The 57,671-nt window shown below is 37.0% G+C and carries 59 protein-coding genes, 1 pseudogene and 1 riboswitch (1 of these 61 cut by a window edge); of the genes and pseudogenes, 36 read left to right on the forward strand and 24 right to left on the reverse strand.

Annotated elements, in window-relative coordinates:
• Window positions 1-894, forward strand: an 894-nt coding sequence (locus tag CD112_RS10970) for a family 1 glycosylhydrolase (protein ID WP_142380811.1), incomplete at its 5' end; no start/stop codon positions are given.
• 76 nt (window positions 895-970) lie between these two features.
• Here CD112_RS10970 and arsC read toward each other — a convergent pair.
• From arsC to CD112_RS11040, 14 genes and pseudogenes are all read right to left on the reverse strand, one after another.
• Window positions 971-1,372, reverse strand: coding sequence for an arsenate reductase (thioredoxin) (gene arsC / locus CD112_RS10975; protein WP_103364321.1), 402 nt, complete (start codon window positions 1,370-1,372; stop codon window positions 971-973).
• Between the two features lie 15 nt (window positions 1,373-1,387).
• On the reverse strand, window positions 1,388-2,677 hold the full coding sequence (gene arsB, locus CD112_RS10980) for an arsenite efflux transporter membrane subunit ArsB (RefSeq protein ID WP_103364322.1): 1,290 nt from the start codon (window positions 2,675-2,677) through the stop codon (window positions 1,388-1,390).
• Window positions 2,674-2,994: an ArsR/SmtB family transcription factor gene (locus tag CD112_RS10985; RefSeq protein ID WP_023015961.1), complete on the reverse strand. Its 321-nt coding sequence runs from the start codon at window positions 2,992-2,994 to the stop codon at window positions 2,674-2,676. The genes arsB and CD112_RS10985 overlap by 4 nt, the downstream gene beginning before the upstream one ends.
• Window positions 2,995-3,105: 111 nt before the next feature.
• Window positions 3,106-4,042, reverse strand: a pseudogene (gene lacD, locus CD112_RS10990) (tagatose-bisphosphate aldolase).
• A complete protein-coding gene (locus tag CD112_RS10995; protein ID WP_103364323.1) occupies window positions 4,039-4,986 on the reverse strand; it encodes a 1-phosphofructokinase family hexose kinase in 948 nt (315 codons plus the stop codon). Before CD112_RS10995 ends, lacD begins: the two are co-directional and overlap by 4 nt.
• Window positions 4,986-5,501: a galactose-6-phosphate isomerase subunit LacB gene (lacB, locus tag CD112_RS11000; protein WP_002480481.1), complete on the reverse strand. Its 516-nt coding sequence runs from the start codon at window positions 5,499-5,501 to the stop codon at window positions 4,986-4,988. The genes CD112_RS10995 and lacB overlap by 1 nt, the downstream gene beginning before the upstream one ends.
• 17 nt (window positions 5,502-5,518) lie before the next feature.
• Window positions 5,519-5,950 carry an RpiB/LacA/LacB family sugar-phosphate isomerase gene (locus tag CD112_RS11005; RefSeq protein WP_002480482.1) on the reverse strand — a complete coding sequence of 144 codons (432 nt, stop codon included), beginning with the start codon at window positions 5,948-5,950 and terminating at the stop codon, window positions 5,519-5,521.
• A 204-nt stretch (window positions 5,951-6,154) separates the two neighbouring features.
• Complete coding sequence (locus CD112_RS11010; RefSeq protein WP_103364324.1) at window positions 6,155-6,904, reverse strand: DeoR/GlpR family DNA-binding transcription regulator; 750 nt, start codon at window positions 6,902-6,904, stop codon at window positions 6,155-6,157.
• 81 nt (window positions 6,905-6,985) lie between these two features.
• Window positions 6,986-7,894, reverse strand: coding sequence for a ribonucleoside hydrolase RihC (rihC, locus tag CD112_RS11015; protein ID WP_002480484.1), 909 nt, complete (start codon window positions 7,892-7,894; stop codon window positions 6,986-6,988).
• Window positions 7,895-8,038: 144 nt separating this feature from the next.
• Window positions 8,039-8,329, reverse strand: coding sequence for a cytochrome aa3 quinol oxidase subunit IV (gene qoxD / locus CD112_RS11020; protein ID WP_002480486.1), 291 nt, complete (start codon window positions 8,327-8,329; stop codon window positions 8,039-8,041).
• On the reverse strand, window positions 8,326-8,928 hold the full coding sequence (qoxC, locus tag CD112_RS11025; protein WP_002480487.1) for a cytochrome aa3 quinol oxidase subunit III: 603 nt from the start codon (window positions 8,926-8,928) through the stop codon (window positions 8,326-8,328). The genes qoxD and qoxC overlap by 4 nt, the downstream gene beginning before the upstream one ends.
• Window positions 8,921-10,903 (reverse strand): cytochrome aa3 quinol oxidase subunit I, encoded by a 1,983-nt coding sequence (gene qoxB, locus CD112_RS11030; RefSeq protein WP_002480488.1) that lies wholly within the window; start codon window positions 10,901-10,903, stop codon window positions 8,921-8,923. Before qoxB ends, qoxC begins: the two co-directional genes overlap by 8 nt.
• Window positions 10,903-12,015: a cytochrome aa3 quinol oxidase subunit II gene (gene qoxA / locus CD112_RS11035; protein ID WP_002480489.1), complete on the reverse strand. Its 1,113-nt coding sequence runs from the start codon at window positions 12,013-12,015 to the stop codon at window positions 10,903-10,905. The genes qoxB and qoxA overlap by 1 nt, the downstream gene beginning before the upstream one ends.
• A 300-nt stretch (window positions 12,016-12,315) precedes the next feature.
• Window positions 12,316-12,633, reverse strand: coding sequence for a DUF5011 domain-containing protein (locus CD112_RS11040; RefSeq protein ID WP_002480490.1), 318 nt, complete (start codon window positions 12,631-12,633; stop codon window positions 12,316-12,318).
• Window positions 12,634-13,174: 541 nt separating this feature from the next.
• On the opposite strand from CD112_RS11040, the gene CD112_RS11045 reads away from it, so the two are divergent.
• On the forward strand, window positions 13,175-14,323 hold the full coding sequence (locus CD112_RS11045) for a globin domain-containing protein (protein WP_103364325.1): 1,149 nt from the start codon (window positions 13,175-13,177) through the stop codon (window positions 14,321-14,323).
• A 160-nt stretch (window positions 14,324-14,483) separates the two neighbouring features.
• A complete protein-coding gene (locus tag CD112_RS11050) occupies window positions 14,484-15,560 on the forward strand; it encodes a M42 family metallopeptidase (protein WP_002480492.1) in 1,077 nt (358 codons plus the stop codon).
• Between the two features lie 138 nt (window positions 15,561-15,698).
• On the opposite strand, the gene folD is transcribed toward CD112_RS11050, so the two are convergent.
• Complete coding sequence (folD, locus tag CD112_RS11055) at window positions 15,699-16,559, reverse strand: bifunctional methylenetetrahydrofolate dehydrogenase/methenyltetrahydrofolate cyclohydrolase FolD (protein ID WP_103364326.1); 861 nt, start codon at window positions 16,557-16,559, stop codon at window positions 15,699-15,701.
• A gap of 208 nt (window positions 16,560-16,767) precedes the next feature.
• Between folD and purE the strand changes: the two genes are divergently transcribed.
• The 11 genes from purE to purD are packed head-to-tail and all read left to right on the forward strand — an operon-like array spanning window position 16,768 to window position 27,957.
• A complete protein-coding gene (gene purE / locus CD112_RS11060) occupies window positions 16,768-17,250 on the forward strand; it encodes a 5-(carboxyamino)imidazole ribonucleotide mutase (protein ID WP_103364327.1) in 483 nt (160 codons plus the stop codon).
• Entirely contained in the window at window positions 17,237-18,364 is a 1,128-nt protein-coding gene (gene purK, locus CD112_RS11065; RefSeq protein WP_103364328.1) for a 5-(carboxyamino)imidazole ribonucleotide synthase, read from the forward strand. The genes purE and purK overlap by 14 nt, the downstream gene beginning before the upstream one ends.
• On the forward strand, window positions 18,364-19,068 hold the full coding sequence (purC, locus tag CD112_RS11070) for a phosphoribosylaminoimidazolesuccinocarboxamide synthase (protein ID WP_103364329.1): 705 nt from the start codon (window positions 18,364-18,366) through the stop codon (window positions 19,066-19,068). Before purK ends, purC begins: the two co-directional genes overlap by 1 nt.
• The gene (gene purS, locus CD112_RS11075) at window positions 19,068-19,328 is read left to right on the forward strand and encodes a phosphoribosylformylglycinamidine synthase subunit PurS (protein WP_103364330.1); all 261 of its coding nucleotides are present in this window, start codon (window positions 19,068-19,070) and stop codon (window positions 19,326-19,328) included. Before purC ends, purS begins: the two co-directional genes overlap by 1 nt.
• Window positions 19,328-19,999 (forward strand): phosphoribosylformylglycinamidine synthase subunit PurQ, encoded by a 672-nt coding sequence (gene purQ, locus CD112_RS11080; RefSeq protein ID WP_002480498.1) that lies wholly within the window; start codon window positions 19,328-19,330, stop codon window positions 19,997-19,999. The genes purS and purQ overlap by 1 nt, the downstream gene beginning before the upstream one ends.
• Window positions 19,992-22,181, forward strand: coding sequence for a phosphoribosylformylglycinamidine synthase subunit PurL (purL, locus tag CD112_RS11085; protein WP_103364331.1), 2,190 nt, complete (start codon window positions 19,992-19,994; stop codon window positions 22,179-22,181). Before purQ ends, purL begins: the two co-directional genes overlap by 8 nt.
• Window positions 22,160-23,581 (forward strand): amidophosphoribosyltransferase, encoded by a 1,422-nt coding sequence (purF, locus tag CD112_RS11090; RefSeq protein WP_002480500.1) that lies wholly within the window; start codon window positions 22,160-22,162, stop codon window positions 23,579-23,581. The genes purL and purF overlap by 22 nt, the downstream gene beginning before the upstream one ends.
• A 4-nt stretch (window positions 23,582-23,585) precedes the next feature.
• The gene (gene purM, locus CD112_RS11095; protein WP_103364332.1) at window positions 23,586-24,626 is read left to right on the forward strand and encodes a phosphoribosylformylglycinamidine cyclo-ligase; all 1,041 of its coding nucleotides are present in this window, start codon (window positions 23,586-23,588) and stop codon (window positions 24,624-24,626) included.
• Window positions 24,623-25,189, forward strand: a complete 567-nt coding sequence (gene purN / locus CD112_RS11100; RefSeq protein ID WP_023015953.1) for a phosphoribosylglycinamide formyltransferase — start codon at window positions 24,623-24,625, stop codon at window positions 25,187-25,189. Before purM ends, purN begins: the two co-directional genes overlap by 4 nt.
• 17 nt (window positions 25,190-25,206) lie before the next feature.
• The gene (purH, locus tag CD112_RS11105) at window positions 25,207-26,685 is read left to right on the forward strand and encodes a bifunctional phosphoribosylaminoimidazolecarboxamide formyltransferase/IMP cyclohydrolase (RefSeq protein WP_002480503.1); all 1,479 of its coding nucleotides are present in this window, start codon (window positions 25,207-25,209) and stop codon (window positions 26,683-26,685) included.
• Between the two features lie 24 nt (window positions 26,686-26,709).
• Window positions 26,710-27,957, forward strand: a complete 1,248-nt coding sequence (purD, locus tag CD112_RS11110) for a phosphoribosylamine--glycine ligase (protein WP_070848557.1) — start codon at window positions 26,710-26,712, stop codon at window positions 27,955-27,957.
• 145 nt (window positions 27,958-28,102) lie between these two features.
• On the opposite strand, the gene CD112_RS11115 is transcribed toward purD, so the two are convergent.
• From CD112_RS11115 to CD112_RS11130, 4 genes are all read right to left on the reverse strand, one after another.
• A complete protein-coding gene (locus CD112_RS11115; RefSeq protein ID WP_002480505.1) occupies window positions 28,103-28,327 on the reverse strand; it encodes a hypothetical protein in 225 nt (74 codons plus the stop codon).
• A gap of 236 nt (window positions 28,328-28,563) precedes the next feature.
• Window positions 28,564-29,358, reverse strand: a complete 795-nt coding sequence (locus CD112_RS11120; protein ID WP_002480506.1) for an energy-coupling factor transporter transmembrane component T family protein — start codon at window positions 29,356-29,358, stop codon at window positions 28,564-28,566.
• Window positions 29,351-30,760 (reverse strand): ABC transporter ATP-binding protein, encoded by a 1,410-nt coding sequence (locus CD112_RS11125; protein WP_103364333.1) that lies wholly within the window; start codon window positions 30,758-30,760, stop codon window positions 29,351-29,353. The genes CD112_RS11120 and CD112_RS11125 overlap by 8 nt, the downstream gene beginning before the upstream one ends.
• 12 nt (window positions 30,761-30,772) lie before the next feature.
• On the reverse strand, window positions 30,773-31,348 hold the full coding sequence (locus tag CD112_RS11130; protein ID WP_002480508.1) for an ECF transporter S component: 576 nt from the start codon (window positions 31,346-31,348) through the stop codon (window positions 30,773-30,775).
• 105 nt (window positions 31,349-31,453) lie between these two features.
• Window positions 31,454-31,556: riboswitch (TPP riboswitch) on the reverse strand.
• Window positions 31,557-31,790: 234 nt separating this feature from the next.
• Between CD112_RS11130 and auxA the strand changes: the two genes are divergently transcribed.
• The 5 genes from auxA (at window position 31,791) to ptsP (ending at window position 37,119) form a co-directional block, all read left to right on the forward strand.
• Complete coding sequence (gene auxA, locus CD112_RS11135) at window positions 31,791-33,104, forward strand: lipoteichoic acid stability factor AuxA (protein ID WP_103364334.1); 1,314 nt, start codon at window positions 31,791-31,793, stop codon at window positions 33,102-33,104.
• Window positions 33,105-33,215: 111 nt separating this feature from the next.
• The gene (locus tag CD112_RS11140) at window positions 33,216-34,430 is read left to right on the forward strand and encodes a class I SAM-dependent rRNA methyltransferase (RefSeq protein ID WP_023015946.1); all 1,215 of its coding nucleotides are present in this window, start codon (window positions 33,216-33,218) and stop codon (window positions 34,428-34,430) included.
• Window positions 34,420-34,962 (forward strand): hypothetical protein, encoded by a 543-nt coding sequence (locus tag CD112_RS11145; RefSeq protein ID WP_002480511.1) that lies wholly within the window; start codon window positions 34,420-34,422, stop codon window positions 34,960-34,962. Before CD112_RS11140 ends, CD112_RS11145 begins: the two co-directional genes overlap by 11 nt.
• 167 nt (window positions 34,963-35,129) lie before the next feature.
• Complete coding sequence (locus tag CD112_RS11150) at window positions 35,130-35,396, forward strand: phosphocarrier protein HPr (RefSeq protein ID WP_002480512.1); 267 nt, start codon at window positions 35,130-35,132, stop codon at window positions 35,394-35,396.
• 1 nt (window position 35,397) lies between these two features.
• On the forward strand, window positions 35,398-37,119 hold the full coding sequence (gene ptsP / locus CD112_RS11155; RefSeq protein WP_023015945.1) for a phosphoenolpyruvate--protein phosphotransferase: 1,722 nt from the start codon (window positions 35,398-35,400) through the stop codon (window positions 37,117-37,119).
• 335 nt (window positions 37,120-37,454) lie between these two features.
• Here the strand turns inward: ptsP and CD112_RS11160 are convergent, their stop codons facing one another.
• Complete coding sequence (locus CD112_RS11160; protein ID WP_103364335.1) at window positions 37,455-37,691, reverse strand: glutaredoxin family protein; 237 nt, start codon at window positions 37,689-37,691, stop codon at window positions 37,455-37,457.
• A gap of 191 nt (window positions 37,692-37,882) precedes the next feature.
• On the opposite strand from CD112_RS11160, the gene CD112_RS11165 reads away from it, so the two are divergent.
• The 3 genes from CD112_RS11165 (at window position 37,883) to CD112_RS11175 (ending at window position 41,027) form a co-directional block, all read left to right on the forward strand.
• A complete protein-coding gene (locus CD112_RS11165; RefSeq protein WP_002480515.1) occupies window positions 37,883-39,238 on the forward strand; it encodes a cytochrome ubiquinol oxidase subunit I in 1,356 nt (451 codons plus the stop codon).
• On the forward strand, window positions 39,235-40,272 hold the full coding sequence (locus tag CD112_RS11170) for a cytochrome d ubiquinol oxidase subunit II (protein ID WP_002480516.1): 1,038 nt from the start codon (window positions 39,235-39,237) through the stop codon (window positions 40,270-40,272). The genes CD112_RS11165 and CD112_RS11170 overlap by 4 nt, the downstream gene beginning before the upstream one ends.
• A 95-nt stretch (window positions 40,273-40,367) precedes the next feature.
• Window positions 40,368-41,027, forward strand: a complete 660-nt coding sequence (locus CD112_RS11175) for a potassium channel family protein (protein WP_002480517.1) — start codon at window positions 40,368-40,370, stop codon at window positions 41,025-41,027.
• Between the two features lie 76 nt (window positions 41,028-41,103).
• Here CD112_RS11175 and rnjA read toward each other — a convergent pair whose 3' ends face one another.
• Both rnjA and CD112_RS11185 read right to left on the reverse strand, forming a co-directional pair.
• Window positions 41,104-43,029: a ribonuclease J1 gene (rnjA, locus tag CD112_RS11180; protein WP_060803906.1), complete on the reverse strand. Its 1,926-nt coding sequence runs from the start codon at window positions 43,027-43,029 to the stop codon at window positions 41,104-41,106.
• The gene (locus CD112_RS11185; protein WP_002480519.1) at window positions 43,029-43,244 is read right to left on the reverse strand and encodes a DNA-dependent RNA polymerase subunit epsilon; all 216 of its coding nucleotides are present in this window, start codon (window positions 43,242-43,244) and stop codon (window positions 43,029-43,031) included. Before CD112_RS11185 ends, rnjA begins: the two co-directional genes overlap by 1 nt.
• A 381-nt stretch (window positions 43,245-43,625) precedes the next feature.
• On the opposite strand from CD112_RS11185, the gene CD112_RS11190 reads away from it, so the two are divergent.
• A complete protein-coding gene (locus tag CD112_RS11190) occupies window positions 43,626-43,898 on the forward strand; it encodes a hypothetical protein (protein ID WP_103364336.1) in 273 nt (90 codons plus the stop codon).
• A gap of 60 nt (window positions 43,899-43,958) precedes the next feature.
• Here CD112_RS11190 and def read toward each other — a convergent pair whose 3' ends face one another.
• A complete protein-coding gene (gene def / locus CD112_RS11195; RefSeq protein ID WP_103364337.1) occupies window positions 43,959-44,519 on the reverse strand; it encodes a peptide deformylase in 561 nt (186 codons plus the stop codon).
• 124 nt (window positions 44,520-44,643) lie between these two features.
• Here def and CD112_RS11200 point away from each other — a divergent pair, with 124 nt between their 5' ends.
• From CD112_RS11200 to CD112_RS11260, 13 genes are all read left to right on the forward strand, one after another.
• A complete protein-coding gene (locus tag CD112_RS11200) occupies window positions 44,644-45,276 on the forward strand; it encodes a YkyA family protein (RefSeq protein ID WP_002480522.1) in 633 nt (210 codons plus the stop codon).
• A 169-nt stretch (window positions 45,277-45,445) separates the two neighbouring features.
• Window positions 45,446-46,558 (forward strand): pyruvate dehydrogenase (acetyl-transferring) E1 component subunit alpha, encoded by a 1,113-nt coding sequence (pdhA, locus tag CD112_RS11205; protein ID WP_002480523.1) that lies wholly within the window; start codon window positions 45,446-45,448, stop codon window positions 46,556-46,558.
• A gap of 3 nt (window positions 46,559-46,561) precedes the next feature.
• A complete protein-coding gene (locus CD112_RS11210; protein ID WP_002480524.1) occupies window positions 46,562-47,539 on the forward strand; it encodes an alpha-ketoacid dehydrogenase subunit beta in 978 nt (325 codons plus the stop codon).
• Between the two features lie 340 nt (window positions 47,540-47,879).
• The gene (locus tag CD112_RS11215) at window positions 47,880-49,193 is read left to right on the forward strand and encodes a dihydrolipoamide acetyltransferase family protein (protein WP_103364338.1); all 1,314 of its coding nucleotides are present in this window, start codon (window positions 47,880-47,882) and stop codon (window positions 49,191-49,193) included.
• Between the two features lie 3 nt (window positions 49,194-49,196).
• Window positions 49,197-50,603 carry a dihydrolipoyl dehydrogenase gene (gene lpdA / locus CD112_RS11220; RefSeq protein WP_002480526.1) on the forward strand — a complete coding sequence of 469 codons (1,407 nt, stop codon included), beginning with the start codon at window positions 49,197-49,199 and terminating at the stop codon, window positions 50,601-50,603.
• A 119-nt stretch (window positions 50,604-50,722) separates the two neighbouring features.
• Window positions 50,723-50,998, forward strand: a complete 276-nt coding sequence (locus CD112_RS11225) for a UPF0223 family protein (RefSeq protein ID WP_002480527.1) — start codon at window positions 50,723-50,725, stop codon at window positions 50,996-50,998.
• 124 nt (window positions 50,999-51,122) lie between these two features.
• The gene (locus tag CD112_RS11230) at window positions 51,123-51,662 is read left to right on the forward strand and encodes a helix-turn-helix domain-containing protein (RefSeq protein ID WP_002480528.1); all 540 of its coding nucleotides are present in this window, start codon (window positions 51,123-51,125) and stop codon (window positions 51,660-51,662) included.
• Window positions 51,663-51,675: 13 nt separating this feature from the next.
• On the forward strand, window positions 51,676-52,755 hold the full coding sequence (locus CD112_RS11235; protein ID WP_103364339.1) for an ABC transporter ATP-binding protein: 1,080 nt from the start codon (window positions 51,676-51,678) through the stop codon (window positions 52,753-52,755).
• 3 nt (window positions 52,756-52,758) lie between these two features.
• Window positions 52,759-53,565, forward strand: coding sequence for an ABC transporter permease (locus CD112_RS11240; RefSeq protein ID WP_103364340.1), 807 nt, complete (start codon window positions 52,759-52,761; stop codon window positions 53,563-53,565).
• Window positions 53,562-54,374, forward strand: coding sequence for an ABC transporter permease (locus CD112_RS11245; RefSeq protein ID WP_103364341.1), 813 nt, complete (start codon window positions 53,562-53,564; stop codon window positions 54,372-54,374). Before CD112_RS11240 ends, CD112_RS11245 begins: the two co-directional genes overlap by 4 nt.
• On the forward strand, window positions 54,371-55,444 hold the full coding sequence (locus tag CD112_RS11250) for an ABC transporter substrate-binding protein (protein WP_060803908.1): 1,074 nt from the start codon (window positions 54,371-54,373) through the stop codon (window positions 55,442-55,444). The genes CD112_RS11245 and CD112_RS11250 overlap by 4 nt, the downstream gene beginning before the upstream one ends.
• A 33-nt stretch (window positions 55,445-55,477) precedes the next feature.
• Window positions 55,478-56,623 (forward strand): lipoteichoic acid stability factor AuxB, encoded by a 1,146-nt coding sequence (gene auxB, locus CD112_RS11255; RefSeq protein ID WP_371099758.1) that lies wholly within the window; start codon window positions 55,478-55,480, stop codon window positions 56,621-56,623.
• 238 nt (window positions 56,624-56,861) lie between these two features.
• On the forward strand, window positions 56,862-57,488 hold the full coding sequence (locus CD112_RS11260) for a DUF4064 domain-containing protein (RefSeq protein WP_061054790.1): 627 nt from the start codon (window positions 56,862-56,864) through the stop codon (window positions 57,486-57,488).
• A gap of 81 nt (window positions 57,489-57,569) precedes the next feature.
• Here CD112_RS11260 and CD112_RS11265 read toward each other — a convergent pair whose 3' ends face one another.
• On the reverse strand, window positions 57,570-57,671 hold the 3' end of the coding sequence (locus CD112_RS11265; protein ID WP_002480535.1) for an Nramp family divalent metal transporter. It continues 1,245 nt past the right edge of the window; only the last 102 of its 1,347 coding nucleotides appear in the window; its start codon lies beyond the right edge, outside the window — the gene reads right to left on this strand; its stop codon occupies window positions 57,570-57,572.

Raw genomic sequence — 57,671 nt, forward strand, 5'->3', positions numbered from 1 at the left:
GGTGCTTTCCCTCCTGGTGAACAGTACAACACTTTAAAATGTTTACAAGCACAACATAACCAAATCGCTGCACATAGCCGCATTGTAAACTTATTTAAATCAAAAGGTTATGAAGGTGAAATTGGTTTAGTTCACGCATTAACACAATTCTACAGCATCGATGATCAACCATTAAACCAAATCGCTGCTTACAAACATGATATCTTTATGAATGGTTTCATGTTAGACGGAACATTCCTAGGTTACTATACTCCAGCTAAATTAACTGTAGTAAGAGAAATCTTAGGTGAAGAATTCGAACAATTAGATATTCGCGAAGAAGAACTAGAAGAAATCCGTAAAGCTGCACCACAACTTGACTTCTTAGGTATTAACTATTACCAAAGTAACTGGATCAAATACCATAATGAAGAAAGCTATATTCACCATAATGGTACAGGCGATAAAGGAACTTCTGTCTTCCGTGTTAAAGGTATCGGAGAAGTTGTTAAAAATGAAGCAATCCCTACAAATGACTGGGATTGGTACATTTATCCAGAAGGTCTATATGACATGATGGAACGTATTAAAAACGACTATCCTAACTACAAAAAAATCTATGTTACTGAAAACGGCCTAGGCTACAAAGATGTACTTGAAGATAACGGTGAAGTACATGATGACGAACGTATTGACTATGTAAGACAACATATTGAAGCAATCGAACGTGCATACGCAGACGGTATCAACGTTAAAGGTTACTTCATCTGGTCACTACAAGATATGTTCAGCTGGTCAAACGGCTACAATAAACGTTATGGTTTATTCTATATCGATTTCGAAACTCAAAAACGTTATGTTAAAGACAGTGCGAAATGGTATAAACAATTATCAGACGACATTTATGGAAAGTAAATAAGTAAGGCAAAACCCCTCAGAAAATTCTGAGGGGTTTTGTTATATAAGTTGGTATAGAATATATGTTTGAAAGTTATTGCTTCGTATCTTTAAACTGCAGAATACGTTGACCAATTTGGTCTCTGACTTGTTGGAAAACAGACCAATCTTTGCCTGCAGGATCTTCAAAACCCCAATGTACTTTTTTAACATGCTTAGGGACGACAGGGCAATGTGCCTCCGCATGATTGCATAAAGTAACAACAAGTTTGGCTTTGTTTAATAAATCAATATCGATTTTATCAGAGGTTTGATCGCTGATATCAATGTTAACTTCTTGCATCGCTTTAACCGCAAGAGGATTCACACCATGTGCTTCAATCCCCCCAGACATAACAGTCCAGTCGTCTCCAAGTATCACTTTTCCGAAACCTTCTGCCATTTGGCTGCGACATGCATTGCCTGTACAAATAAAGTAAATAATAGGTTTATCCATATGTGTTCCTCTTTTCTAATTAAGTAGTAGTGAGAGATATAGACCGATAAGTGTGATGAATAGGACAGGTAATGTCACAATCACACCTGTTTTAAAGTAAACACCCCATGAGATTTTGACGCCTTTTTGGGCTAGAACATGTAACCAAAGTAATGTTGCGAGCGAACCGATAGGGGTCATTTTCGGCCCTAAATCAGAACCGATCACATTCGCATAAATTAAACCTTCTTTGATGATACCTGAGGCATGTGCTTGATTAATCGCAATCGCATCAATCATGACAGTTGGCATATTGTTCATAATTGCGGATAAGACAGCTGATAAGAAGCCCATGCCCATAATACCGCTCAATAAACCATGTTGTGAGAAGTTGTCTATGATGTTTCCTAACAACGCAGTAATGTCTACATTTTTAAGTCCGAAGACAACTAAATACATACCAAGTGAAAATAAGACAATGTTCCAAGGTGCGCCTTTAATAACTTGTTTTGTGTGTACAGCTTTAGAGCCTTTTGCGAGTACTAAGAAAGCTAACGCAACTACGCCTGCGATGAATGATACAGGAATATTTAATGACTCGCTGATGACATAACCTATGAGTAATACTGAAAGCACAATCCAAGCTATTTTAAATAACTTATCATCTTTAATCGCACTACGGGGTGACTTGAGTGTTGTATCATCGAAATGTGTTGGGATGGCTTTCTTAAAATATAGATAAAGCACGATAATACTGGCTACAAGCGCAAAAAGGTTAGGGAGCATCATATGTTTCATATACTCAACAAAACCAATATTAAAGTAGTCAGCAGAGACAATATTGACTAGGTTGCTAACGACCAACGGTAGGGAAGTCGCATCCGCAATAAAACCACTTGCGATAATGAACGGAAAAATTACACGTTGATTAAAGTTCAAATGTCGCACCATCGCAAGAACGATAGGTGTTAATATTAATGCTGCACCATCATTGGCAAAAAGTGCCGCAACCACAGCACCTAATAACATGATATAAACAAACATCTTAATCCCGTTACCTTGTGATGCTTTTACCATGTGTAAAGCTGCCCATTCAAAGAAACCAATCTCATCTAAGATTAAAGAAATGATGATTAATGCGATGAATGTGAGTGTCGCATTCCATACAATCTGTGTCACTTCACCGACATCGCTTAATGTGACAACACCAGTGATCAAGGCAAGCACAGCACCTATAAGCGCTGTAATGCCAATATCCAGCCCTTTAGGCTGCCATATCACAAAGATTAAGGTAAGTATAAAAATCGTAATGGCTAGAAAAGTCAAAGTCGTTCTACTCCTTTATGAATGTTGTGACATGCACAACTAGGTTGAGATGTACCTATATCATGGAGTTGATCTAAGAGAGAAGTATAGGTTTCTGTATTCAAATGATAGTAATGTTTATTACCATCTTGGCGTTTATTAACTAAATGATTATCCATTAAAGCTTTCATATGATGACTTAGGGTAGGTTGTGTCACTTGAAAGTAGGTCAATAAATCATTAGCACATAATTCACCACAAGACAGTAAATTGAGTATTTCTAAGCGAATAGGGCTCGATATTGCTTTTAAGTATGTAGATAATGTTTGATAGTTCATTAAATCATCCTTTCTTTAATAGAGTATCAACTATATAGATACCTGTCTATATAGAAAACATAAAAAAACCTAGCAACTTTTGGTTGCTAGGCAAGATAGTGATTCGATTTATTATTTAACTGGGTTAGCAGTTTCATCTAATACTTTGTTTAAGCTTTCGATGTTTGCTTTACCTTCAGTACGGAACCATTCTACAACAGCGTCTTCGCCTTCTGAGAAGTGGTCAGTAGCACCTCTCCATGTAGCACGGCCACATAATACACCATTGAATGTAGAACCAGATTCTTTAGCGAAGTATAAAGTTTTTTGGAATAGGTCTGCAGATACACCTGCGCTTAAGTAGATGTAAGGTAAGTTAGTTGAAGCAGCTTGTTCTTTGAATGCTTGAGCAGCTTCTTCTTTAGTGAATAATGCTTTTTCACCGAAACCTTCAACATAGTTCATGTTTACAGGAACTTCTACTTTTAATACGTCTACGTTGAAACGAGGTTCAGAGTATTTTTTTCATTGCTTCGTTTACTTTGTGTGCTTTTACTTTCGCATATTCTTCAGAACCGCTGTCTGCGTTGTTAGCGTCATAAGAAACGATTTCTAAGAATAATGGTAAACCTTCAGCTACACATTCAGCACCAACACGTTCAACGAAAGCTTCTTTTTGATCGTTGATTGCTTTGTCTTCGTCGATGTCAACATAAACTAATAATTTAACAGCATCTGCGCCAGCTTCTTTTAAACGTTTAACAGACCATACATTTAATAAGTCAGGTAAACGTCCTGGTTCTGAAGCATCGTAACCAGTTTTTTCATAAGCTAATAATAAACCAGCATTTTTAGCACGAACTTTAGTTGCTGGAAGACCATATTCAGGGTCTAATAAGATACTTGAAGCGTATGGTGTTAACTCTTCAGATACATGTACTTTGAATTGTTCTAAATCTTCTGTTTTAGCATCTTCACCTAATAAGCGTTTTAAAGCGCCACGTTGGTCGATTGCTAATGCAGCGATGTAGTTTTTGTCATTTAATAAAGGTTTAATTGATTTTGTCATGATGAATGCTCCACCTTTTCAATAGTTATTTGATTACTGAATTTCTCAAAGTTATTTAAGTCAATGTGGCCAGTTCGTGCTTCTAATGCATTGGAAATACCAGCAGCCATAGCGTATGTTGCTGATTCTTGGATAGAAGCGTCTTTAGAGATGCCATAGCTGAAACCAGCTAAACTGCTATCTCCAGAACCTACTGGGTTGATCGCAACGACTTTAGGAATATCAACGTTATAGACTTGTGCTTCATGACGTAGTAATGCACCATTTTTACCTAAAGATAATAAGATATATGGAATATGCGCCAAGCTTTCGTCTAATAATTGATTGGCTAAGTCGATGTTGTCTGAATTAGTAATTGCTTTGATCTCTTCACCATTTGGTTTGATTAAGAGAGGAGGGCAATGTTTTGAATGATTAACAGTATAGTTTAATACTTGTCCTGAAGTATCTAAACAAACTGGTACATTCTGTTCATTTGCGACTTCTAACAATTTGACGTAATAGTCTTCAGGGAAGCCTTTAGGTAAGCTGCCTGAAATCGTAATTAAGTCAAAGTTAGAGATAATCGAATTGAAGTGTTCTAAGAAACGGATTTGAATTTCTTCTGGTTGCAATGCACCGCTTTCTAGAATTTCAGTTTGACTATTTTCGCTTGTAACGGCGATACATAAACGAGTTGAAGCTGGAGAAACAGTGAAATCATGTTGGATTTTTGTTTCATCTAAGTTGTTAGTTAACCACTCGCCGAATTTACCGCCGATAATTCCTGTACATGTAACATCAATTCCTAGTTCACTCGCAACACGTGCTACGTTGATGCCTTTACCGCCAGCTGATTTGTAATCTTCGGTTGCACGTTGAACTGAATTGATTTCGAAGTGTTCTAATGGGTAATTGATATCAATTGCAGGATTTAATGTAACGGTTAATAGTTTGAATGTCATTAGTCGTGATATTCTCCGTTATTCCATTTAGTTAAGAAATCATCGAACATATCTGGAGTGTAATGAACATCTTCAGGTTTTAAAGTTTCATCCATTGCTTTGATGATCGCTTCTTTTTCTGGAGTTGGTTCATATTCTGTTTCTGCAAATGTATCAACGATGTTTTTGATTAAGTCAACACCTGTAACCATACCGCCAGCTGCGATGACATTACAGTTGTATTCGCTTCTTGCTAAACGTGCACTTGTTGCATCACGAACTAATGCAACACGAGTTCCAGGTACTTTAGTTGCACTTGCACTGATACCTACACCAGTACCACATAATGCAACACCAAAGTCTACTTCACCTGTAGCAACTAAATGACCGATACGTGTACCGTAGATAGGGTAGTGTGTACGTACATAGTCATAAGTACCGACATCAATAACTTCATGTCCGTTATTTTTTAAATAAGTAGCAACTTCTGCTTTAATATTTGTAACAATATGGTCACAACCAATAGCAATTTTCATAATTTAATATCCTCCTATTAACATAAAGAATTCAACATATCTACTCTGATTTGGTGTCGTCCAGCGTCGTAGCCTGCTTTTAAGAATGCTTTTACGCAGTTTAATGCGTTTAATTTACCTACAACTTCGCTACCTAATACGATAACGTTTGTATTATTGTGTCTATGAGTCATTTTTGCTGATTGCTCATCTGAAACCGTTGCTGCAATAATATTTTTTTGTTTGTTCGCAAAGTTGAAAGGTGCAATACCGTATTTGTCGATGACAATGGCTTTAGTACCTTCGTGTTCTTGGACATATTTAGTAACCTCAAGTGTAATTTCAGCAATGTTAGTTGCTTTACTGTTTACTGATAAGTCCTCGATTTCGTACTCAGCATCTGCTAAAGATTCTAAAATGAAATCTTTTAATTCTTTTGACTGTGAATCACTATGAATAACAATAGACATAATAAATCCTCCTGTTCGAAAATGTTTGATTTTGTTCTTATCTAGAATATACACTTCAAGGGGTAATTTGTCAATTTGATAGATTGTAAAAAATAAGTAAATCTATTGATAAAAGGGAATTTATAAGAAGATAAGAGGGGATATTTCAATAATTAGACAAAAAGAAAACGCACACGTTTCGTGTGCGTTAATGTTCGTATTAAATTATAAGATATCAGTATAGTTTTGATAATTCTCTCTGATTGTTTGCGAAATATCGTTATCAGTAATAATCGCATCTAAATGATCGATTTGATAGAAAACTGAAAAAGCACGTGTATTGAATTTTGAACTGTCCGAAACAAGATATTTCTTCGAAGATTGGTTCAAAATAATTTCATTGGCTTTTCCTTCTTCTTCATTCGCAGTTGTCGCATCATTATCGCTAATACCATTGACGCCAATAAATGCTTTATCAATATGTAATGACTCCAGCATTGTATTTGCGAGACGTCCGATAAATGAACCTGTTTTCTTTCGATAACGACCACCGATTAAAACAATATCCATATGTTCTAAGCCTTCATATTGTTCGAAAATATACAGTGAATTGGTAATGATATGTAAACGCATATCTTTAATGAAAGGGAAGATGGCTTCATTTGTTGTACCTGAGCCAATAAATACCGTATCTTCATTTTGAATCAGTCGGCTGGCTTTTTCAGCAATCATACGTTTTTTATCACTATTCAGCTGTTGTTTTTCTTCATTTACAAGCTCGTTATAAAAGGTATGAGGTAAGACAGCTCCACCGTGAACACGTACAAGTAAGGCTTTATGTTCAAGCTCTTTTAAATCACGTCGGATAGTCATTGCAGCCACGTCCATATCATTAGATAAATAACTGACGCTGACGCTTCCGTTTTCTTTTAAGATGGATAGTATTTTTTGATGTCGCGCTTCTTTTAAATTCATTATATTTCACAACCTGTATATTTTTTCGATTTCGTCATTATTATAGCATAATAATTTATTGGGAATGTACCATATTTGGTTTTATTTTGCATATGAGAGTGCCTCAAAGAACAGCTGTTTAAAGCGAGTTTTGTCTACTGCTAAAACAACGTTTACTGACTTTTCTTGAGCATTGTAATTCACAACAGTAGCACCGCGTGTGTAAGTGCCGTTTAATTCAATCGCAACTGCTGCATCTGCAGTTTTAAAGTGTTCTGGATGCAGTAGGTAAAGCATGGTATAAGCATCATATACAGCAATGCCTGTATCGAATTCATCGCCGTGGTAATGATTAAACATATGATACAACATATGGGTAGTTTGATTAATAGATTTCAACTCGTTGATTGCAGTACTTGATAAACTAGCACCTCTTGCTACATCAAGTCCAACCATTGTGATAGGGAGACCTGCTTTAAAGACAATATCTGCAGCTTCAGGATCACAGTAGATATTAAATTCAGCAGCAGGTGTAACATTACCGCGTCCAGCACTGCCACCCATTAAAACAATCGCTTTGATATTAGATTTAACTTCTGGATACGTTTTAAAAAGCAAAGCGATATTTGTTAGAGGACCAATTGGCACAAGTGTAATGGGCTCATCAGATTCTAGAATAGTTTCTCGCATAGCTTCTATAGCTCGATTAGAGGCAAGTAATTCTGGTGAGGGTTCTGGAAGTTCATAACCACCCATACCTGTTTCACCATGTACGTGAGAAGCATCAATCGGTGCATTGATTAAAGGTGCGACTGCACCACGATGTACTGGAACATCGCTTTCAAAGAATGCTTTGAGTTGTAGGGCGTTTCGTGTAGTTTTATCTATATTGACATTACCATGTACGGTAGTAATCATCTTCACATCAATCTCAGGATGATTCAGCGCAATACTAATAGCTGCTGCGTCATCAATACCTGGATCAGTATCTATGATAATAGGGGTTGTCATATCTCTTTCTTCCTCCTTTTAAAAATAAAATAAGCTACTTATATATTTTATAATCCTTCTGCAAAATAGTCTAAAATTATGTATAAAAAAACTGGCAGGGGAGAAACCCCAGCCAGTTTTTTGTGCATCATATAAATAATGATATTACATATGAGCACTGTGTCCGCCGACCATAACCCAATAAGAACCGATAATAGTAATTAGGGTAATGATAATGGCGAAGATAACTTTGAATAATTGTGTGCGTCCATCTTTACCTTCAGTTAAATGCATGAACATTAATAATTGAAGGGCAGCTTGGATGAAAGCAAATCCAAAGATAATTGTAATCTTAGCGTTAAGTGCTAAAGATGTGTAAATCGTCACGTATACTGCTAATAGTGTCAAGACAATTGAGGCAATAAAGCCAACTGTATGTTTTGCTATTGTATTCATCCGCTATACACCATCCCTATCAAGTATACTGCAGTAAAGATGAAGACCCAAACAACATCTAAGAAGTGCCAGTATAAACTTACGATAAATAATTTTGGCGCATTGTCTTTATTAAGTCCACGCATTGCTACTTGGATTAATAGACAAATCACCCAACCGATACCCAACGAAACGTGGACACCGTGTGTTCCTAACAAGATGAAGAAACTTGACCAGTAAGAACCGATTTGTGGTGTTACACCTTGGTGTGCATAGTGTGCGAACTCGTAAATTTCTAAACCTACGAATAAGATACCAAGCAATAATGTGATAATCATCCAGATCATCATTAGTTTTTGCTTTTCTTTTCTCATGTAATAAATTGAAATACCACATGTATATGAACTGATTAATAACGCAAATGTCATTAATAATACTAAAGGCATTTCGAATAAATCAGTTGTTAACTTACCAGCGTAATCACCGCCGTGTTGCATGATAAGCAACGTCGCAAATAGTGTACCGAATAAAGAGAATTCAGCTGTTAGGAAGATCCAGAAGCCAAACTTGTTCAAATTACCTTCATGCGATTGCGCATCAATTGTTTTTGTATCATGCATGACTTTCAGCCTCCCGTTCTTTTTCACGAGCTTCACGAAGTTTTGCTTCAGTAGCAGCTACTTCAGAAGCTGGGATATAGTAACCATGGTCGACTTGGAAACTTCTGTAAATCATTGTACCTAATGTACCGATTAAGCAGATAATCGCTGGTACGATAGTTTCGAATGTTAAGAAGAAGCAACCAACAGTTAAGAAGATAGCCATGAAGAAACCAACTGGTGTGTTGTTCGGCATGTGGATATCTTTATAATTATGGTTGTCTAAGTAATGACGACCTTGTTTTTTCATATCTACAAATGTGTCTAAATCATCCCAGTCTGGAGTGATTGCGAAGTTGTACACTGGTGGAATTGATGAAGCTGTACTCCACTCAAGTGAACGTCCGATACCCCATGAGTCGCCTGAAGCGATACGTGGTGATTTAAGGTGACTGTAAACAATGTTAGCTACTAAGAATAAGAAGCCGATTGACATTAATAGTGCACCGATTGTAGAAATTACGTTTAACATGAACCAACCATCTGATGGCATGTAAGTGTATAAACGACGTGGCATACCGTCTAAACCAAGAATGAATTGTGGCATGAAACATACGTTGAATCCGATTACGAATAACCAGAAGAACGGAATGTTCAAGCGTTCATTCAATTTGTAACCCATCATCTTAGGATACCAGAAGATAAGTGCTGCTAAACAAGCGAACACAACACCACAAACTAATGTGTAGTGGAAGTGGGCTACTAAGAAGTACGTATTATGGTACTGATAGTCTGTTGAAGCCATTGCTAACATTACCCCTGTTACCCCACCGATTGTGAACGTTGGGATGAACGCTAATGAGAATAGCATTGGCGATTCGAAAGAAATTCGACCTTGGTATAGCGTAGCTAACCAGTTGAATATTTTAACACCGGTAGGCACAGCGATTAACATTGTTGAGATTGAGAAGAATGAGTTGATTAAAGGACCATTACCCATAGTGAAGAAATGGTGAACCCATACTAAGAAACTCAAGAATGCGATTGCTGATGTTGCCCAGATCATACTCTTATGACCGAATAAGTGTTTACGTGCGAACGTTGAAATAACGTCTGAGAAAATACCGAATGCTGGAAGGACAACGATGTAAACCTCAGGGTGCCCCCAAACCCAGAAGAAGTTAGCCCAAAGCATTGGCATACCACCATTAGCAACTGTGAAGAATTGAGTACCGAAGATACGGTCAATTGTCATCAATGCTAATGTAACTGTGAATACAGGGAATACTAGGATAATGATCAATGCTGTAACGAAAGTTGTTACTGTGAACATTGGCATTTCCATAAATTTCATAGTTGGTGTTTTCATTCGTAAAATTGTTACGAAGAAGTTAATACCTGTCATTAATGTACCGATACCTGAAAGCTGAATAGCTAATAGGTAGTAGTTAACACCAGGACCTGGACTGAACTCACCAGCAAGTGGTGCATAGTTTGTCCAACCTGCAGCAGGTGAACCACCAATGATGAATGACATGTTGAATAGTAACATTGCTCCGAAGAATAACCAGAAGCTAATGTTGTTCATTACAGGGAATGCAACGTCGCGTGCACCAATTTGTAAAGGTACAACTACGTTCCATAAACCGAAAATGAATGGCATTGCCATGAAGATGATCATGATAACACCGTGTGTTGTAAAGATTTCGTTATAGTGGTTTGATTCCAAGAACGGATTGTTCGGAATTGTTAATTGCGTACGAATTAAAATTGCATCAATACCACCACGGACGAACATTAATACAGCACAAATCAGATACATTAATCCGATTTTCTTGTGGTCAATTGTTGTAAACCACTCTCTGTAAAGATATTTCCATAACTTAAAGTACGTGATTACTGCGATTACCCCGATAACTAGGAATGGCGCACCAATTTGTGCCATTGTGATCATCCAGTTACCTTGAACGAGTAATTCATGCCATGGGAAATTCATTAATGTTCACCTCCATGATTTTTCTTGTTAAGCTCTTCAGCTTTTTCATCTTTAGCGCCTTTTTGAGCTTTTTCCATTTCGTCCATATTATGAGATTCTTCTTTCTTGAATTCATTATTATATGGTTTGTCGTTAGGTAAGATCATAGCATCCATACCGTGTCTCTTATACATAGCGTTTGTAATTTGAGATTTACGAGCAGGATATTTTGAATCTGGTTTGCTTAATACGCCTTCAGTTACATCATAGAAGTTTGGATCTTTTGGAGTGTAATGGAAACGTTTATAAGCGTAGAAGATGTATTCAGGGTCAGCAGCTGGATCTACGAAGTCCATGTGAGTACCACTGAATGTCAACTCTTCATTCTTAGTTGTAGGTAGTAATTGTTTATCGAAAGTATCTTGAGAAAGTTTAGGTTCTTTCTTAGCTTTTTCTACCCATTTGTTGAATTCTGAGTTGCTTACTGCATGTACTGGGAATGTTTGACGAGCGAAACCTTCACCATTGAAGTTTGAGTTACGTCCACGGAACGTACCTTCTTGGTCAGCTTCTAATGTCCATTCCATTGTCATTGCAGTCATTGCATATTTTTGACCGCCAAGTTGTGGAATCCAGAAACTTGTCATTGTATCCATAGATTGCAACTTGAATACAATCGGACGATCTTTTGGAATCGTAATGTGATTCACTGTTTCAATTTTTTGCTCTGGATAAGCAAAGAACCATTTGAAACCTGCGCTTGTTGCATAAACGACGACAGGGTCTTTGTCTTTTGCAGGCGGTGCATCGTACTCATAAAGTGTTTTGACTGTTGGAATAGCCAAAGCAAGTAAGATGATAAATGGTACGGTGAACCAAATAGTTTCTAATAAAGCACTGTGATGTACTTTACCTGATTGTGTTGTATTTGTGTATCGGTATTTGTAAGCAAATACAGCGAATAGAATAAATACAACCGCAACAATAACAAGCATAAAGATGATTGAATAAATGATCAGCCATTTTAAACTGCTTGCCATTGGCCCTTTTGGGTTAAGTACTTCCATATGTTCACAACCACTGAGTAAAATCAGTGAGCCGAACAATAGAAGCAAAGACTTAATTTTTGACACTTTATTGACCTCCTAATACTACAATTGTAGGGCTTAACAATAATTTTAGTTTATTATGCAATATTTACAAGTGGGTATCCGCAACTTTTTTACATAAAAATAAAGAAAGCCTTACAGACACTAGGCCTGACGGGCTTTCACAGATTTGTTAAATTTATGTGTCCATTTTGTGAATACTGACAAAAATGACAGAAAGCACAAAAAAGGGCACTGTAGTTGAGAATGCTTATCAATTAAGGGGTTGAAAGCGCTAGCGCCAAAAAACAAAATAATTATTTTTAAATAGATTTTATCGACAAGTTACTTGACTTCTATGTAGCGTTCAGAAATATCTTTCGCTCCATCTGAATCAATGACTTGATATTCGACTTTGTATTTACCAATTTTATTTGTATCGACATGACCATTGACGATAATCTGATCAGTCAAATCTCCGTCTTCTTTATCATAAGCGCTGATTCCATTCAGTAAGTTGTAATTTTCGCCTTTTTGAATAATCGCATCTTCAACACCTTTAAGCTTTGGTACAGAGTTATCTGTAGCTTCAGCGTTTAAATTGGGTGTTACTAATGTAGCAGACACACCAAGTGCTGAAAGTGACTGTAATAGTTTGTTCATTGTTTAGACCTCCGTATTCAATGGCTAATCATTAAAGCGTCATATTAATCAGTTCAATCACGAATATTTGCGATTGAACTTTGTATTAGGTTCAATATACCGTGTTTGTTTCTTTATTACATCCTACTACGGACCTAATCTTTATCACAAGACTAATTTTACAGAATAATTATGAAAATCAGATTAAAATAACGTTAAGTTTTCTCAGTTGTCAAATATTTACTGAGAAAAAAGCGGGAATATTTAGAAACAATATATAGGAAAGAAGTTAAAGGAGGGATTTATGCTAAATAATAATGGGGGTCGTACTTTATTTCATTACTAACACGGGATTTTGAGTCCCGCACATGTAAGAATAATGCTTTAAATAAAAATCATTATAATACGTTTTAAGTTTGTCATATTGTTTATACTTAATTGTGAAAAGAATATGAAGAAATATGAAATAAAATTGTCTATTATGTGAACTAGGTTCTTAATTGTTTTAATTTCGTCATATTCGTATTATGATGAAATTGAGTCGAAGAGGGAGTGAAGTTAAATGTTATCTGAAAAAGATATGGATATTATTAAACAAACAGTACCAGTTCTTCAAGAAAAAGGTGTGGAAATTACGTCATTCTTCTACAATAGAATGTTCAATGAACACCCAGAGTTACGCAACATGTTCAACCAAACTAACCAGAAAAAAGGTTTGCAATCCACAGCCTTAGCTCAAACAGTCTTAGCTGCAGCAGCAAACATTGAACAGTTAGGTGCAATTATGCCTGTAGTTAAAGAGATTGCTTACAAACACGTTGCATTACAAGTACCTGAATCAGGTTACAAAATTGTTGGTGAAAATTTAATCGCAGCAATTATGCACGTTTTAGATTTAAAAGAAGAAGATCCAGTGATTCAAGCTTGGATTAACGCATACTGGGAAATTGCAGATGTATTCATTCAAGTAGAGAAAGACATGTATGCTGAAATGTTATGGGATGGTTTCCAACCATTCACAGTTACAAACATTGAAAATGTCGCTTCAGATATTAAAGCATTTACAGTTTCATCAGATAAATATGATTTACGCAACTTTGAAGCAGGTCAATATATTACAGTTGATGTTTCAAGTGATAAATTACCATACAGAGCAAAACGTCACTATTCAATCGTTGGCGGAGACGAAGATACGTTAACATTCGCAGTTAAACGTGATGTTTCTGAATACAGTGAAGGTGAAGTTTCAACTATCTTGCATGACGAAGTGAAAGTTGGAGATGATATCAACTTAACTGCGCCAGTAGGTACATTCAGATTGCATAACACTGACAAAAACCAATTATTCTTAGCATCAGGTATTGGTGTAACACCATTAGTGTCAATGTATGAAAAAGCAATTGAAGTCGGTGTACCGAACATTCAATTCATTCACAATACAACTGATGTTAATGATGTACCATTCTCACAACGTTTATCTAACGATGCAGCAGAAAATGATAATGTGACTTATGAAATCCATGATCGCAAATCAAATGGCTACATCACTCAAGAAGATTTAAAACAATATGTTACAGAAGATACAGAAGTTTATGTATGTGGCGGTATTTCATTCTTGAAATCAATCGTCAATGAATTATATGAATTAGGTTTAGACAAATCACAAATTCATTTCGAAACATTCATTCCACGTTTAAGCGTAGACGTTTAATTTTTACTGAAATAATAATCTGAATTATAGAGAAGGAGCTGTTCATTCCGAATTTTCGGAAGGGACAGCTCCTTTTTGTTTGGTTCATGAATCGAGCATAAAAAGTGTTCACACGCATTTAATATTGATATGATGATAAGAAAAGAAGGGGGACATATTCATGGATAAAACAGTTAAATTATTAAAGGACTTAACAGACGTGAACGGAATTGCCGGTCACGAATACAAAGTAAAACAACTGATGAAAGATTATTTGAAACCTGTTTCAGATGAACTGGTTGAAGATAATTTAGGTGGCATCTTCGGAAAGAAAAAAGCAGAGGAAGGTTCAAAAACTTTAATGCTTGCCGGTCATTTAGATGAAGTTGGATTTATGGTGACTAAAATCGACGACAAAGGTTATTTGAAATTCACACCTGTCGGTGGTTGGTGGAACCAAGTAATGTTATCTCAAAAAGTAACTGTAACAACAGATGATGACAAAGAGATCAGAGGGATCATCGGTTCTAAACCTCCGCATGTCTTAACACCTGAACAACGTAAAACACCAATTGATATCAAGGATATGTTTATTGATGTAGGTGTAGCTTCAAAAGAAGAAGCTGAAAAACTTGGTATTGATATCGGTGACATGGTAACACCATACTCTGAGTTCGAAGTATTAGGTGATGAGAACTACTTAACAGCAAAAGCATTTGATAATCGCTTCGGCTGTGCACTTGCTGTAGATACTTTAAACAATCTAAAAGACGACGCAATCAATGTTAACTTAGTATCAGGTGCAACTGTTCAAGAAGAAGTTGGTTTACGTGGTGCGAAAGTTGCGGCGAATAAAATCAAACCAGATTTAGCTATTGCGGTGGATGTCGGCATTGCTTATGATACACCAGGAATGGGCGGCGGTGATCATGAAGCTGAACTTGGCAAAGGACCATTAGTCGTACTTATGGACGCGACAGCAATCGGTCATTCTGGATTTAGAAAGCACGTGAAAAAAGTAGCACAAGACAAAGGTATTGAAATCCAATGGGATACAACGCCAGGCGGCGGCACAGATGCAGGCAGTATCCATTTAGCACATGAAGGTATTCCTTCAATCGTTGTGGGTGTTCCGCTTCGTTACATGCATTCAAATGTTTCTGTTATGCATAAACAAGACTACTTGAACGCTGTACAATTAGTGACAGAAATCGCTAAATCACTAGACGACGAAACAATCGAACAAATTATTTGGTAAACCATTTTTCAATCGTCTATTTCGCGCAAATGATTATAAATAAAAAAGAGCGGTCGGTACTTGCTTCAACATGAAAGCAAGCCGACCGCTCTTTTCTTTAGATACCCCTCAATGTACCTTTACTGAAAAGTTAAGATTTTATTTATCTAAACCTCTACGCATTTTTTCAGCTAATAACGTATTGTTTAACACCATTGCAATTGTCATTGGGCCAACGCCGCCTGGAACTGGTGTGATTGCGCCAGCAATTTCTTTTACTTCATCATATTCAACGTCACCTTTTAGTTTGCCATTTTCATCTGGTGTGTTACCCACATCAATGACAACTGCGCCTTCTTTAACGTCGTCTTTTGTGACTAAACCTGGACGACCTACAGCGCTGACAATAACGTCTGCATTTTTAAGATGTTTGCTCATGTCTTTTGAACGAGAGTGTAAGATAGTCACTGTCGCATTTTGTTGTAATAATAGTTTTGAAACAGGTTGTCCAACGATATGAGAACGTCCAATAACAACTGCTTCTTTACCTTCTAAATCAATATCCGCATTTTTCAATAATTCCATAATACCTAGTGGTGTACAAGGTACGAATGTTTGTTCATCAATATACAATTTACCGATGTTTGCTGGGTTGAAACCGTCAACGTCTTTTGCTGGGTTGATAGTTTCTAGAACTTTTTGTTCGCTGACTTGTTTTGGAAGAGGTACTTGAACCAAGATACCGCTGACAGAGTCATCGTTGTTTAAACGTTCTAATTCATTTAATACTTCTTCTTCTGAAGCTGTTTCTTCTAAATGAACAATTTCAGAAATCATGCCGATTTTTTCAGCAGCTTTCTTTTTTGATCTTACATAGCTCATGCTTGCGCCATCGTTACCTACAAGAATAACTGATAGTTTCGGCGTATAGCCCTCTTTTTTCAACGCTTCAACTTGATCTTGCAATCCTTGACGATAATCTTTAGCAATTTGTTTGCCATCTAAAATTTTTGCAACCATGTGTAAATTCCTCCTAATAATTTTTCGAACTTTCATTAGTGTTTTGAAGTGTAATACAACTATTTTACATGAAAATCCGGAATTTTAATTGAATTTTCATGAGAAAGTTCGATTTTTGATTGAAAAAGCATGACTTGATTTGTTATGCTATATCTGTAATATACAACTTACTAGATTAAAATTTCAAATAATTGAAAGGGTGTTCAATTTGAAAGTGGCAGTTATTATGGGCAGCTCATCTGACTGGGATATGATGTCAGAAAGTTGTCAGATGTTAGATCAATTTGGAATCCCGTACGATAAGAAAGTCGTTTCAGCACATCGTACACCAAAACTGATGTTTGATTTTGCGACAGAAGCAAGATTGAACGGTTATGACGTTATTATTGCAGGCGCAGGCGGTGCAGCACACTTGCCTGGTATGGTTGCTTCAATGACGACATTACCAGTTATCGGCGTTCCGATTGAATCTAAGAGTTTGAAAGGTTTAGATTCATTACTTTCAATCGTCCAAATGCCTGGCGGAATTCCAGTTGCAACTACTGCAATTGGTAAAGCAGGTGCGAAAAATGCTGGAATCCTTGCAGTGAGAATCTTAAGTATTCAAAGCGATGAAGTGAAAGAGAAATTAGAAGCTTATCAGCAATCACTAGTAGATAAAGTAGGAGAGATGCAAAGTGAACTTCAGTAAATTAAAGTTTGGATCAACTGTCGGTATTATTGGCGGCGGACAACTTGGCAAAATGATGGCACAATCTGCTCAAAAAATGGGCTTTAGAGTCATCGTCTTAGATCCAGACAAAGAAGCACCGTGTCAATATGTAGCACATGAATTTATTAATGCAGCTTATGATGACCTAGATGCATTAAGACAACTTGGTGAAGCTTCTGATGTTGTAACATATGAATTTGAAAACATTGCTGCAGATCAATTAGAAACACTCACAAAAGAATTTAATGTTCCTCAAGGCTATCAAGCCATCCATTTATTACAAGACCGTTTAACTGAAAAACAAACATTAGAATCAGCAGGTACGAAAATCGTTCCGTATGCACAAATCACAAATGCTGAAGATTTAGAGCATGCTGTTGAAAAATTAGATTATCCATTTATGGTGAAAACACGTTTCGGCGGTTATGACGGTAAAGGTCAAGTGCTAGTACGTTCAGAAGAAGATTTAGCAGAGGCTGAATCATTAATCAAAGTACAAGAATGTGTAGCAGAAAAATTCTTAGACCTTTATAAAGAAGTGTCATTAACTGTGACAATTGGAAATGGCGGTCAAATCGTTTATTTCCCATTACAAGAAAACGAACATCGTCACCAAATTTTATTTAAAACAATCGTACCCGCACGTTCTGATAAAGAAGCAGAAGCACGTGCAGAAGTGGATAAAATTAAAGAAAAAGTGCATTTTGTGGGTACATTTACAGTAGAGTTCTTTATTGATAAAGATAACAACTTATATGTAAACGAAATTGCACCAAGACCTCACAATTCTGGTCATTATTCTATTGAAGCTTGTGACTTCTCACAATTTGATACACACATCTTAGCGGTTACGGGTCAAAAATTACCAGAACGCATTGAAATTTTAAAACCAGCTGTCATGATGAATTTGCTTGGTAAGGATTTAGATTTACTTGAAGATGAATTCGGCGATCATCCTGAATGGCATGTTCATATTTATGGCAAAGCATCTAGAAAACCAGCACGAAAAATGGGTCACATAACAGTTTTAACTGATGACATTGATAAAACTGAACAAGACATGTTGGCAACCTTTAGAGGAGGAGCAAAATAATGTCATTATTATACGAAGGTAAAGCAAAACGAATTTTCTCAACAGATGAAGACGGCGTATTACGCGTGGAATACAAAGATGAAGTGACTGCCGGCAATGGTGCGAAAAAAGACCATATTGACGGTAAAGGCCGCTTAAATAATAAAATCACTTCAATCTTGTTTGAACACCTTAAAGAAAAAGGCATCAAAAGCCACTTTATCAAACAAACGTCTGAGACTGAACAACTTGTTCAATCTGTAGAAATCATTCCGTTAGAAGTGGTCGTACGTAATATTGCGGCAGGTTCTATCACAAGACGCTTAGGTTTTGAAAAAGGACAAAAATTTGAAACACCACTTGTAGAATTCTTCTATAAAAATGATGCTTTAAATGACCCTTTAGTGACAGATGACCATGTCAGATTATTAAACATCGCAACAACTGAAGAAATTGCACAATTGAAAGAAAAGGTATTAGGCGTTAATAAAGCGTTAGTTGAATTGCTTGATAGTATCAACTTACGTTTGATTGACTTTAAAGTAGAATTCGGCCGTACAAAAGATGGTCAAATTCTTTTAGCAGATGAAATTTCACCAGATACTTGTCGTATTTGGGAAAAAGACAGTGACACTAATTTTGACAAAGACGTATACCGTGAAGACCGCGGTTCAATTATCGAGACTTATCAAACTTTCTTAAATAAACTGGAGGATCTTAAATAATGAAAACTATCGAATTGCACATCACATTACAACCACAGGTATTAGATACACAAGGACAAGCACTTAACCGTGCCGTACATGACTTAGGCTATAACCAAGTGAATGATATCCGTGTAGGTAAATTACTTTACATGACAGTGGACGAAGCAACAGATGAAGCGGTTCATAATATCGTTACAACTTTAAGTGAAAAATTATTTGCGAACACAGTCATTGAAGAGTACAACTATAAAGTAGTTGACGAAAAGGAGAATGCATAATGAAATTCGCAGTACTTGTATTCCCTGGATCAAACTGTGACAGAGATATGTTGAACGCAGCTTTGAAAACAGGCGTAGACGCAGAGTATGTTGATTATCGTGAGACATCATTAGAAGGATTTGATGGGGTGTTAATCCCTGGCGGTTTCTCATTTGGTGACTACTTACGTTCAGGTGCGATGGCGAGTGTTGCACCAGTTATCAAAGAAGTGAAACGTTTTGCAGATGAAGGCAAACCAGTATTAGGTGTATGTAATGGATTCCAAATTTTAACAGAAATCGGTTTATTACCAGGTGCGTTATTACACAACAGTTCACATTTATTTGTGAGCCGTAACGAATCATTAGAAGTTGTAAATAACAACACACCATTCACAAAAGCATATGCTGAAGGTGAAACAGTAGTATACCCAGTTGCACATGGTGAAGGCAGCTACTACTGCACAAAAGAGATGTACAAAGAATTAGAAGATAATAATCAAATTATCTTGAAATATAAAGATAATCCAAATGGTTCTTACCACGATATTGCTGGTATTGTTAACGAAAAAGGTAATGTGTGCGGCATGATGCCTCACCCAGAACGTGCATTAGAATCAATTTTAGGAACAGATGATGGCGTGAAATTATTTGAGTCAATGGTAAATAGTTGGAGGGAACAAAATGCCTAAGTTTATTGAACCAAGTATCGAAGAAATTAAATCAGAACATTTATACCGTGATATGGGATTAACAGACGCTGAATATGATAAAGTTGTCGAAATTTTAGGTCGTCAACCAAACTTTACTGAAATTGGTATTTTCTCTGTAATGTGGAGTGAACACTGCTCATACAAACACTCAAAACCATTCTTGAAACAATTCCCTACAACAGGCGAACATGTCTTAATGGGACCTGGTGAAGGTGCTGGTGTTGTAGATATCGGTGATAACCAAGCGGTTGTATTCAAAGTTGAATCACATAACCACCCATCTGCGATTGAACCTTACCAAGGTGCAGCAACAGGTGTCGGCGGTATTATTCGTGACATCGTATCAATCGGTGCACGTCCAATCAACTTATTAAACAGCTTACGTTTCGGTGAATTAGATGAAATCCCAAACCGTACATTATTACGTGGTGTTGTAGCAGGTATCGGCGGATACGGTAACTGTATCGGTATCCCAACTACAGCAGGTGAAATCGAATTCGATGAACGCTATGATGGTAACCCATTAGTTAACGCAATGTGCGTAGGTATCATTGATCACGATAAAATCCAAAAAGGTACAGCTAAAGGTGTCGGCAACTCAGTCATCTACGTTGGTTTAAAAACAGGCCGTGACGGTATCCATGGTGCAACTTTCGCATCTGAAGAATTAAGTGAAGAAAGTGAAAGCAAACGTCCATCAGTACAAATCGGTGACCCATTTGTAGGTAAAAAATTGATGGAAGCAACACTTGAAGCAATCACTTACCCAGAATTAGTCGGTATCCAAGATATGGGTGCAGCTGGTTTAACATCATCTTCTTCAGAAATGGCAGCTAAAGGCGGCAGTGGTTTACACATGCAGTTAGAAAAAGTACCTGTACGTGAAGAAGGAATCTCTCCATACGAAATGATGCTTTCTGAAACACAAGAACGTATGTTGCTTGTTGTTGAAAAAGGTACGGAACAAAAATTCTTAGACTTATTTGACAGACGTGAATTAGATAGTGCTGTTATCGGTGAAGTTACGGATACAGATCGTTTCGTATTAACTTATGATGATGAAGTTTATGCAGACATCCCAGTACAACCATTAGCAGATGAATCACCTGTATATATTTTAGAAGGTGAAGCAAAAGAATATAACACATCTAAAAACGACTACAGCAATGTAGATGTTAAAGATGTATTCCATAAATTATTAGCACATCCGACAATTGCGTCAAAACGTTATTTATACGAACAATATGACCAACAAGTTGGTGCAAACACAGTTGTTAAATCTGGTTTACAAGCGTCTGTAGTACGTGTTGAAGGTACAAACAAAGCAATCGCTTCTACAATCGATGGCGAAGCACGTTATGTATTCAACCAACCATACGAAGGCGGTAAAATGGTCGTTGCTGAAGCATACCGCAACTTAATTGCTGTAGGTGCAACACCATTAGCAATGACAGACTGCTTAAACTACGGTTCACCAGAGAAAAAAGAAATCTATCAACAATTAACTGATTCTACAAAAGGTATGGCAGAAGCATGTGAAGTTCTGAAAACACCAGTTGTTTCAGGTAACGTTTCACTTTATAACGAAACAAAAGGAACTTCTATCTTCCCAACACCTGTAGTAGGTATGGTCGGCTTAATTGAAGACATCGATTACTTAAATGATTTCCACCCACATGCAGGCGATAAATTGTATGTTGTTGGTGAAACACGCGATGACTTCGGCGGCAGCCAAATCGAAAAATTATTATACGGTAAAGTCAACCATGAATCAGAAGCACTTGACTTATCAAATGAAGTTGAAAAAGGCGAACAAATCAAAGAAGCAATCAGAAGCGGCAAAGCGTCTCATGTACAAACTGTCGGTAAAGGCGGCTTATTGATTTCGTTAGCACGAATCAGTGCACACTACGGTTTAGGTGTAGATGCAACATTAGACGTGACTGATGCACAATTATTCAGTGAATCACAAGGTCGTTACATTGTTGCAGTTAAAGCAGGACAATCATTAGATATTCCTAATGCACAAGAAATCGGAACTATCACTGAGGATGACAAGTTCAAAGTTACAAACGGTCAAACAACTGTAGAAGAAAACGTGTCGACGTTAAACGAAATTTGGGAAGGAGCAATTCCTCAATGTATGACATCCGCGGATTAAACGAAGAATGTGGAGTCTTTGGAATTTGGAATCACCCCCATGCAGCAACTTTAACTTATATGGCGTTGCATAGTCTGCAACACCGTGGTCAAGAAGGTGCTGGGATCGTGTGCTCAAACGGCGAATCGCTGTTTGGGGCACGCGGCATGGGTTTATTAACTGAAGCTATTTCAGACGCGCAATTAGAATCTTTACAAGGATTCCAACATGCGATTGGACATGTACGCTATGCGACAACAGGTGCCAGTGAAATCGCCAATGTTCAACCTTTCTTGTTCAAGCATTCAAAAGGTGATTTAGGACTTGCGCATAATGGTAACTTAACGAATGCTGTCCAAATTCGTAAGGCTTTAGAATCTGAAGGCAGCGTCTTCCAAACAACAAGTGATTCAGAAGTATTAGCGCATTTATTAATCAGAGGCAAATCTCCAAGCATTAAATCAAACCAAAAAGCAGCATTGAATCAAGTTAAAGGGGCATTCAGCTGTGTCATGCTGAATACTAATCAACTTGCAGCGGTTAGAGATAACAATGGTGTACGTCCACTCATGTTAGGTGAAGTAGATGGTGCGTATTGTGTCGCAAGTGAAACATGTGCGTTCCAAGCAATCGGTGCAACATATATTCGTGACATCGAACCAGGTGAATTAATTACATTCAGCGGTGACCATGACATAGATTATGATACGTACACGAACCAAATTCACCATAATATGTGTTCAATGGAATATGTATACTTTGCACGTCCAGATTCAGAGTTCCATAAACACTCTATCTATAATGTGCGTAAAGCTTTAGGTAAGAAGTTAGCAAGTGAGATGGGTATTGACGCTGATATTGTTATCGGTGTACCAGACTCGTCTTTACAAGCAGCAAAAGGCTTCTCTGAATACTCAGGTATTCCAAACGAACAAGGTTTATTGAAAAACCGTTATATCGGCCGTACATTTATCACACCAGACCAAAGCGTCCGTGAAAAACAAGTACGTATGAAACATGCGCCGATCAGAGACGTCATTGAAGGCAAACGTGTCGTTGTCATTGATGACTCTATTGTGCGTGGTACGACAAGTAAATACATTGTGAAAGCATTAAAATCTGCTGGTGCGAAAGAAGTGCATATGGGTATTTCATCACCACCATTAGTCGATCCATGTTATTACGGTATCGATGTGTCTACACATGCAGAATTAATGGCAGCACAACATAGTGTCGATGAAATCAAAGACATGATTGGTGCAGACTCACTTACGTATTTATCTGTAGAAGGCATGCATGAAGTGTTTAAAGAATTTGACTCAAAAGGCGAGTGTGACGCTTGCTTTACAGGCAATTATCCAATTGAAATTGTAGATCATCAATTACCAGAAGTTAAAGAACTGAAAAGAAGAGGAGTGTAAAGCTGTGGCAGCAAATTCTTATAAAAATGCCGGTGTGGATATTCATGCTGGATATGAAGCAGTTGAGCGAATGAAGAGCCATGTGCAACGTACAATGCGTAAAGAAGTACTAGGTGGACTAGGAGGATTCGGTGCAGCGTTTGATTTATCACAATTAAACATGCAAAAACCTGTCTTAGTTTCTGGTACAGACGGTGTAGGTACTAAGTTGAAACTTGCGATTGATCACAACAAACATGACACAATCGGTATCGATGCAGTGGCTATGTGTGTCAACGATATTTTAACAACAGGTGCAGAGCCGCTTTATTTCCTTGACTATATCGCAACAAACAAAGTTGTACCTGAAGTCATCGAACAAATTGTTAAAGGTGTCAGCGATGGTTGTGAAGAAACAAATACAGCTTTAATCGGCGGTGAAACTGCTGAAATGGGCGAAATGTACCATGAAGGTGAATACGATTTAGCTGGTTTCGCAGTGGGCGCAGTTGAAAAAGATGAATACATCGATGGTTCAACAGTTAAACCAGGACAAGTAATTATCGGTTTAGCTTCAAGTGGTATCCACTCTAACGGTTATAGCTTAGTACGTCATTTAATTAAAGAATCAGGCGTTGATTTAAATGCTGAATTCGAAAATGGTCGTACGTATTTAGACACTTTCTTAGAACCGACTCGTTTATATGTTAAACCTGTATTAGCTGTGAAAGAACAAGTGAAATTGCATGCGATGACACATATCACAGGCGGCGGTTTCTATGAGAATATTCCACGTGCTTTACCTGAAGGTGTCACTGCTGAAATTGACGTTCAATCATTCAATACACCTAAAGTGTTTGATTGGTTACAAGAAGCAGGCAAAATCGCAACTGAAGAGATGTACAATATCTTCAACATGGGTATTGGTTTCACATTAGTTGTAGATGAAGCGGACGCAGATAAAACATTAGATATCTTAAAAGGTCAAAATGTTGAAGCGTTCAAAATCGGTAAAATCGTTGAAGGTAAAGAAGAACCTATCGAGTTAACGGGGGTTAAAGCGTGACTAAAGTAGCCATCTTTGCGTCAGGTTCTGGCAGCAACTTTGAAAATATTGCACAACGAGTTCAAGACGGCAGATTAGATAATATTGAAATCACAGCGCTTTATGTTGATCACGACGATGCATTCGCGATTGAACGTGCAGAGAAATTAAACATTCCTGTCCATGTGACACTTCCTAAAACTTTTGATTCTAAAAGTGATTATGAACAACGTTTATTAGAATTGTTAAAAGAAGAAGAAGTGGAATGGATTATACTTGCAGGCTATATGCGTTTAATCGGTCCAGATTTATTGAATGCGTATGAAGGCCGTATTTTAAACATTCATCCGGCTTTATTACCGAAATACAAAGGCATTGATGCAATTGGTCAAGCCTTTGAAAGTGGAGATAAAGTGACAGGTTCTACTGTTCATTATGTAGACAGTGGCATGGATACAGGTGAAATCATTGAACAAAGTCAATGCGACATCTATCCAGATGATACAAAAGCACAACTAGAAGAACGTATTAAAAATTTAGAATATGAACTTTATCCTAGAGTCATCGCAAAAATTATTCGATAAGAGGGGCAATTTCTAACATGAAAAAAGTAATTTTAAGTGTATCAGACAAAACTGGCATTGTAGACTTCGCGAAGTCATTAGTTGAATTAGACTATGAGTTGTATTCTACAGGCGGCACAAAGCGTGCATTAGATGAAGCGGGTGTTCCTGTAAAATCAGTTTCTGATTTAACGAAATTTGATGAAATCATGGATGGCCGTGTAAAAACATTACACCCAGCAGTACATGGCGGTATTTTAGCTGATCGCGATAAACCTGAACATTTACAACAATTAAAAGAAAAAGGCATCGATCTTATCGACATGGTTGTCGTGAACCTTTATCCATTTAAAGAAACTGTCGCAAACCCTGACGTAACTGAAATGGATGCGATTGAAAACATTGATATCGGTGGTCCGACAATGTTACGTGCAGCTGCGAAAAACTTCAAGCATGTGACAACTGTGGTAGATCCTGCTGACTATGACGCAGTCATTGAACACCTTAAAAATAATACATTAGACGAAGCGTTCCGTAAATCATTAATGATTAAAGTATTTGAACATACAAATGATTACGATAATGCGATTGTGAATTTCTTCAAAGAAAATAAAGAACAATTACGTTATGGTGAAAACCCTCAACAAACTGCTTACTTTGTACGTACATCAGATGCGAATAATACGATTGCAGGCGCTAAACAATTACATGGGAAACAATTAAGCTTTAACAACATTAAAGATGCTGATGCGACATTAGCATTAGTTAAAAAATTCGAAGAACCAGCTGCAGTAGCGGTTAAACATATGAACCCATGTGGTGTTGGTGTTGGCGAATCAATTGAAGAAGCATATCAAAATGCGTATGAAGCAGATAGCCAATCTATCTTCGGCGGTATTGTTGCGGTTAACCGTCCAGTTTCAAAAGAACTTGCTGAAAAATTACATTCAATCTTCTTAGAAGTTGTCATTGCGCCTTCATTTACAGATGAAGCGCTTGAAGTCTTAACTCAAAAGAAAAACATTCGCTTATTAGAAGTAGATATGGCAGTGGATCACGATGAACAAGAATTTGTATCTGTATCAGGTGGCTATTTAGTTCAAGATAAAGATACAAAAACAATTTCACGTGATGACATGAAAGTTGTGACTAAAGTTGAACCGACAGAAGAACAATGGCAAGCAATGGAATTAGGTTGGAAAGTTGTAGCAGCTGTTAAAAGTAACGCTGTCATCTTAAGTAATGACCATCAAACTGTAGGTATCGGTGCAGGTCAAATGAACCGTGTCGGTTCTGCAGAAATTGCGATTGAACGTGCAATTGAAATTAATGACAATGTAGCATTAGTTTCAGATGGTTTCTTCCCAATGGATGACACAGTAGAATTAGCAGCAAAAGCAGGTATCAAAGCGATCATCCAACCAGGTGGTTCTATTAAAGACCAAGATTCTATTGATATGGCAGACAAACACGGCATTGCGATGGTAATGACTGGCGTACGTCACTTCAAACATTAATCATTCAGGAGGAAAATGCTAAAGATGAAAGTATTAGTAATCGGAGGCGGAGGACGTGAACATGTCCTTGCGCACAAATTAAATCAATCTGAACTTGTTGACCAAGTGTATGCAATTCCTGGAAATGCAGCAATGGAAACTGTCGCTGAAGTGCACGGTGAAATTGCTGAAACTGCACATGATGACATTGTAAAATTTGCGGTAGATCATGAAGTTGAATGGGCAGTCATCGGTCCAGAACAACCTTTAACTGAAGGGTTAGGCGACAAATTACGTGACGCGGGTGTGAAAGTCTTCGGTCCTGGTGCGAAAGCAGCACAAATTGAAGGTTCAAAATCATTTGCGAAACGTATTATGGAAAAATATGACATCCCAACTGCAGAATATGTAGAAGTGGATTCTAAATCTGATGCATTAAAATATGTAGAAGATTGCAAGATTCCTGTTGTCTTGAAAAAAGACGGTCTTGCCGCAGGTAAAGGTGTTATTATCGCGATGACACGTGATGAAGCGAAAGAAGCAGTCGAAACACTGTATCCTGAAGAACAAGGCAAAATTGTATTCGAAGAATTCTTAGAAGGCGAAGAATACTCTGTCATGACCTTTGTGAATGGCGATTATGCTGTACCTTTCGATACGATTGCACAAGACCATAAACGTGCGTATGATGGCGATAAAGGACCAAATACAGGCGGTATGGGTGCGTATTGCCCAGTGCCTCATATTTCAGAAGATGTACTAAAACGTACAAATGATGAAATTGCGCAACCGATTGCGAAAGCAATGCAAGAAGAAGGCTATCCATTCTTTGGCGTGCTTTATATTGGCGCAATCTTAACTGAAGAAGGTCCGAAAGTTATCGAGTTTAATGCACGTTTCGGAGATCCTGAAGCACAAGTGCTTTTAACACGTATGGAAAGCGACTTAATGCAGCACATTTTAGACCTAGAAGCACGTAAACCGATTGAATACAAATGGAAAGACGAAGCTGTTGTAGGCGTGATGTTAGCGTCTAAAGGCTATCCTGGCTCATATGAAAAAGGTGTGAAAGTCAGCGGCTTTGAATTAGATGGTCAAACATTTGTTAGCGGTTTGAAAAAAGAAGGAGACGATTACGTTACTTCTGGCGGCCGTGTTATCTTAGTGATCGGTGAAGGCAAAACAGTTAAAGAAGCCAAAGCGAATGCTTATAAAAAAGCAGATGCCATTGACAGTGAAGGTTTATTCTATCGTCGTGACATCAGTGATAAAGCAATTAAACACGAAGCATAATTTAAAAGAATAGATTTATACTAAAAACAGCCGTACATTGTGTATCGGCTGTTTTTTGGTATGCAGAAAAATTATTGTTAAGCCGTGTATCTTCTAATTATGAAATTGTAGGGACAAAATAAAAAAGCAAGGAAGCAGAACTTCCTTACTCTTCAGGCAATGATTTCGCCATATCAATATAAGCTTGTTTATATCCAGAAACGTAGCGAGAGCTGCGTCTCTTGAATAATTGATGGAAACGCCAAGAACGTTTACGGCTCTTAATGTAACGTTTTAAACGGCGCTTTTTATTTTTTAGTTTTGACATGGTTTCAATTTCTTTGACGGCTTGTTGATAGCCTTTTTCGTATGCATCATTACGTTTTTTCATGAAATTTTGCCCCCAATCTTTCTGTGTGAATCTGATTATTTCAATTATAACATGTATATGACTTTTGACTTAATTAAACGATAATATTTGTTAAATAAAAAATAAGCAGTAAACGGTTGAATCGGTGACCGTTCACTGCTGGGAAAAATATGGATGAATGAAAATGTAAATATTGGTTGGGCTGCAGCTCGACAACCACAGCTCGATAAAAATTTTAAGAACTATAAATGCTTGTGTCAACCACGTACGTCAGTAATTCCTGTAATTGGTAAATAATGAGCTAACATTACAGAAATAATTAATATCGCCGCGAATAATAAGATAAATAAGATGTCGCGATAACTAAATGGTGCGTAGTAATAATACGTTCTTTTACCATCTTTAAATCCTTTTTTCTCCATAGCAACCGAAAGTTGATGTGCTTTTCGTATATTTTGACTTAACAACGGAATAATTAAATGTTTCACACGCTTGAAACCGCGATAATTTGATTTATCCACCATACGATAACGCATCTTCAATGATTTACGTAGTTGAATGAATGAACTGATAATCAACGGTACCATACGGATGGCAGCCATAAACGCATAGGCTACTTTTGGTTTTACACGCAAGTGCTGCATCAGGCTGTAGAAGATCATCACAATTTGAGACGTAAAGGCCATCACAATACCGAAGAATGTGACGGTATCCGTACGCATAGATAAATGCAGTCCTCTCACTAAACTTTCAGTTGTGATATGAATAAAGCCTAATTTAAATAGGGTATGTGTACCATCTCCGTAGAAAATCATAAAGAGTGCTGAGATAATACTGAATATCACAGTGTAAAGTACGAATAGGGCAGTGACCTTCAATTTCATACCGCCGAAAATCAGTAAGAATAAAAACATCAAAGCGGTTAGGTAAATCATCACATCAAAGTTGTGAATGAAAATCACAAAGAAGAATAAGAAAATACCTAAACCAAGTTTCGTGATAATATTAACTTCATCTACGAAGGTGAAATACTTTTTCCATGCTTCATACATTTGTTTCACCTTCCATTTCAAATAGCACATCTTCACATAACATGTGGTCACGTAATTCAATACGTCTTGTCGGATAACGTTCAATGATATGTGGGTCATGCGTAACCATAATAATCGTTTGACCTTGTGCAACACGTTGTTGGAAAAGATCTAATAAATTAAACGTGTTGTGACTGTCTAAACCGAATGTTGGTTCATCAAGTAAAATAATATCAGCACGTGAACTTAAAGCAGTCGCAACACTTAAACGTCGTTTTTGACCCATTGATAATTCGAAGGGATGTTGATCACGAACTGCTTCTAAATTCAATAATTCAATCAATTTTTCAGTTTCAGCTTTTGCGCTTTCGCCGCTGAAGTTGATGAAGATTTCCTCATAGACAGAATTCGTAATGAATTGCAGTTCTGAATTTTGATAAACCAGATACATATGCTGTGCTGCTTCTTTAATTTTATGAAGCGGTTGCCCATCATAAGACATCTCTCCGCGATATTTAATCAATTGCATCATAGACTCAAGTAAAGTGGTTTTACCTGCACCATTTTTACCTGTGATGGTAATCCACTCACCATCGCCGATTGTGAGTTCAGGTACTTGAATGAGTGTTTTCTTACCACGTATGACTTCGCCATTTTCATATTTGAAGCGTGATGTTATGTCTTTATTCGGTAATAATTCAGCTTTAGGTGCATGGTCCCAAGCCTTTGGATGCCATACTCCATATTCAGTCAGCAAATCTTCGTGTTGATGTAAAATCACTTGAGGCGTATCATCTGCGATGATTTCCCCATGATGATTCATTAAAATAACACGATCCACATGTTCCCAAATGTGTTCCACTTTATGTTCTACAATCAAGACAGTTTGTTCTTGCCACATGTCTTTAATTTGATTCCATAAATCTTCTGTCGCATCCACATCTAACATGGCAGTCGGTTCATCCAAGAATAATGTATCTGCTTCTTGAAGCACTGTTTCAGCAATTGCTAATTTTTGTTTCATACCGCCGCTTAATTGTTGAACCGTTTGTTTAGGACCAACGTCTAAGTCGACTGATGTTAATGCTTGTTGAATTAAAGCGTCCATCTCTTTTCTCGGCACTTGTTTATTTTCTAACACAAATGCGAGTTCTTCATAAACCTTCGGCATACAAAATTGTGTGTCTGGGTCTTGGAAGATGACGCCGCTATTTAAATCGACTTCCAATGCGTCATATTTCATTGGAAGCTCGATTAGGTTCGGCACAATGCCGCTTAATACATTGAGTAAGGTACTTTTACCGCAGCCTGAAGGGCCGAGTAATAAGACCTTTTGTTTATCAGGTATTTCTATATCTAAACCATCAAATATTTTATCTGGTGCATTTGGATATTTAAGTCGTAAATTTTGAGCAAGTAACACGTTTATGTCTCCTTACAAATTGTCATAATCCTTTTTGGAAGCAGGGCGGAATAATTTTGTAACCCCAGTCTGATCCAGAGCTTTGACAAGATAATATGGGAAAATCCCAGCAAGTACAATCCCGCTGATACAACGGAAGAATACATATAAGAATAAGTTCCATCCAGCAACTTCACCTAAATAACCATAGTAGAAGTCGATAGGGAAAGTAACTAATGCGGCTGCTAAACCAGCGAGCACTGCTACCATTAATTTGCGTGATTTATAACGGAAAATCGCAAAAATAATTTCACACGCTAAACCTTGTAGTAAGCCGTAAACAATTGTCGCAATATCAAAGCGTCCCATAACAATTGTTTCCCCAGCACCAGCAGCGAATTCAGCTAACAGTGCAATACCGGCTTTCGGAATGATTAAGTAAGCCACAACAGCAGCTGCAAACCACATACCGTAAGATAATTCTTCTAAGTGTAAGCCAGTCACTTGCATGGCTTTATACACTAAGTTCCAAATGTTGTAAATGATAGCAAAGATAACTGCGATTAACACAGTAACTAAGATATCTGAAAGCTTAAGTCCTTTAGACATAATGTCAATTCCTCCTATATAAACAAAAAAACACGCAAACTTGTCTAGCAAGCAGCGTGAAAATAAGCATCAGAATACCCTGGTTCTACCCTGAAATCCTAAACCAGTTCATTCTTTACACTTTCCTACGCTAGTCTCAGCTAGATCAGGTTCGAAGGGTTTGAAGCTTTGTGCTTCATCTCAGTTCGAAACACCCCTAGTGTATTTCTTTATTAGATTTATACTAAATGTATGCTTTTTCATAGGTTCTGTCAAGGTGATTTTAGATTTAAGCCAGAGAGAACGGGTATGAAAAAGGCAAGTTCACATTAAGATTACGTTAAATTGTGTATTTAGGATTGAGCATAGCGTCTGAGTCTAATATACTACCATAGAATGATTTACTTTAATTTTTAAAGACACAATGGAATTGTTCATATATAATAACTATGAGGTGAAAAACATGTCGTATATAAAGAAGCACGCTGAAATCATTTATAGTTTGATTATTGGCATTGTTTCACTTTTCATTGGAATCATTGTATTACTCAATCTATCATTTATCCATAAACTTGCGAAGGGGAGCAAGGTTGACATACATATTAATAATGTGTGGGATTTCATCAATGCTTTCTTTGTTGAAATAATACGGATTATGAGTCAATTTATTGGTCATTTCCCAGTGGTCAGCGCCATCTTGATTATCTTGTTCGGTGTTGCATTACTATGGATTGGCTATTTATTATTTATGACTACAAAATATGATTATGATATCTCAATTTTCTTCCTTATAATAGGAATCTTTTTCTTCCTCATCACAATCGTCTTTATGACACAAGTTTACGGCTTCTTTGCGATTGTATTCGTGGTTCCGTTTATTGTGCATATCGGATACATTGTGTACAAGGATGAGTTGAACAGTGCGCACCAAAAAGAGCACTATCTATGGATTATTTGTACGTACGGAATCAGTTATTTAATTTCTCAAATTTCGTTATATGGCAGAATCGAAAGTCATGAAATTGCGTTGATTGATATTTTAAGTGTCAACGCATTCTTCGTTGTCATGTGGTGTTTAGGTCAAATGTCTATTTGGAATTTCTTATTCCTTAGAAGATCATTGCCGCTAACTAAAGCAGAATTAGGCGAAGAAATGTTGTATTCACGTACAGACAAGAACGGCACAATTAGCCAAACGAAAGAACAGCTGCGTGAAATTCAAGAACGTACACAAGAATTGACATACAGAACACGCAGAAGTATTGATTTAGAGAAAATCAGAAGAAAACGAGATAGTTTCAAAAAAGCAGTTAAAGATAAAGTCAATCTGCAAGAAGACGATTTCCCAACTTGGATGCGTCGTCCAAAATGGATTAAACCGGGTATCGTTGAATTGATTTGCGGTGCGATCTTATTCCTATTTACCTTACTAGAATTAAACAACCGTAATGGCCTGTTTATGTCAGGTGATTGGGAATTATCACAAACATCATATGTAATCGAGTGGATCACACTCTTCTTATTGTTGCTTGTGATTATCGCTTATATCATTACAACATTGACGCATTTCTTACGCGGTAAATTGTATTATGCGCAGTTGTTTATGGTGAGTATTTTATTCTTTAAATTGTTGACAGAATTTGTCAATATTATGATTCATGGATTATTATTATCCATTTTTATTACACCGATTTTATTTATTATGCTTGTGGCGATTACGATTGCGTTTATTATCCAATTACGTACGCCAGCTAAAGTAGAATCACACAAAAGCTGAGGGACTTAAGTTTCCTCGGCTTTTTTAATGGATTTGAGACGTTCTTTTTAGAAAGGAAGCGTCTGATACGTTAAGATAAAAGTAACTACACATAGAAGGCGGAATAATAATATGAAGACAGCAGTATTAAATAAAGGTAAAGAACAAAAGTATTTAAATCAGTATCCATTAGTGGATGAAGAAGATATTTATGAACATAGTCATTTAGAAGATGGTGATATTTTTCATATTGTGACTGATGATGGCCGATACATTGCGACAGCATACGTTGGGCGCCAACATAAAGGATTAGGTTGGGTCTTAAGCTATGATGCTGAAGAAGAAATTAATCAAGAATTTTTTGAAGCACTATTTGAAGAAGCTTTAGATTATCGTCAATACTACTTTGATATCGATGGTACAAATGCATTCAGATTGTTTAATGCAGAAGGAGACGGTGTCGGCGGTTTAACAATTGATTACTACGATCGTCATTTATTAATCCAATGGTATTCAAAAGGGATTTATACGTTCAGAACTGATATTTTAGAAGCTGTTCAAGCTGTCTTTCCTTATACTTCAATTTTTGAGAAGACACGTTTTAAAGACAGTGAAGTATCTAGTGGTTTCGTAACAGGGGAAGCACCGGAATTCCCAATTGTTATTGAAGAAAACTTTACGTTCTATAATGTTGATTTAGATGATGGACCGATGACAGGAATTTTCTTAGACCAAAAAGAAGTGCGTAAAAAATTACGTGATGTTTATGCACCTGACCGCAGTGTTTTGAATTTATTTAGTTATACAGGGGCATTCTCTGTCATTGCAGCACAAACAGCAGCAGAAACAACTAGTGTCGACCTTGCAAATCGTTCTAGAGGTTTGACAGAGGAGAATTTTGGGGTAAATGGTATTGACCCGAAAACACAATATATTTATGTCATGGATACTTTTGACTTCTATCATTATGCGGCAAGACACAATAAGGCTTATGACACGATTGTTATTGATCCGCCAAGTTTTGCGCGTAATAAAAAGAAAGTCTTTACGGTTCAAAAAGACTATCATAAGTTGATTGAAGAAGCTTTACCTGTTTTAAATGATGGAGGTACTTTAATTTTAAGTACAAACTCAAGTGCGTTAACTTCAAAAGCGTTTAAAAACATGATTAAGAGAACGCTTGATGCACAAGATGTAGATTTTGAAATTTTAGAAGCAATGGGACTTCCGAAAGATTTTAAAACACATCCGCACTATAAACCATCAAAATATTTAAAAGTAGTCTTTGTTCGGGTATCAGAAAAAGTGGAAGAAGTAATAATCGAGGAGGACTATTATGGGGATTAAAGATAAATTCATTAAAAAATCTACAGACAAAATTGGAAATAAAATGTTGAAAATTGATCCGGTCGTAGGTAAAGGGCGTTTACCGAAGAATAAAAAGGATTTAGCAAAAAGACGTGAACGCGCTGAAGAATTAGTAAGAAAGAAAGCATTATTGTCATCTTCAGCAAGTGTCATTCCGATTCCAGGATTAGATTTTGGGGTCGATTTAAAGCTGATGAAAGATATTATAGAAGATATTAATAAAATTTACGGTTTAGATCATAAAGAAGTGAACCGTATGAGTGATGATTTAAAAGAACGTGTATTAGTCGCAGCATCAATCCAAGGCAGTCAATTCATCGGACGTACGGTTTCAAAAGGTATCTTGAAAATGGTCGTTAAAGATGTTGCTAAACGTACAGCTGCGAAACAAACAAGATGGTTCCCGGTTGTCGGTCAAGCGATCGCAGCATCAATCAGTTATTATTTCATGAAAAAATTAGGTGACGAGCACATCGATAAATGTGAAAACGTTGCCAAAAAATTAATTTAAAACCGAGTTGTCAATTAAATTGTGCATATTTTCACAAAAACGCTAAATTCATTGCCCTGTATGGATTAAAGAAATTGAATTTAGCGTCATATTTTGGTAATGTTAAGGTGTAATAATGTTCAGGTGAGTCACTCACCAATTAATGGATGCGAAGGAGAAAGATTATTATGGAACAACAATCATACACTATCATCGACGAAACAGGTATTCATGCTCGTCCAGCTACAATGCTTGTACAAACAGCTTCAAAATTTGATTCAGATATTCAACTTGAATATAACGGTAAAAAAGTCAACTTAAAATCAATTATGGGTGTTATGAGCTTAGGCGTAGGTAAAGATGCTGACATTACTATCTATGCTGACGGAAGCGATGAAGCTGATGCAATTCAAGCTATCACTGACGTTTTATCTAAAGAAGGTTTAACTAACTAATATGACTAAAAATATTAGAGGGATTGCGGCATCTGATGGTGTCGCAATCGCAAAAGCCTATCTATTAGTAGAACCTGACCTATCGTTTGATAACGGAACAGTGACTGATACAGAGGCTGAAGTTGCTAAATTTAACGGCGCACTTAACACATCAAAAGTTGAATTGACTAAAATCAGAAACAATGCCGAACAACAATTAGGCGCAGATAAAGCGGCTATCTTCGATGCACATTTATTAGTGCTTGAAGATCCAGAACTTATCCAACCTATTGAAGAAAAAATTAAAAATGAAAACGTTAATGCTGCTCAAGCGTTAACAGATGTTTCAAATCAATTTATCACAATATTTGAATCAATGGACAACGAATACATGGCAGAACGTGCAGCGGATATTCGCGACGTTTCTAAACGTGTATTAGCACACATCTTAGGTGTGGATTTACCAAACCCAAGTATCATTGATGAAAGTGTCGTTATTATCGGGAATGACTTGACACCTTCAGATACTGCACAGTTGAACAAACAATATGTGCAAGGATTTGTGACAAACATTGGAGGCAGAACATCTCACTCTGCAATTATGAGCCGTTCTTTAGAAATCCCAGCAGTCGTTGGTACTAAAACGATTACTGAGGAAGTTGAAGCGGGCGACATCATTATTGTTGATGGTATGACAGGTGATGTTATTGTTAACCCAAGTGACGAAGTTGTAGCACAATATCAAGAAAAACGTGATAACTTCTTCAAAGATAAACAAGAATTACAAAAATTACGTGATGCTGAATCTGTAACAGAAGATGGTCATCATGTAGAATTAGCTGCAAACATCGGTACACCAAACGATTTACCTGGTGTAGTTGAAAATGGTGCAGAAGGTATCGGATTATACCGTACTGAGTTCCTATATATGGGTAGAGATCAAATGCCGACTGAAGACGAACAATTTGAGGCATACAAAGCAGTTCTTGAAGCAATGAAAGGCAAACGTGTGGTTGTTCGTACATTAGATATCGGTGGAGACAAAGAATTACCTTATTTAGACTTACCTGAAGAAATGAACCCATTCTTAGGTTATCGTGCAATCCGCTTGTGCTTAGCACAACCAGAAATTTTCCGTCCGCAATTACGCGCGTTATTACGTGCTTCAGTATACGGAAAATTAAACATTATGTTCCCAATGGTTGCGACAATTCAAGAATTCCGTGATGCGAAAGCATTATTAGAAGAAGAACGTCAAAACCTTAAAAATGAAGGTGTTGAAGTTTCAGATGATATCGAAGTCGGTATCATGGTTGAAATTCCATCGACAGCAGCACTTGCTGATGTCTTTGCGAAAGAAGTAGACTTCTTCAGTATCGGAACAAATGACTTAATCCAATATACAATGGCAGCTGACCGTATGTCAGAACGTGTGTCTTATTTATACCAACCATATAACCCAGCTATTTTACGCTTGGTACAACGTGTTATCGAAGCGTCTCATGCTGAAGGTAAATGGACAGGTATGTGTGGCGAAATGGCCGGAGACCAAACTGCAATTCCATTATTGTTAGGTCTTGGATTAGATGAGTTCTCTATGAGTGCAACTTCAATCCTTAAAGCACGTCGTTTAATCAGAAACTTAAGCGAAGCGCAAATGAAAGACTTAGCAGCGAAAGCAGTGAACTGTGCAACATCAGAAGAAGTTGTTGCTTTAGTAGAAGACTATACGAAACATGCATAATCATTGATAAAATATTAATAAAAACCGTGATGAAATGAATGTCCAATTCATTTTCATCGCGGTTTTATTAGTGTACAAACATTTACTTATTATTTGAGTAATGTAATCAACATACAAAGAATTTAATTACGTGGTATATACTGTGTGTTTTACAAATTTGTGACAAAGATTTAAATTCTGTATAAATATAATGAAAATCTTGATTAGAATAATTGTAAACTAGCATATGAGAGCGTAACATATAAGGTACTGTGTCTATGAACGCAGATTACAGCATAATTGTTTGAATCATTTACCTTAAAGGTAATTTAAAATAGAATGCATTCATTTTTAAGTCAGTCTTTATCGATATCGAGTAATGTGTTGATTTTATCTATGTCCACTTGATACATAGGTGTGTCATCGATTAAGATAAATGGCGTTGAAAATGCATCGAAATCTATCATTTCATTGCGATATTGTGAGTTTGAAATATTTTTCTCAGTGTATGCAATGTGATGATGATCGAGATAATTTTTCACAAACTGACAAGGTGGACAGTCGTTTTGTGTATAAATGACTACATTCGGCATGTTTTATCTTCCTTTACATTTTATTGATGTGTTTACTGTATTAAAGGAACGATTAAAAATCAAGCAAATCGCCTATATTTGAATGTTTCAAGTTTTTTTGGATCTTGTGTAAACAATTTCCTCCACATTTCATCTGAGACGTTGCGGGCATTAGACAGTAACAAAAATATAGAGAAAAACAGGGTGATATTATGGAAGCAGTAGAACTGAGCAGATTTTTAACTGCCATGACCTTAGCTGTGCATATTATCTTCGCGACTATCGGTGTGGGGATGCCGCTTATGTTCGCAATTGCTGAATTTCTTGGTGTTAAAAGAAATGACGCAAAATATATTACATTAGCTAAGAGATGGGCCAAAGGCTATGCGGTAACTGTTGCGGTAGGGGTTGTAACAGGTACGATTATCGAGTTGCAGCTGTCATTGCTTTGGCCACAATTTATGAAGATTGCAGGACACGTGATTGCCTTGCCATTATTCATGGAAGTCTTCGCATTCTTCTTTGAAGCAATTTTCCTTAGTATTTATTTCTACACTTGGGAACGATTCAAAAACAAATGGACACATTTGATTATGAGTATTCCAGTGGTATTAGGCGGTACATTATCTGCCTTCTTCATCACATCAGTGAACTCATTTATGAATACGCCTGAAGGTTTCCAATTGAAAAACGGCAAAATGATTCATGTTGATCCAGTAGCAGCAATGTTCAACTCATCATTTGGTGTCAGAGCCTTCCACGTAATTACTACAGCAATTATGACAATGGCCTTTATTTTAGCGGCGATTGCAGCATTTAAATTATTGAAAAATAAATTTGAAAAAGACAGAGAATATCATAAGAAAGCATTGAAACTGACTATGATTGTCGGTTTAGTCTTTACACTAGGTTCTATGCTTGCTGGGGACTTATCAGCGAAGTTCTTACACAATGAACAACCTGAAAAACTAGCAGCATATGAATGGCATTATGATACTGAAAAACGTGCAGACTTAGTTCTGTTTGGTGTACTAGATGAGAAAAATCAAGAAGTGCATGGTGCAATTAAAATTCCAGCATTACTCAGCTTCTTATCTGACAACAATATCAATACAGAAGTTGAAGGATTAAATGAATTCCCTAAAAATGAACAGCCGCCGTTAATTGTCCATTACTTCTTTGACTTAATGGTGACAAGCGGTATCTTTTGTTTCGTTGTTTCAGGTATTTACGTCTTAACACGACTAGTTAAGAAATGGCGTAAGTTCTCAACACACAAAATATTGCTGTATGGCATATTATTAACAGGTCCTGCAGCTATGCTTGCGATTGAGTTCGGCTGGTTCTTAACAGAAATGGGCCGTCAACCTTGGATTTTAAGAGGTTACATGAGAGTGTCTGAAGCAGCTACACATGCAGGCGGTTTACCAGGTGTTACCATCGCATTTGGTGTCGTATACTTCATCATCTTATTCACTGCAGCATATGTATTAATCCGTATGTTCAAGAATAACCCGCCATATAAAGATGTGGAAAAATTAGAAGAGAGCCGAGGTGAAGCATCATGAGTATTACAGCATTTGGAATGATCGTTTTGTATCTGTTCTTATTCTTGTATATCGTTATTGCTTCAATTGACTTTGGTGCAGGTATCTTCATTTTACAATCGAAATTAAGAGGTACTGAAAGCACATTAGTACCGATTATCGGTCGTTATCTGAACCCGATTTGGGAAGTCACAAACGTATTCTTAGTATTCTTTACCGTAGGAATTGTCGGTTTCTTCCCAGATTTCGCGTACTATTATGGTTCGGTTCTGTTAGTGCCAGGATCTATCGCTTTAATCTTACTTACGATTCGCGGTAGTTTCTATGCATTCCAAAACTATGGACCAGATTCAAAATTCTCTTGGCTCGTCTTGCATAGTGTATCTGGGTTATTCATCCCGGCTGCATTAAGTATGGGACTTGTTATCTCAGAAGGCGGCTATATTCATAAAACAAGCTCAGGTACAGGTGTCGATTTAAATTGGTTAGATTTATTCTTTAGTCCATTTGCGTGGGCAGTTGTATTCTTAGCTTTAGTTTCAGTAATGTATATTTCATCAGGATTCCTTGCGTATTATGCACGCAAAGCAGAAAACATGAAGGCCTATAATATTATTCGTATGTGGTTTGTTTTCTGGGGTCCTCCGATGGCTTTAGTATCATTATTTACTTTCATCACATTACGCAGTCAAAACAAGCAACACTTTGATGTTGCGGTTAATCAATACTGGTGGTTATTCTTAATCAGTATATTATGCTTGTTAGCAGCTTGGATTTTATCTATAATGAAAAAATCACCGGGAACAGCATTTATGTTAGTTGTGATTCAAATGGCTACAGCCGTGACAGGTTATGGTTTAAGTAAATGGCCATACATCTTGTATCCATATATCAATGGAGACATTCACAAAACAGATGACCCGATGGCATGGGCCTTAACCATTGCGGCAGTCGTTGGATTATTGATGCTTGTTCCATCACTGATTTTCTTAATGAGATTATTCATCTTCAATAAAGATTATGTTGAAGGTAAGAATGATGAAGGTTATTATTAATATTAAGTCTAAGGTGAGGCGAGGCACAATCATAGGTTGTCTATGATTGAACAGAGCCTTGTCTCATCTTTATTTTTGCGGAGGTTGTAAGAGAAATGGAAAAAGAATTCGTTGTGATAGGATTAGGTCGTTTCGGCGGCAGTATAGTCCGAGAATTAAATGCGTTAGGCATGGACGTGATGGCTATCGACTTAAGTGAAGCCCGCGTAAATGAGTATAGTGAAATCGCGACACATGCGGTAGTCGCAGATACAACAGATGAAGCGGTAATGAAAAGTTTAGGGATTCGTAACTTTGATCAAGTCATTGTGGCGATTGGTGAAAACATTCAAACAAGTACTTTGACAACTCTGATACTTAAGGAATTAGGGGTTAAGAAGGTTATTGCGAAAGCCCAAAACGATTACCATGCGAAAATTTTAAATAAAATCGGTGCTGACTTAGTTGTCCATCCTGAACGAGATATGGGACGTCGAATTGCGCATAATATTGCGAGTGCCAGTGTCTTGGATTACTTGGAACTTGCGGATGAATATTCAATTGTTGAAGCCAAAGCGAATGAACGTATTGCGGGTCAAACGATTGTAGATTTAGATATCCGTGCAAACTTCGGTATCAATATTATCGCGATTAAACGTGATAAAGATGTTATTATTTCTCCAGATCCGAATATGAATATTGAACTTGGCGATATCTTAATTATGATTGGACACGACAACGACTTAAATCGCTTCGAGAAAAAACTTGTCCACTAACACAACCTTATACAAACAAAAAGCACATTCCGCGTGGAATGTGCTTTTCCTATATTTATCTTTAATTTATAGGAGCTTAGTCTTGTTTAGACTTTTCTTCGTGTTGTTTTGGTTTAGCGTTGCCTTCTTTTTTATGGTGTGGTTTATGATTTCTTGGTTTACGGTTTTTCTGACCATTATTTGAAGGACGTTTGTTTGTCGCATGCTTATGATTTTCTTTACTATTGTGTTGTTTTGGTTCTTGATTTTGTTTTGGGTTTTGTTTTTTATTTGTACGTTTAGGTCTAGATGATTTAGGTTTTTTCGTCGGTGTGATTTGTTCACCGTTCTCATTGACCTTCATAATCACTGGTAAAATCATTGGTTTACGTGCTGTTTTTTCAAACAGGTAAGGTTGTAATGTCTCAATGATTGATGATTTGATTTGATGCCACTGAATGTCTTTGTTTTGGTTCAACTTAGAAATGACTTCAGTTTTGATCTTACGTTGTGCATCGTAAATCAAGTGACCAGATTCGCGCATATAAACGAAACCACGTGAGATGATATCTGGACCTGAAAGTAATGTGTTTGTGTTGAAGTCGATACTTACAACGACAATTACTAAACCTTCTTCAGATAGTAATTTACGGTCACGGATGACTACATTACCGATATCACCGATACCGCTTCCATCTACCAATACATCGCCAGAAGGAATACGTCCAGCTTTACGTGCTGAATCTCTTGTTAGGGCTAAGACATCACCATTATCGAAAATAAAGATGTTGTCTTCATTTACACCGCACTCAACGCCAGTTTGCGCATGTGCTTTCAACATACGGTATTCACCATGAATCGGCATGAAATACTTCGGACGGATTAAGCGTAACATTAATTGTTGATCGCCTTGAGAACCGTGACCTGAAGTATGGATGTTTGAAATCTTGCTGTGAATAACATCAGCGCCTGCACGATATAAAGCATTAATTGTGCGGTTGATACTTTTCGTATTACCTGGGATAGGTGATGAACTGAAGACGACTGTATCTTCAGGAATAATTTTAATTTGTTTGTGTGTACCGTTTGCGATACGTGATAACGCAGCCATCGGTTCACCTTGAGAACCTGTACATAAAATCAAGAGTTCGTGTTTAGGAACAGAGTTGATTTTGCTTGGTTCGATAAATGTTTCAGGTGGCGCTTTGATATAACCGAGCTCCATACCAATTTTAATGTTGTTTTCCATTGAACGGCCGAATACTAAAATTTTACGGTTATATTTAATCGCAGCTTCTACAGCTTGTTGAACACGGTAAATATTAGATGCGAATGTCGCAAAGATAATTCTTCCTGTACATTTACGGAAGATTTTATCGACGTTTTGGCCGACTTCACGTTCACTTAAAGTAAAGTTTGGAACGAGTGAGTTCGTTGAATCAGATAAAAGGGCTAAAACGCCTTCTTCACCGAGTTTCGCCATTTTCGCAATATTAGCTGGTGTACCGACAGGTGTGAAATCAAATTTGAAGTCACCCGTGTGTACAATATTACCTTCAGGTGTTCCAACGATAACACCGTATGCTTCTGGAATACTGTGTGTTGTTAAATAGAATGAAACATTGAAGTGTTTTGACTTGATGACGCTGTCTTCTGTAATTTCATTCAATTCAGCTGTTCTTAATAAATGATGTTCTTCTAATTTGTTTCTGATTAACCCAAGTGCTAAAGGACCGCCATAAATCGGTACGTTAAGTTCTTTTAATAAGAAGGGCACACCGCCGATATGGTCTTCGTGTCCGTGGGTAATAAATAGGCCGATAATTTTATCTTTGTTTTGAACAAGATATGAGTAATCCGGGATGACATAATCGATACCTAGTAGATTGTCGTCTGGGAATTTGATACCCGCATCGATTAGGACGATTTCATCCTTATACTCCACTGCATACGTATTCTTACCGATCTCGCCGAGACCGCCGATTGCGTATACACCGACCTCATTATTTTTGAGTTGTTTCATTATTGGATATGCTCCACTTGATAGTCTGGAGATTTTTGTTCATATTCTAAATGTGCGCCCTCTAATTTAGTAATGAACTCGATATTGTAATTACGGTCTTTCAGATATTTTCTTACTTCTTCTTCTGAATTTCCTTCTACGTAAATCGTTTGTGTGTTCTCACGCACGATTACTTCTGCTCTGTCGTCTTGATAAAATACTTTGTAAATTGCCATAATATATTGTTTCCTCCTAAAAATATGTTCAGTTGTTTTAATTTATTGTTCATACAAGCCTAGTTTATTCTTTGTGGTTTGTTTCATCATTGTGTTCTTTCTTAAAATAAATACAACATACCAGCTTAACTGCCCAGTATGTTTGCTAGGTTTGTTATAAATGACGTTCTAGTTAGTCATGCATGAAGATTTCTCCATACATATACAGTTATTATTTATTTTACATGATGTAATTCAATAAATAAAGCGGTTTTACTTAGCGACAAGGAAAGCTAGGGGAATGTTTATCAAAAAGAGAAAGTCAAAATAAGTGTGGTAAAATATATAAAAGAGAAAACGAAGCGGGTCCAATGATTTAGAGACTAAAAGCAGGTGAGGAAAATGAGTAAGGCTAAAAGAATTATTGAAGATGTAAAAAGAGAAAAGGAAAGACGAGATAAATTGTTTCAAGGTATTTTGTTTGAAAAACGTGGGAAAGAAATTGTGATGTTCTTTGAATACGAAGAAGTTGTAGATAATGTCTCAGATAATCATCATTTTATACGACATAACCATGATCCAGAGTGGGTGGATAAAAGTATGTTGCCTGAACATAAAGAAGGTTTAGAACGTTTAAATGTTACGTATCATTGTCGTAAAGATATCTTCATATAATAAGGAAATAGCAGTGTATATAAAAAAAGAGGCCGCTTTATGCGACCTCTCAATTTATGTTTATTCATCAAACAGACGGATAGCATCTTCGTGAGGTTGAAGTGGATTTTCTTTATCAATGTGGTCATAGAACATAATACCGTCTAAATGATCGATTTCATGTTGTACAACAATAGCAATATAGCCTTTAAGTCGTAAGTTGATATCATTGCCATCAATATCTTTAGCTTTAACTGTAATACGATGATGGCGATGCACAAGTCCTGGAATATCTTCATCTACACTTAAGCAGCCTTCACCTGTAGGCAAGTATGCTTCTTGTACACTGTAGCTGACGATTTTCGGATTGATTAACATTAACTCGTATGATTTGCCGTTACCATCATCTGGCAAGTGCACAGCAAGCATACGCTTTGAAATGTTAAGTTGTGGTGCAGCAATACCTACACCTGCACGTAAATTGTATTTACGTGCAATTTCATCATCTTGACTATTGACTAAGAATTCATGCATTTCTTTGATTTTATTACGATCTTCATCTGATAAAGGAAATTTAACTTCTTCAGCTTTTTCACGAAGTGTCGGATGTCCGTCTCTGATTATATCTTTCATAGTAATCATGTCATACACCGTCCTTATTATAAAATATAACAAAAAACTTCCGGATAGAACAGAAAAGTATTTGCGAAATCGCTTAAAATTAATTAACATCATTATTGAAATCCCCAAGGAGGTAATTTGAAGCATGAAAATTAAAAGCACATTTGGTTTAGTGATTGCATCCTCTCTATTATTAGGTGCTTGTTCAACAGACAGCCATCAGATTAAAGAGTACAACAAGACACTGAAAGAAGCCGTACAAAAAGAAGACGAAGCCGTAAAAGTCGGTGAAAAACTAAATAAACTTACAAACGAGAAAAATGATTTAGCTAAGAAAATCAACGGTAAAGATACACAGAAGGTTGTTAAAACTTCTAAAGATATTGTAAGTAATGTAAATGAACGTAAAGATGAATTTAAAAAAGAAGAAAAAGCTTTTGATGCATCTGAGAAAAAGTTTGAAGAGGCTAAAAAGCGGACAAAGGATATTAGAAACGATAAAAGAAGATCCGGCATAGAAAAAACAAACAAAGCATTTGAGAAAAACTATAAAGCACATGATGAATATGCGAAAGCTTACAACAATAGTTTAGACAAAGAAAAAGATTTATTTGAATACATTGTAAAAACTAACGGTCAAGCAGAACAATCACAGATTGATGAAAAAACAAAAGCAATTGACGACTCTTATAAAGAGGTAAATGACAAAATTAAAAAATATAGCAAAACTCGTGACGAGCGCGGAAAACAAATGGAAGCGGCTCAACAAATCAAATAAACAACACTGATACAGTTTTAGTATAATGACTGGTACAGGTCTTATAACTGTACTTAACACAAGTGATACAGAAGTTTTACAATTCATTTAACAGTTATACAAAACTATGCTATACTAATTTATGGATGAAATGAATTTTCTATTATACGGGAAAGGTATGGTGAATTGAATGGCTCCGAAGTTACAAGCCCAATTCGACGCTGAGCAAGTATTGAAAGATACTGAAGCACAATTTAAGATGGTCCAAGTATTGGACGAAAATGGTAAAGTAGTGAATGAAGACTTAGTACCTGATTTAACTGATGAGCAATTAGTTGAATTAATGGAAAGAATGGTATGGACTCGTGTCCTAGACCAACGTTCTGTTTCTTTAAACAGACAAGGACGTTTAGGCTTCTACGCACCAACAGCTGGTCAAGAAGCTTCACAACTAGCTTCACAATATGCATTAGAGAAAGAAGACTGGATTCTTCCAGGTTACCGTGATGTTCCACAAATCATTTGGCACGGTTTACCACTTACAGAAGCATTCTTATTCTCAAGAGGACACTTTAAAGGAAACCAATTCCCTGAAGGTGTAAACGCATTCAGTCCTCAAATCATCATCGGTGCACAATATATTCAAACTGCCGGTGTTGCATTAGGTCTTAAAAAACGCGGTAAAAAAGCAGTAGCTATCACTTATACAGGTGACGGCGGTTCATCACAAGGTGACTTCTACGAAGGTATCAACTTTGCTTCGGCTTATAAAGTGCCGGCAATCTTTGTAATTCAAAACAACAACTACGCGATTTCGACACCAAGAAGCAAGCAAACAGCTGCAATCACATTAGCTCAAAAAGCAATCGCAGTAGGTATCCCTGGTATTCAAGTTGACGGTATGGACCCATTAGCTGTATATCAAGCAACTAAAGAAGCACGTGATCGTGCAGTTAACGGTGAAGGCCCAACATTAATTGAAACTATGACTTACCGTTATGGTCCACATACAATGGCTGGGGATGACCCAACACGTTACAGAACTTCAGATGAAGATTCTGATTGGGAGAAAAAAGACCCATTAGTTCGTTTCAGAGCATTCTTAGAAGCTAAAGGCTTATGGAATGAAGAAAAAGAAAACGAAGTAATCGAACGTGCAAAAGACGAAATCAAAACTGCAATTAAAGCAGCTGATAAAGTTGAAAAACAAACTGTTACTGACTTGATGGAAATCATGTACGAAGATATGCCTCAAAACTTAAAAGAACAGTATGAAATTTACAAAGAGAAGGAGTCGAAGTAAGCCATGGCACAAATGACAATGGTACAAGCGATTAACAACGCACTTAAAACTGAACTTCAAAACGATGAAAATGTTTTGCTTTTTGGTGAAGACGTTGGTGTTAACGGTGGCGTATTCCGTGTAACGGAAGGTCTGCAAAAAGAATTCGGTGAAGATCGTGTATTCGATACTCCGCTTGCTGAATCAGGTATCGGCGGTTTAGCACTTGGATTAACGGTAGAAGGTTACCGTCCAGTAATGGAAATCCAATTCTTAGGTTTCGTATTCGAAGTATTTGACTCTGTTGCAGGTCAAATTGCACGTACAAGATTCCGTTCAGGTAACACAAAAACTGCACCTGTTACAATTCGTGCGCCATTCGGTGGTGGTGTACACACACCAGAATTACACGCAGATAACTTAGAAGGTATCTTGGCACAATCACCAGGATTAACAGTAGTTATCCCATCTAACCCATATGATGCAAAAGGTTTATTGATTTCTGCAATCAGAAGCAATGACCCAGTTGTATATTTAGAACACATGAAATTATACCGTTCATTCCGTGAAGAAGTTCCTGAAGAGGAATACACAATTGAACTTGGTAAAGCGAACGTTAAAAAAGAAGGCGATGACATCACAATTATCGCTTACGGTGCAATGGTTCAAGAATCATTAAAAGCAGCGGAAGAACTTGAAAAAGATGGTGTATCAGCGGAAGTTATCGACTTACGTACAGTACAACCAATCGATTTCGATACATTAGTAGCTTCAGTTGAAAAAACTGGCCGTGCAGTAGTAGTTCAAGAAGCACAACGTCAAGCTGGCGTAGGTGCACAAGTAGCAGCTGAACTATCTGAGCGCACAATCCTTTCATTAGAAGCTCCGATTGCACGTGTTGCAGCAGCAGATACTGTTTATCCGTTTACTGAAGCGGAAAATGTTTGGTTACCAAACAAAAACGATATCGTCGAATCTGCAAAAGCTACTTTAAACTTCTAATTGTTTAATAGAGCGTGAGTCGGCATATTTAAATGAACTTATGGGTATAGTTGAAGCAACACTTCAGCTTTCCATAAGTCAGACAACCAAATTTGCTCTTGCGATCTCATGTACTTTGCAAGGGCAAATGGTTTGTTAAGAAGTAGTAAAAATAAATTGAAGATAGATTTCATTGAAACGAAATCAAGTTTTATGTCAAACTATAAACTAGAACATCAAATTGATTATATTATCAGTAGTTTAATCAAGGCTTATGTACAGACTTGAAGACACTTTTGTTTTAATCAATTGTTTTGTGCTGGTTTATGTGACTTAAATTGACTTTTAGGAGGACAAGAACGTGGCATTTGAATTTAAATTACCCGATATTGGTGAAGGTATCCACGAAGGTGAAATTGTTAAGTGGTTTGTAAAAGCTGGAGACGAAATCCAAGAAGACGATATTCTATGTGAAGTACAAAACGACAAATCTGTTGTAGAAATCCCTTCTCCAGTTAACGGTACAATCGAAGAAGTTGTTGTAGAAGAAGGAACTGTAGCAGTCGTTGGCGACACAATTATCAAAATTGATTCTCCAGACGCTGAAGAAATGTCATTCAAAGGCGGACACAGTAACGATTCTGCTCAAGAAGAAGATGCAGGCCAAGAAGAAACTAAAGATCAAGCACAATCAGTTTCAGAACAAGATACTTCAAACGTAGCACCAGCTGCTGACGAAGAAGTAGATGAAAACAGAAGAGTTAAAGCAATGCCTTCTGTACGTAAATTTGCACGTGAAAACAATGTAAATATCAAAGCAGTTCAAGGTTCTGGTAAAAACGGCCGTATCACTAAAGCTGACGTTGAAGCTTACTTAAGCGGAGATGCACCAAGTGCAGAAACTAGCGAAGCTCCAGCAACTGAAGCAGCATCACAAGAAACAGCTGCAGCACCAGTATCAGCTGAAGGCGAATACCCAGAAACTCGTGAAAAAATCCCTGCAATGCGTAAAGCAATTGCGAAAGCAATGGTTAACTCTAAACACACTGCGCCTCACGTAACATTAATGGACGAAGTGGAAGTTCAAGCATTATGGGATCACCGTAAGAAATTCAAAGAAATTGCTGCGGAACAAGGTACTAAATTAACATTCTTACCATATGTTGTTAAAGCATTAGTATCAGCACTTAAGAAATACCCAGCATTAAACACTGAATTTGATGATGCAAACGGTGAAGTAGTACACAAACACTACTGGAACATTGGTATCGCTGCAGATACAGACCGCGGTTTATTAGTACCGGTTGTTAAACATGCTGATCGTAAATCAATGTTCGAAATCTCAGATGAAATTAACGAACTTGCTGTTAAAGCACGTGACGGTAAATTGACTTCTGACGAAATGAAAGGTGCATCATGCACAATCAGTAACATCGGTTCAGCAGGCGGCCAATGGTTCACACCAGTAATCAATCACCCAGAAGTTGCTATCTTGGGTATTGGTCGTATTGCACAAAAACCTATTGTTAAGGATGGGGAAATTGTTGCAGCACCTGTATTAGCATTATCATTAAGCTTTGACCACAGACAAATTGACGGAGCTACTGGTCAAAACGCAATGAACCACATCAAACGTTTATTAAATAATCCAGAATTATTATTAATGGAGGGGTAAAACATGGTAGTTGGTGATTTTCCAATTGAAACAGATACTATTGTAATCGGAGCAGGTCCTGGCGGTTATGTTGCCGCAATCCGCGCAGCACAATTAGGTCAAAAAGTGACAATCGTTGAGAAAGGCGAATTAGGCGGTGTATGTCTTAACGTAGGATGTATCCCATCTAAAGCGTTATTACACGTATCACACGTATTCCAAGAGTCTAAAAACTCTGAAGATCTAGGTATCATCGCTAAAGACGTTGAACTTAAATTCGAAAAAGTTCAAGAGTTCAAAAAGTCTGTAGTTAACAAATTAACAGGCGGTGTTGAAGGTCTATTAAAAGGAAACAAAATTGAAATTGTCAAAGGTGAAGCTTACTTCCACGACAAAAACAGCTTACGTGTAATGGACGAAAAAAGCGCTCAAACTTACAACTTCAAACATGCGATTATCGCAACAGGTTCTAGACCGATTGAAATTCCTAATTTCAAATTCGGCGAACGCGTAATCGATTCAACTGGTGCGTTAAACTTACAAGAAGCACCTAAGAAATTAGTTGTTGTAGGTGGCGGTTACATCGGTTCTGAATTAGGTACAGCATTTGCGAACTTCGGTACAGAAGTTACTATCTTAGAAGGCGCTAAAGATATCTTAGGCGGTTTCGAAAAACAATTAACACAACCTGTTAAGAAAAAAATGAAAGAAAAAGGTATGGAAATTGTTACTGAAGCAATGGCTAAATCTGCTGAAGAAACAGAAAACGGCGTTAAAGTAACTTACGAAGCTAAAGGCGAAGAAAAAACAATCGACGCTGATTACGTATTAGTTACAGTAGGTCGTCGTCCAAACACTGATGAAATGGGTCTTGAAGAATTAGGTCTTAAATTCGCAGACCGCGGTTTATTAGAAGTTGACGAACAAAGCCGTACTTCACTTGATAACATCTATGCTATCGGTGATATCGTTCCTGGTTTACCACTTGCTCATAAAGCAAGCTATGAAGGTAAAGTAGCAGCTGAAGCAATCTCTGGTGAAAAATCAGCAGTAGATTACATCGGTATGCCTGCAGTGTGCTTCACTGAACCAGAAATCGCAACAGTAGGTCTTTCTGAAGCGCAAGCGAAAGAAGAAGGTTTAGAATATAAAGCTTCTAAATTCCCTTACGCAGCAAACGGCCGTGCGTTATCATTAAACGATACTACTGGTTTCGTTAAATTGATCACACTTAAAGAAGATGACACATTAGTAGGTGCACAAATTGTTGGTGCAGGTGCTTCTGACATCATCTCTGAATTAGGTCTAGCAATTGAAGCTGGTATGAATGCTGAAGATATCGCATTAACAGTACATGCTCACCCAACATTAGGTGAAATGAGCATGGAAGCAGCTGAAAAAGCACTTGGATTACCAATCCACACTATGTAATAACACCCAACATTAGAATAAGCATATAAACTGAAACCGTCGGGCTTTTAAGCTCGGCGGTTTTTTTATCATACATGTTATAATATGGCTGAAATCAAATAGATAGGAGGAATATATATATGGAATATCAATATCCTATTGATGTCGATTGGTCTCAAGAAGAAATGATAGATGTGATTCATTTCTTTAATCGTGTTGAAGATTATTATGAACGTCAAGTCGACAGAGATGACTTTATGAACGCTTATCGCAACTTTAAAAAAGTCGTTCCAGGTAAAGCAGATGAGAAGAATATCTTAGATGATTTTGAAAAAGGCAGCGGCTATAATAGCTATCGTGCGATCAAACGTATCAAAAACGAAACTGAAACTAAAAAATTTAGTGCAAATGATTAAAATTATATTGTAAATCAGGTGCAGTTCTGTTATTTTTAGTAAGCGTTAATCTTAAAGTTTACTAATACTAAACAGAACTGTGCTTTTTTTATGTCATTTTTTAAGCAAGAGAGTGAGGTCATTCATGAATATTGGATTGAAATTACGTAATTTACGTAAAATCAAACAGCTGACACAAGAAGAATTAGCAGAGCGGACAGATTTATCTAAAGGCTATATTTCACAAATAGAAAGCGGACAATCCTCACCAAGTATGGAAACCTTTCTACAATTATTAGAAGTGCTCGGAACATCACCAGAGACTTTTTTTAAAGAAAAAGAAGCAGAGAAGGTGTTGTATCCAAAGGATGAACAAACGGTCTATGACGAATATGATGAAGGTTATATTTTAACGTGGCCGATTGCCCGTTCGAATGAATTTGAAATGGAACCGTTATTTATTCAATTACATCCGCATACTGCATATAAAAATTTTAAACCTTCTGATTCAGATACATTCATATATTGTTTAGAAGGAGAGCTGACTTTAACACTTGGAGAACATGTCTATCATGCCAAAGCAGGAGATGCGCTTTATTTTAAAGCACATGATAAACATCAGTTGTCTAATCAAACTGATACAGAAACGAAAGCCATGATGGTGGTTACTGCATCGTACTTATAGGAGGAAAGAACATATGTCGCTATTAACGTTATTAGGAGTGAGTAAACAATACGATGGCAAAACCATCTTAGACGATATCTCTATTGATTTCGAAGAAGGAAAATTTTATACCTTACTAGGTCCTTCGGGATGTGGTAAAACAACCATTTTAAAAATTATTGCAGGTTTTGAACAAGCAGATTCAGGAGACGTATTATACGGAAACCGTAATATCAATGGGATTCCAGCTAATAAACGTCAAGTAAACACAGTCTTTCAAGATTATGCGTTATTTCCACATTTAAATGTGTATGAAAACATTGCTTTTGGTTTGAAATTGAAGAAACTATCAAACAAATCGATTAAAGCGAAAGTGGCTGAAGCGTTGAAGCTCGTAAAATTAGAAGGTTATGAACAACGTACGATTGATGAAATGAGTGGCGGACAAAAACAACGTGTGGCCATTGCGCGTGCCATTGTGAATGAACCTAAGATCTTATTGTTAGATGAATCTCTATCTGCCTTAGATTTAAAGTTGCGTACAGAAATGCAGTATGAATTACGTGCACTTCAAAAACGTTTAGGCATCACATTTATCTTTGTCACACATGATCAAGAAGAAGCACTAGCCTTAAGTGATTATATTGCGGTTATCAAAGCAGGTAAAATCCAACAATTTGATACACCGATTAATATTTATGATGAACCGGTCAATCGCTTTGTGGCTGACTTTATCGGTGAATCTAATATTATCGAAGGCACGATGGTGCGAGATCGTTTAGTAAATATTTATGATAAAGAAATTGAATGTGTGGATATGGGAATCCCTGAAGGGACTAAAATCGAAGTAGTCATTCGTCCTGAAGATATTTTAATTACAAATCAAACTCAAGGTTTATTTAAAGCAGTTGTGAAGTCTACCTTGTTTAGAGGTGTGCATTATGAAGTCACATGTCAGGACCAAGAAGGTTATGAATGGATGATTCAAACGACAAAGAAAGCGAAGGTTGGAGATACAGTCGGTTTGTATTTTGAACCAGATGCGATTCATATCATGGTGCCAGGTGAAACAGAAGCGGAATTTGATAAACGTATTGAAAGTTATGAGGACTAAACGATGACAAAATTAAATAAATACTTAATGGTTCCTTATATGATTTGGATGGTAGGTTTTATTATCATTCCAGTAATTTTATTAGTATATTTCTCATTTTTAGATAACCAAGGCCATTTCAGTTTGACGAACTATCAACAGATTTTAAGTATGCGTTATGTCAAAATGATGGGGATTTCTATTCTATATGCGGCCATCATTACGCTCGTCACATTGATTATCAGTTATCCAGCAGCCTATTTTATTCGTCAATCTGTACATCAAAACATGTGGATTTTAATATTAATTATTCCGACGTGGATTAATTTACTTCTCAAGACGTATGCATTTATCGGGATTTTGAGTCATGATGGTATTATCAATCAAATATTAAATGTGATGCATCTTCCTCATATGGAACTATTATTTACTGCGTCTGCGTTTATTATCGTTGCGAGTTATATTTATATCCCATTTATGATTTTACTGATTTTCAATAGCATGAAGACGATTCCTGAGAATTTAATTCAAGCGTCTACAGACCTTGGTGCCAATCGTTGGACGACGTTTTTAAAAGTCATTTTACCTTTGACGAAAGAAGGCGTACTCTCTGGAATACAAGTCACGTTTATCCCAGCTTTGTCACTGTTTATGATTACGCGTTTAATCGCGGGTAACAAAGTGATTAATATCGGGACATCTATTGAAGAACAATTCTTAGTGATTCAAAACTATGGCATGGGTTCAACTATTGCGATTGTTTTAATCTTATTTATGGCGTTCGTGTTAGTCATCACGAAATCGGGCAACGAAGGAGGACGTAGATCATGACATGGTATGGCAAAGTCTATCTTTGGTTATTAGTCATCGGCTTATATATACCGATTATCTTCTTAATGGTATATTCCTTTAATTCAGGCGGCAATATGATTCATTTTGAAGGCTTCACGTTAGAACATTATCAAAGTTTATTTCAAGATGATCGTTTAATGGCTATCTTATTCAATACGATTGCGGTGGCATTATTAGCAGCGGCTGTGTCTACTGTAATTGGTACGTTTGGTGCTATTGCGCTGTATCATTTACGTCAGAAACGTTTGAAATTGACATTTATGACGTTAAATAATGTGTTATTGGTCTCTTCTGATGTAGTAATCGGAGCGTCATTCTTAATTATGTTTACTGCTATCGGTCATTTTACAGGAATGGGGCTCGGCTTTTGGACGGTCTTAATTTCGCATATTGCGTTTTGTATTCCGATTGTAGTCATTATTGTGTTGCCGCAACTTTGTGATATGAATCAAAATATGTTTGTGGCTGCGAGAGATTTAGGCGCAACAGAATGGCAGATTTTAAATCGTGTCATGATTCCGAATTTGATGCCTGCGATTATGGCTGGTTTCTTTATGGCATTGACTTACTCATTAGACGACTTTACTGTCAGCTTCTTTGTGACAGGTAACGGTTTTAGTGTGTTATCAGTAGAAATTTATGCGATGGCACGTAAAGGTATTAGTATGGAAATCAATGCGATTTCAACGTTAATCTTTGGCGTTATCATCATTGGTATTATCGGATACTATATGATTCAGCGTTATACAAAACGCCGCTTGTCCTTGAAACGAGGTGTACTGCGATGAAGCGATTTTTACAATTGATTATCGGTGCACTGGTGATAGGAGTCATTTGTTTAGGGATCAGTAAATGGTATGGCAGTGAAGCACATCAAGCATCAGGCAAGAAACTTTATGTGTATAACTGGGGAGAATATATCGACCCGGAGTTAATCGATAAGTTTGAGAAAGAAACTGGCATACAAGTGATTTATGAAACGTTTGATTCAAACGAAGCGATGGAAGCAAAAATTCGTAATGGCGGTACGCATTATGATGTCGCATTTCCAAGTGAATATACGGTTCAAAAGATGAAAAAGGATGATTTATTAGTTCCTCTAGATCATAGTAAGCTGCCAAACATGAAATATTTAGATAAAAATTACATGAATATGGATTATGATAAACATAATCGTTATTCTATACCTTACTTCTTCGGTACAGTGGGTATACTTTATAATAAAGACGCCTATCCACATGATGATTTTTCAAGTTGGAGAAGTTTATATAATCCGAAGTTTAAAAATGATATCATATTAGTGGATGGTGCGAGGGAAGTGATGGGCTTAAGTTTGAATAAACTCGGCTACAGCTTAAATGAAACGAATCCGAAACGTTTAGATGAAGCGGAAGCGGATTTAGCGCATTTAGCCCCTCAAGTCAAAGGGATTGTCGGTGATGAAGTAACGATGATGTTAGAACAACACGAAGCGAATATTGCAGTCGTATGGAGCGGCACTGCAGCACCGATTGTACAAGAGAATCCTGAATTTGACTATGTCGTCCCAAAAGAAGGCTCTAACTTGTGGTTCGATACGATGGTAATCCCAAAAACAGCACAAAACCAAGCAGGTGCGTATCAGTTTATTAATTTCTTGTTAGACCCAAAAAACAGTAAGCAAAATACTGAATGGGTCGGTTATGCGACGCCGAATGAAGCGGCTAAAAAGCGTTTACCGAAAGAAATTAAAAATGATCAAAGGTTTTATCCTTCAAAAGAAACACAAAGTAGGCTTGAAGTCTATAAAGATTTGGGTAAAGATATTTTAAATGATTATAATGAGCATTTTTTGAATTTCAAAATGTCATTACAATAATATTTTGATTAGTAAGTAGAGTAGGGAGTGTTAATGATGTCTGAAGAACCACAATATACACAAATAAAACGTCCAGTCAGCAGAGTGGCAGAAAAAGTCTTAGGTTGGCTGAACTGGATTGGATTATTGTTATTAACAGTAATTACTATGTTTATTGCGCTTGTGTCATTCAGCAACAATACATCAATTCAAAATCTTGAACAGTCAATCAACAATAATGATTTAGCACAACAAGTGCTCGCAAATAACAGTTTAAATACAACACAATTTGTGATTTGGCTTCAAAACGGTATTTGGGCTGTCATTGTTTATTTAATTGTCTGTTTATTAATTTCATTCTTAGCACTCATTTCTATGAATATCCGAGTGTTATCTGGAATTCTCTTCTTAGTTGCATCTATCATTACATTGCCTTTAGTGTTACTACTCGCAACAATCGTCATACCAGTACTATTCTTCATTGTCGCAATTATGATGTTTGCGCGTAAAGATAGAATAGAAACTGTACCACGTTATGGCGGTGGTTATGTACCATATGAGGGCGGTTATGATGATTATGATAGATATGACCGTGAACCTGTAAGACGTCCACATGGCTATCCAGAAGACGAGAGAACACCACGTTATGAACCTTCTTATGAAAAACGTGATGAGTATGATGACGAAGAAGATGATGTGAAACCATATGTACCGAAAAAAGACAGAGTACAAGAGACACATCAAACAGAAGATACAGAAGAACCTGTACAGTCTGAAGAACCAATCACAAGACGTGAAGATGAAAGTGAACCTGAATTCTTATCACGTCAGGCGAAATATAAACAAAAATCAGAAGAAGAAGTCAGAGAACAACAAGAACAAGATGCATATGAGCGTGAACAAGCGCGTATGCAAGAACCTTCTGATGAGCCTGAAGAAGTAAAATATCGTGATGTTGAACCGCGTAAAGGTGAAACAGCTGAAGAGAAAGCAGCACGTAAACGTGAGAAAAAAGAAAGAAAACGTCGTGCGAAAGAAGCACGTAAAAATCGTCCGAGTGCTGTGAATCAACGACGCATGAACTTTGAAGAACGTCGTTCATTCAACCAAGGTAAATCACCGACAACGCAAGAAACAAAAGAAGATGACGTACAGTCAACTGAAGATACACAAGCACAAGATTCAGATAAAAAATCATAATTTTGATAAACCGAAAGCAATGACTATCGTTGCTTTCGGTTTTTATCTTGGTAAAAAACCAAAAAATTTTCTATTGCATAGTTGAAATAAATGAAATTTAAATTGATTTATGCATAAATTGAGTGCTTTAAGGGTAGTTACGTTTATAAGACCCGTTAAGCGGCCTTAAAAAAGCGGATGAAGTCAGCGAAGAATATAATGCGACGCTTCAATTTCGCTTAATCAGGAGGGTATTACAATGAATAGAAAAGTAGAAAGAATCATTGGATGGATCGGTGTAGGTCTGACAGTACTCTACATGTTGCTGTTCTTAATCGGTACATTCATGAAGGATGGCATGTTGGCTGACATTCTGTTAAAACAAGGGGATTCCAGTATGTCACCTGAATTCTTGCATCAAACAATGGTCTTCACAACGATTGGTTTGATTGTTGTCGCAATTATCGCAGCAGTGGGTCTTGTATTAAGTAAGAAAAACCGCATTGCTGCAGGTATTATTTTAATTGTCGCGGCACTAGTTGGTTTATACTTCTCAAACTTTATCGCATCTATTTTATTCTTTATTGTAGCGATTATGTTGTTTGTTAGAAGAAGCCAAGCTAAACGTGAAGCCAACAAAGAGTACGACAGAAATCATGGCTATTTCGAAGACATTACACGTGATAATGAAAACACAAACAATCATGAAAAAATCAAACCTGAAGGCAAACAGGTAAGAGACAAAGCAGAGCATGACAAATTTGATTCAGAAGCTAATCACGAAGCACATTATGAAGAAAATGCGAATGAAAGTGAATTGGCTAAACAACGTAGAAGAGACGATCATGAACGTCCACGCAGACATGATTTAGACGATTTCAAATAATAAAATTAAAAAGCAGCTGCAATCCGTAAAGGGGAAACTTACTGGATTGCAGCTGCTTTATTTTTATTGTATAGCTTTTGTTTACAGTTCTTGGAATGTTTGGATGATTAAATGGATGTTTAATCCGCTTAAGATAACAATTAATGACCATGAAATTATGTTAATCCATAATTTGTTTTTAAA

Origin of the sequence: Staphylococcus simulans, from assembly GCF_002902285.1 — a bacterium.
In the GTDB taxonomy this organism is placed as follows: domain Bacteria; phylum Bacillota; class Bacilli; order Staphylococcales; family Staphylococcaceae; genus Staphylococcus; species Staphylococcus simulans.

What these genes read in the sequence shown, in the direction of transcription:
- arsC (WP_103364321.1), bottom strand. Translation starts at nt 1,372, where the DNA reads ATGGATAAACCTATTATTTACTTTATTTGTACAGGCAATGCATGTCGC.
- CD112_RS10985 (WP_023015961.1), bottom strand. Translation starts at nt 2,994, where the DNA reads ATGAACTATCAAACATTATCTACATACTTAAAAGCAATATCGAGCCCT.
- CD112_RS10995 (WP_103364323.1), bottom strand. Translation starts at nt 4,986, where the DNA reads ATGACATTCAAACTATTAACCGTTACATTAAATCCTGCAATTGATATC.
- lacB (WP_002480481.1), bottom strand. Translation starts at nt 5,501, where the DNA reads ATGAAAATTGCTATTGGTTGTGACCATATTGTTACAAATATTAAAGCA.
- CD112_RS11005 (WP_002480482.1), bottom strand. Translation starts at nt 5,950, where the DNA reads ATGTCTATTGTTATTCATAGTGATTCACAGTCAAAAGAATTAAAAGAT.
- CD112_RS11010 (WP_103364324.1), bottom strand. Translation starts at nt 6,904, where the DNA reads ATGAATTTAAAAGAAGCGCGACATCAAAAAATACTATCCATCTTAAAA.
- rihC (WP_002480484.1), bottom strand. Translation starts at nt 7,894, where the DNA reads ATGACAACCCCTATTATCATAGATACTGATCCAGGTATTGATGACGCA.
- qoxD (WP_002480486.1), bottom strand. Translation starts at nt 8,329, where the DNA reads ATGAATACAATAGCAAAACATACAGTTGGCTTTATTGCCTCAATTGTC.
- qoxC (WP_002480487.1), bottom strand. Translation starts at nt 8,928, where the DNA reads ATGCATGATACAAAAACAATTGATGCGCAATCGCATGAAGGTAATTTG.
- qoxB (WP_002480488.1), bottom strand. Translation starts at nt 10,903, where the DNA reads ATGAATTTCCCATGGCATGAATTACTCGTTCAAGGTAACTGGATGATC.
- CD112_RS11040 (WP_002480490.1), bottom strand. Translation starts at nt 12,633, where the DNA reads ATGAACAAACTATTACAGTCACTTTCAGCACTTGGTGTGTCTGCTACA.
- CD112_RS11045 (WP_103364325.1), top strand. Translation starts at nt 13,175, where the DNA reads ATGTTATCTGAAAAAGATATGGATATTATTAAACAAACAGTACCAGTT.
- CD112_RS11050 (WP_002480492.1), top strand. Translation starts at nt 14,484, where the DNA reads ATGGATAAAACAGTTAAATTATTAAAGGACTTAACAGACGTGAACGGA.
- folD (WP_103364326.1), bottom strand. Translation starts at nt 16,559, where the DNA reads ATGGTTGCAAAAATTTTAGATGGCAAACAAATTGCTAAAGATTATCGT.
- purC (WP_103364329.1), top strand. Translation starts at nt 18,364, where the DNA reads ATGTCATTATTATACGAAGGTAAAGCAAAACGAATTTTCTCAACAGAT.
- purS (WP_103364330.1), top strand. Translation starts at nt 19,068, where the DNA reads ATGAAAACTATCGAATTGCACATCACATTACAACCACAGGTATTAGAT.
- purQ (WP_002480498.1), top strand. Translation starts at nt 19,328, where the DNA reads ATGAAATTCGCAGTACTTGTATTCCCTGGATCAAACTGTGACAGAGAT.
- purL (WP_103364331.1), top strand. Translation starts at nt 19,992, where the DNA reads ATGCCTAAGTTTATTGAACCAAGTATCGAAGAAATTAAATCAGAACAT.
- purF (WP_002480500.1), top strand. Translation starts at nt 22,160, where the DNA reads ATGTATGACATCCGCGGATTAAACGAAGAATGTGGAGTCTTTGGAATT.
- purH (WP_002480503.1), top strand. Translation starts at nt 25,207, where the DNA reads ATGAAAAAAGTAATTTTAAGTGTATCAGACAAAACTGGCATTGTAGAC.
- purD (WP_070848557.1), top strand. Translation starts at nt 26,710, where the DNA reads ATGAAAGTATTAGTAATCGGAGGCGGAGGACGTGAACATGTCCTTGCG.
- CD112_RS11115 (WP_002480505.1), bottom strand. Translation starts at nt 28,327, where the DNA reads ATGAAAAAACGTAATGATGCATACGAAAAAGGCTATCAACAAGCCGTC.
- CD112_RS11120 (WP_002480506.1), bottom strand. Translation starts at nt 29,358, where the DNA reads ATGTATGAAGCATGGAAAAAGTATTTCACCTTCGTAGATGAAGTTAAT.
- CD112_RS11130 (WP_002480508.1), bottom strand. Translation starts at nt 31,348, where the DNA reads ATGTCTAAAGGACTTAAGCTTTCAGATATCTTAGTTACTGTGTTAATC.
- auxA (WP_103364334.1), top strand. Translation starts at nt 31,791, where the DNA reads ATGTCGTATATAAAGAAGCACGCTGAAATCATTTATAGTTTGATTATT.
- CD112_RS11140 (WP_023015946.1), top strand. Translation starts at nt 33,216, where the DNA reads ATGAAGACAGCAGTATTAAATAAAGGTAAAGAACAAAAGTATTTAAAT.
- CD112_RS11145 (WP_002480511.1), top strand. Translation starts at nt 34,420, where the DNA reads ATGGGGATTAAAGATAAATTCATTAAAAAATCTACAGACAAAATTGGA.
- CD112_RS11150 (WP_002480512.1), top strand. Translation starts at nt 35,130, where the DNA reads ATGGAACAACAATCATACACTATCATCGACGAAACAGGTATTCATGCT.
- ptsP (WP_023015945.1), top strand. Translation starts at nt 35,398, where the DNA reads ATGACTAAAAATATTAGAGGGATTGCGGCATCTGATGGTGTCGCAATC.
- CD112_RS11160 (WP_103364335.1), bottom strand. Translation starts at nt 37,691, where the DNA reads ATGCCGAATGTAGTCATTTATACACAAAACGACTGTCCACCTTGTCAG.
- CD112_RS11165 (WP_002480515.1), top strand. Translation starts at nt 37,883, where the DNA reads ATGGAAGCAGTAGAACTGAGCAGATTTTTAACTGCCATGACCTTAGCT.
- CD112_RS11170 (WP_002480516.1), top strand. Translation starts at nt 39,235, where the DNA reads ATGAGTATTACAGCATTTGGAATGATCGTTTTGTATCTGTTCTTATTC.
- CD112_RS11175 (WP_002480517.1), top strand. Translation starts at nt 40,368, where the DNA reads ATGGAAAAAGAATTCGTTGTGATAGGATTAGGTCGTTTCGGCGGCAGT.
- rnjA (WP_060803906.1), bottom strand. Translation starts at nt 43,029, where the DNA reads ATGAAACAACTCAAAAATAATGAGGTCGGTGTATACGCAATCGGCGGT.
- CD112_RS11185 (WP_002480519.1), bottom strand. Translation starts at nt 43,244, where the DNA reads ATGGCAATTTACAAAGTATTTTATCAAGACGACAGAGCAGAAGTAATC.
- CD112_RS11190 (WP_103364336.1), top strand. Translation starts at nt 43,626, where the DNA reads ATGAGTAAGGCTAAAAGAATTATTGAAGATGTAAAAAGAGAAAAGGAA.
- def (WP_103364337.1), bottom strand. Translation starts at nt 44,519, where the DNA reads ATGATTACTATGAAAGATATAATCAGAGACGGACATCCGACACTTCGT.
- CD112_RS11200 (WP_002480522.1), top strand. Translation starts at nt 44,644, where the DNA reads ATGAAAATTAAAAGCACATTTGGTTTAGTGATTGCATCCTCTCTATTA.
- pdhA (WP_002480523.1), top strand. Translation starts at nt 45,446, where the DNA reads ATGGCTCCGAAGTTACAAGCCCAATTCGACGCTGAGCAAGTATTGAAA.
- CD112_RS11210 (WP_002480524.1), top strand. Translation starts at nt 46,562, where the DNA reads ATGGCACAAATGACAATGGTACAAGCGATTAACAACGCACTTAAAACT.
- lpdA (WP_002480526.1), top strand. Translation starts at nt 49,197, where the DNA reads ATGGTAGTTGGTGATTTTCCAATTGAAACAGATACTATTGTAATCGGA.
- CD112_RS11225 (WP_002480527.1), top strand. Translation starts at nt 50,723, where the DNA reads ATGGAATATCAATATCCTATTGATGTCGATTGGTCTCAAGAAGAAATG.
- CD112_RS11230 (WP_002480528.1), top strand. Translation starts at nt 51,123, where the DNA reads ATGAATATTGGATTGAAATTACGTAATTTACGTAAAATCAAACAGCTG.
- CD112_RS11235 (WP_103364339.1), top strand. Translation starts at nt 51,676, where the DNA reads ATGTCGCTATTAACGTTATTAGGAGTGAGTAAACAATACGATGGCAAA.
- CD112_RS11240 (WP_103364340.1), top strand. Translation starts at nt 52,759, where the DNA reads ATGACAAAATTAAATAAATACTTAATGGTTCCTTATATGATTTGGATG.
- CD112_RS11245 (WP_103364341.1), top strand. Translation starts at nt 53,562, where the DNA reads ATGACATGGTATGGCAAAGTCTATCTTTGGTTATTAGTCATCGGCTTA.
- CD112_RS11250 (WP_060803908.1), top strand. Translation starts at nt 54,371, where the DNA reads ATGAAGCGATTTTTACAATTGATTATCGGTGCACTGGTGATAGGAGTC.
- auxB (WP_371099758.1), top strand. Translation starts at nt 55,478, where the DNA reads ATGATGTCTGAAGAACCACAATATACACAAATAAAACGTCCAGTCAGC.
- CD112_RS11260 (WP_061054790.1), top strand. Translation starts at nt 56,862, where the DNA reads ATGAATAGAAAAGTAGAAAGAATCATTGGATGGATCGGTGTAGGTCTG.